The organism is Mesorhizobium sp. M0011 (assembly GCF_040324155.1).
Lineage (GTDB): Bacteria > Pseudomonadota > Alphaproteobacteria > Rhizobiales > Rhizobiaceae > Mesorhizobium.
Map to the genome: position 1 here is coordinate 221113 of NZ_JAMYVQ010000005.1, position 54955 is coordinate 276067.

At 61.4% G+C, this 54955-nt stretch carries 63 protein-coding genes and 2 pseudogenes (2 of these 65 running past the window's edge); 33 read left to right on the forward strand and 32 right to left on the reverse strand.

What is annotated here, in order from left to right; all coding sequences use genetic code 11:
* Positions 1-396: the 5' portion of a 3-oxoacyl-ACP reductase family protein gene (locus tag NKK51_RS08240; RefSeq protein WP_352552211.1), read on the reverse strand. 351 nt of this gene lie to the left of the window's left edge; the window shows 396 of its 747 coding nt (coding positions 1-396); its start codon is at positions 394-396; its stop codon lies beyond the left edge, outside the window.
* A gap of 98 nt (positions 397-494) precedes the next feature.
* Between NKK51_RS08240 and NKK51_RS08245 the strand changes: the two genes are divergently transcribed.
* Positions 495-1109: a TetR/AcrR family transcriptional regulator gene (locus tag NKK51_RS08245; RefSeq protein WP_352552213.1), complete on the forward strand. Its 615-nt coding sequence runs from the start codon at positions 495-497 to the stop codon at positions 1107-1109.
* A 55-nt stretch (positions 1110-1164) separates the two neighbouring features.
* Positions 1165-1560 (forward strand): rhodanese-like domain-containing protein, encoded by a 396-nt coding sequence (locus NKK51_RS08250; RefSeq protein ID WP_056587731.1) that lies wholly within the window; start codon positions 1165-1167, stop codon positions 1558-1560.
* A gap of 13 nt (positions 1561-1573) precedes the next feature.
* Here NKK51_RS08250 and NKK51_RS08255 read toward each other — a convergent pair whose 3' ends face one another.
* Positions 1574-2482, reverse strand: coding sequence for an alpha/beta hydrolase (locus NKK51_RS08255; protein WP_352552215.1), 909 nt, complete (start codon positions 2480-2482; stop codon positions 1574-1576).
* A 47-nt stretch (positions 2483-2529) separates the two neighbouring features.
* On the opposite strand from NKK51_RS08255, the gene NKK51_RS08260 reads away from it, so the two are divergent.
* A complete protein-coding gene (locus NKK51_RS08260) occupies positions 2530-2982 on the forward strand; it encodes a MarR family winged helix-turn-helix transcriptional regulator (protein WP_023813960.1) in 453 nt (150 codons plus the stop codon).
* A gap of 17 nt (positions 2983-2999) precedes the next feature.
* Here the strand turns inward: NKK51_RS08260 and NKK51_RS08265 are convergent, their stop codons facing one another.
* Positions 3000-3611, reverse strand: a complete 612-nt coding sequence (locus tag NKK51_RS08265; protein WP_023813959.1) for a pyridoxamine 5'-phosphate oxidase family protein — start codon at positions 3609-3611, stop codon at positions 3000-3002.
* A gap of 73 nt (positions 3612-3684) precedes the next feature.
* Positions 3685-4038 carry a gamma-butyrobetaine hydroxylase family protein gene (locus NKK51_RS08270; RefSeq protein WP_023813958.1) on the reverse strand — a complete coding sequence of 118 codons (354 nt, stop codon included), beginning with the start codon at positions 4036-4038 and terminating at the stop codon, positions 3685-3687.
* A 196-nt stretch (positions 4039-4234) separates the two neighbouring features.
* On the opposite strand from NKK51_RS08270, the gene moaA reads away from it, so the two are divergent.
* The 12 genes from moaA to NKK51_RS08330 all read left to right on the forward strand — a co-directional run bounded on the left by moaA (position 4235) and on the right by NKK51_RS08330 (position 13547).
* Entirely contained in the window at positions 4235-5230 is a 996-nt protein-coding gene (moaA, locus tag NKK51_RS08275; RefSeq protein WP_031213805.1) for a GTP 3',8-cyclase MoaA, read from the forward strand.
* Between the two features lie 56 nt (positions 5231-5286).
* Positions 5287-5760, forward strand: a complete 474-nt coding sequence (locus NKK51_RS08280) for a hypothetical protein (RefSeq protein ID WP_023813956.1) — start codon at positions 5287-5289, stop codon at positions 5758-5760.
* Positions 5761-5880: 120 nt separating this feature from the next.
* Positions 5881-6240 carry a hypothetical protein gene (locus tag NKK51_RS08285; protein ID WP_023813955.1) on the forward strand — a complete coding sequence of 120 codons (360 nt, stop codon included), beginning with the start codon at positions 5881-5883 and terminating at the stop codon, positions 6238-6240.
* Between the two features lie 225 nt (positions 6241-6465).
* Complete coding sequence (locus NKK51_RS08290; protein WP_023813954.1) at positions 6466-7386, forward strand: DMT family transporter; 921 nt, start codon at positions 6466-6468, stop codon at positions 7384-7386.
* 55 nt (positions 7387-7441) lie between these two features.
* On the forward strand, positions 7442-8068 hold the full coding sequence (mobA, locus tag NKK51_RS08295) for a molybdenum cofactor guanylyltransferase MobA (protein ID WP_023813953.1): 627 nt from the start codon (positions 7442-7444) through the stop codon (positions 8066-8068).
* On the forward strand, positions 8065-8574 hold the full coding sequence (gene mobB / locus NKK51_RS08300) for a molybdopterin-guanine dinucleotide biosynthesis protein B (protein ID WP_023813952.1): 510 nt from the start codon (positions 8065-8067) through the stop codon (positions 8572-8574). Before mobA ends, mobB begins: the two co-directional genes overlap by 4 nt.
* A 157-nt stretch (positions 8575-8731) precedes the next feature.
* On the forward strand, positions 8732-9517 hold the full coding sequence (locus NKK51_RS08305; protein WP_023813951.1) for an ABC transporter substrate-binding protein: 786 nt from the start codon (positions 8732-8734) through the stop codon (positions 9515-9517).
* 80 nt (positions 9518-9597) lie between these two features.
* Positions 9598-10317 (forward strand): ABC transporter permease, encoded by a 720-nt coding sequence (locus NKK51_RS08310; protein ID WP_352552218.1) that lies wholly within the window; start codon positions 9598-9600, stop codon positions 10315-10317.
* Positions 10314-11135, forward strand: a complete 822-nt coding sequence (locus tag NKK51_RS08315) for an ABC transporter permease (protein ID WP_352552220.1) — start codon at positions 10314-10316, stop codon at positions 11133-11135. Before NKK51_RS08310 ends, NKK51_RS08315 begins: the two co-directional genes overlap by 4 nt.
* Before the next feature lie 106 nt (positions 11136-11241).
* Positions 11242-12111: an NAD(P)-dependent oxidoreductase gene (locus NKK51_RS08320; protein ID WP_352552222.1), complete on the forward strand. Its 870-nt coding sequence runs from the start codon at positions 11242-11244 to the stop codon at positions 12109-12111.
* Between the two features lie 9 nt (positions 12112-12120).
* Positions 12121-12825: a DNA alkylation repair protein gene (locus NKK51_RS08325; RefSeq protein ID WP_352552224.1), complete on the forward strand. Its 705-nt coding sequence runs from the start codon at positions 12121-12123 to the stop codon at positions 12823-12825.
* Between the two features lie 152 nt (positions 12826-12977).
* Positions 12978-13547, forward strand: coding sequence for a DUF3299 domain-containing protein (locus NKK51_RS08330; RefSeq protein ID WP_023813946.1), 570 nt, complete (start codon positions 12978-12980; stop codon positions 13545-13547).
* A gap of 20 nt (positions 13548-13567) precedes the next feature.
* On the opposite strand, the gene NKK51_RS08335 is transcribed toward NKK51_RS08330, so the two are convergent.
* The 4 genes from NKK51_RS08335 to NKK51_RS08350 form a co-directional block, all read right to left on the reverse strand.
* Entirely contained in the window at positions 13568-14059 is a 492-nt protein-coding gene (locus tag NKK51_RS08335; protein WP_006205209.1) for an Lrp/AsnC family transcriptional regulator, read from the reverse strand.
* A gap of 109 nt (positions 14060-14168) precedes the next feature.
* Positions 14169-14849: a uracil-DNA glycosylase family protein gene (locus NKK51_RS08340; protein WP_128303649.1), complete on the reverse strand. Its 681-nt coding sequence runs from the start codon at positions 14847-14849 to the stop codon at positions 14169-14171.
* Positions 14789-15400: a glutathione S-transferase gene (locus tag NKK51_RS08345; RefSeq protein ID WP_352442421.1), complete on the reverse strand. Its 612-nt coding sequence runs from the start codon at positions 15398-15400 to the stop codon at positions 14789-14791. Before NKK51_RS08345 ends, NKK51_RS08340 begins: the two co-directional genes overlap by 61 nt.
* A gap of 43 nt (positions 15401-15443) precedes the next feature.
* Positions 15444-16064: a thermonuclease family protein gene (locus NKK51_RS08350; protein WP_352552225.1), complete on the reverse strand. Its 621-nt coding sequence runs from the start codon at positions 16062-16064 to the stop codon at positions 15444-15446.
* A gap of 75 nt (positions 16065-16139) precedes the next feature.
* Here NKK51_RS08350 and NKK51_RS08355 point away from each other — a divergent pair, with 75 nt between their 5' ends.
* Positions 16140-17660 (forward strand): sensor histidine kinase, encoded by a 1521-nt coding sequence (locus tag NKK51_RS08355; protein ID WP_352442420.1) that lies wholly within the window; start codon positions 16140-16142, stop codon positions 17658-17660.
* 12 nt (positions 17661-17672) lie between these two features.
* Here the strand turns inward: NKK51_RS08355 and NKK51_RS08360 are convergent, their stop codons facing one another.
* On the reverse strand, positions 17673-18671 hold the full coding sequence (locus NKK51_RS08360; protein ID WP_127297311.1) for a nicotinate-nucleotide--dimethylbenzimidazole phosphoribosyltransferase: 999 nt from the start codon (positions 18669-18671) through the stop codon (positions 17673-17675).
* Positions 18672-18868: 197 nt separating this feature from the next.
* Here NKK51_RS08360 and NKK51_RS08365 point away from each other — a divergent pair, with 197 nt between their 5' ends.
* A complete protein-coding gene (locus tag NKK51_RS08365; RefSeq protein WP_164892906.1) occupies positions 18869-19102 on the forward strand; it encodes a DUF1289 domain-containing protein in 234 nt (77 codons plus the stop codon).
* Between the two features lie 7 nt (positions 19103-19109).
* Entirely contained in the window at positions 19110-19814 is a 705-nt protein-coding gene (locus tag NKK51_RS08370) for a TIGR02281 family clan AA aspartic protease (RefSeq protein ID WP_128303645.1), read from the forward strand.
* A gap of 10 nt (positions 19815-19824) precedes the next feature.
* Here NKK51_RS08370 and dusA read toward each other — a convergent pair whose 3' ends face one another.
* Complete coding sequence (dusA, locus tag NKK51_RS08375; RefSeq protein ID WP_352552228.1) at positions 19825-20823, reverse strand: tRNA dihydrouridine(20/20a) synthase DusA; 999 nt, start codon at positions 20821-20823, stop codon at positions 19825-19827.
* A gap of 119 nt (positions 20824-20942) precedes the next feature.
* Here dusA and NKK51_RS08380 point away from each other — a divergent pair, with 119 nt between their 5' ends.
* Positions 20943-22004, forward strand: coding sequence for a site-specific integrase (locus NKK51_RS08380; RefSeq protein WP_352552229.1), 1062 nt, complete (start codon positions 20943-20945; stop codon positions 22002-22004).
* Positions 22005-22505: 501 nt separating this feature from the next.
* Here NKK51_RS08380 and NKK51_RS08385 read toward each other — a convergent pair.
* A pseudogene (locus tag NKK51_RS08385) lies at positions 22506-22746 on the reverse strand (chromate transporter); the annotation flags it as partial.
* Positions 22747-22761: 15 nt separating this feature from the next.
* The gene (locus tag NKK51_RS08390) at positions 22762-23739 is read right to left on the reverse strand and encodes a chromate resistance protein ChrB domain-containing protein (RefSeq protein ID WP_352552231.1); all 978 of its coding nucleotides are present in this window, start codon (positions 23737-23739) and stop codon (positions 22762-22764) included.
* A 109-nt stretch (positions 23740-23848) separates the two neighbouring features.
* Between NKK51_RS08390 and NKK51_RS08395 the strand changes: the two genes are divergently transcribed.
* Both NKK51_RS08395 and NKK51_RS08400 read left to right on the forward strand, forming a co-directional pair.
* A complete protein-coding gene (locus tag NKK51_RS08395) occupies positions 23849-24820 on the forward strand; it encodes a Fe-Mn family superoxide dismutase (protein WP_352552233.1) in 972 nt (323 codons plus the stop codon).
* A pseudogene (locus NKK51_RS08400) lies at positions 24817-25212 on the forward strand (chromate resistance protein ChrB domain-containing protein); the annotation flags it as partial. The gene NKK51_RS08395 and the pseudogene NKK51_RS08400, both read left to right, overlap by 4 nt.
* Positions 25213-25367: 155 nt before the next feature.
* On the opposite strand, the gene NKK51_RS08405 reads toward NKK51_RS08400, so the two are convergent.
* Positions 25368-26081 (reverse strand): nickel/cobalt transporter, encoded by a 714-nt coding sequence (locus NKK51_RS08405; RefSeq protein ID WP_352552271.1) that lies wholly within the window; start codon positions 26079-26081, stop codon positions 25368-25370.
* Between the two features lie 199 nt (positions 26082-26280).
* Positions 26281-27036, reverse strand: a complete 756-nt coding sequence (locus tag NKK51_RS08410) for a methyltransferase domain-containing protein (RefSeq protein ID WP_352552235.1) — start codon at positions 27034-27036, stop codon at positions 26281-26283.
* 147 nt (positions 27037-27183) lie between these two features.
* Here NKK51_RS08410 and NKK51_RS08415 point away from each other — a divergent pair, with 147 nt between their 5' ends.
* Positions 27184-27765, forward strand: coding sequence for a TetR/AcrR family transcriptional regulator (locus tag NKK51_RS08415; RefSeq protein WP_352552237.1), 582 nt, complete (start codon positions 27184-27186; stop codon positions 27763-27765).
* An 81-nt stretch (positions 27766-27846) separates the two neighbouring features.
* On the opposite strand, the gene NKK51_RS08420 is transcribed toward NKK51_RS08415, so the two are convergent.
* Positions 27847-28491, reverse strand: coding sequence for a DUF1007 family protein (locus tag NKK51_RS08420; protein WP_352552272.1), 645 nt, complete (start codon positions 28489-28491; stop codon positions 27847-27849).
* A gap of 359 nt (positions 28492-28850) precedes the next feature.
* On the opposite strand from NKK51_RS08420, the gene NKK51_RS08425 reads away from it, so the two are divergent.
* Positions 28851-29639, forward strand: coding sequence for a sulfite exporter TauE/SafE family protein (locus tag NKK51_RS08425; protein ID WP_352552274.1), 789 nt, complete (start codon positions 28851-28853; stop codon positions 29637-29639).
* Between the two features lie 51 nt (positions 29640-29690).
* Here NKK51_RS08425 and NKK51_RS08430 read toward each other — a convergent pair whose 3' ends face one another.
* The 10 genes from NKK51_RS08430 to NKK51_RS08475 form a co-directional block, all read right to left on the reverse strand.
* A complete protein-coding gene (locus NKK51_RS08430; RefSeq protein ID WP_352552239.1) occupies positions 29691-30218 on the reverse strand; it encodes a hypothetical protein in 528 nt (175 codons plus the stop codon).
* Between the two features lie 92 nt (positions 30219-30310).
* Positions 30311-31294 (reverse strand): ABC transporter ATP-binding protein, encoded by a 984-nt coding sequence (locus NKK51_RS08435; RefSeq protein WP_352552240.1) that lies wholly within the window; start codon positions 31292-31294, stop codon positions 30311-30313.
* A complete protein-coding gene (locus NKK51_RS08440; protein WP_352552242.1) occupies positions 31287-32300 on the reverse strand; it encodes an ABC transporter ATP-binding protein in 1014 nt (337 codons plus the stop codon). The genes NKK51_RS08435 and NKK51_RS08440 overlap by 8 nt, the downstream gene beginning before the upstream one ends.
* Positions 32297-33208, reverse strand: coding sequence for an ABC transporter permease (locus tag NKK51_RS08445; protein ID WP_352552243.1), 912 nt, complete (start codon positions 33206-33208; stop codon positions 32297-32299). Before NKK51_RS08445 ends, NKK51_RS08440 begins: the two co-directional genes overlap by 4 nt.
* 4 nt (positions 33209-33212) lie before the next feature.
* Entirely contained in the window at positions 33213-34154 is a 942-nt protein-coding gene (locus tag NKK51_RS08450; protein ID WP_352552244.1) for an ABC transporter permease, read from the reverse strand.
* Positions 34155-34182: 28 nt separating this feature from the next.
* Positions 34183-35745 carry an ABC transporter substrate-binding protein gene (locus NKK51_RS08455; protein WP_352552246.1) on the reverse strand — a complete coding sequence of 521 codons (1563 nt, stop codon included), beginning with the start codon at positions 35743-35745 and terminating at the stop codon, positions 34183-34185.
* Between the two features lie 132 nt (positions 35746-35877).
* Positions 35878-36318 (reverse strand): YqaA family protein, encoded by a 441-nt coding sequence (locus NKK51_RS08460; protein ID WP_352552247.1) that lies wholly within the window; start codon positions 36316-36318, stop codon positions 35878-35880.
* 9 nt (positions 36319-36327) lie between these two features.
* The gene (locus NKK51_RS08465; protein ID WP_023708305.1) at positions 36328-37650 is read right to left on the reverse strand and encodes an MFS transporter; all 1323 of its coding nucleotides are present in this window, start codon (positions 37648-37650) and stop codon (positions 36328-36330) included.
* Positions 37651-37719: 69 nt separating this feature from the next.
* On the reverse strand, positions 37720-39057 hold the full coding sequence (locus NKK51_RS08470; protein ID WP_502902450.1) for a cation diffusion facilitator family transporter: 1338 nt from the start codon (positions 39055-39057) through the stop codon (positions 37720-37722).
* An 11-nt stretch (positions 39058-39068) separates the two neighbouring features.
* Positions 39069-39350, reverse strand: coding sequence for a metal-sensing transcriptional repressor (locus NKK51_RS08475; RefSeq protein ID WP_023669876.1), 282 nt, complete (start codon positions 39348-39350; stop codon positions 39069-39071).
* Positions 39351-39453: 103 nt separating this feature from the next.
* On the opposite strand from NKK51_RS08475, the gene NKK51_RS08480 reads away from it, so the two are divergent.
* The 3 genes from NKK51_RS08480 to NKK51_RS08490 all read left to right on the forward strand — a co-directional run bounded on the left by NKK51_RS08480 (position 39454) and on the right by NKK51_RS08490 (position 41311).
* On the forward strand, positions 39454-39843 hold the full coding sequence (locus tag NKK51_RS08480; RefSeq protein ID WP_352552249.1) for a hypothetical protein: 390 nt from the start codon (positions 39454-39456) through the stop codon (positions 39841-39843).
* Positions 39844-39957: 114 nt separating this feature from the next.
* Positions 39958-40626, forward strand: coding sequence for a HupE/UreJ family protein (locus NKK51_RS08485; RefSeq protein ID WP_502900914.1), 669 nt, complete (start codon positions 39958-39960; stop codon positions 40624-40626).
* Positions 40627-40663: 37 nt separating this feature from the next.
* Positions 40664-41311 (forward strand): transmembrane anchor protein, encoded by a 648-nt coding sequence (locus NKK51_RS08490; RefSeq protein ID WP_352552252.1) that lies wholly within the window; start codon positions 40664-40666, stop codon positions 41309-41311.
* Positions 41312-41468: 157 nt separating this feature from the next.
* Here NKK51_RS08490 and NKK51_RS08495 read toward each other — a convergent pair whose 3' ends face one another.
* From NKK51_RS08495 to NKK51_RS08520, 6 genes are all read right to left on the reverse strand, one after another.
* On the reverse strand, positions 41469-42485 hold the full coding sequence (locus NKK51_RS08495) for an ABC transporter ATP-binding protein (protein WP_352552253.1): 1017 nt from the start codon (positions 42483-42485) through the stop codon (positions 41469-41471).
* Positions 42482-43477, reverse strand: coding sequence for an ABC transporter ATP-binding protein (locus NKK51_RS08500; protein ID WP_352552255.1), 996 nt, complete (start codon positions 43475-43477; stop codon positions 42482-42484). Before NKK51_RS08500 ends, NKK51_RS08495 begins: the two co-directional genes overlap by 4 nt.
* Entirely contained in the window at positions 43470-44378 is a 909-nt protein-coding gene (locus NKK51_RS08505) for an ABC transporter permease subunit (RefSeq protein WP_031212634.1), read from the reverse strand. Before NKK51_RS08505 ends, NKK51_RS08500 begins: the two co-directional genes overlap by 8 nt.
* Complete coding sequence (locus NKK51_RS08510; protein ID WP_023809586.1) at positions 44369-45304, reverse strand: ABC transporter permease; 936 nt, start codon at positions 45302-45304, stop codon at positions 44369-44371. Before NKK51_RS08510 ends, NKK51_RS08505 begins: the two co-directional genes overlap by 10 nt.
* 12 nt (positions 45305-45316) lie before the next feature.
* The gene (locus tag NKK51_RS08515) at positions 45317-46894 is read right to left on the reverse strand and encodes a nickel ABC transporter substrate-binding protein (protein ID WP_127291988.1); all 1578 of its coding nucleotides are present in this window, start codon (positions 46892-46894) and stop codon (positions 45317-45319) included.
* Positions 46895-47016: 122 nt separating this feature from the next.
* The gene (locus tag NKK51_RS08520) at positions 47017-48237 is read right to left on the reverse strand and encodes an amidohydrolase family protein (protein WP_023809588.1); all 1221 of its coding nucleotides are present in this window, start codon (positions 48235-48237) and stop codon (positions 47017-47019) included.
* Positions 48238-48409: 172 nt separating this feature from the next.
* Between NKK51_RS08520 and NKK51_RS08525 the strand changes: the two genes are divergently transcribed.
* Positions 48410-49090 carry a GntR family transcriptional regulator gene (locus NKK51_RS08525; RefSeq protein WP_352442495.1) on the forward strand — a complete coding sequence of 227 codons (681 nt, stop codon included), beginning with the start codon at positions 48410-48412 and terminating at the stop codon, positions 49088-49090.
* Positions 49091-49129: 39 nt separating this feature from the next.
* Positions 49130-49822, forward strand: coding sequence for a flavin reductase family protein (locus tag NKK51_RS08530; RefSeq protein WP_127291983.1), 693 nt, complete (start codon positions 49130-49132; stop codon positions 49820-49822).
* Positions 49823-49960: 138 nt separating this feature from the next.
* Here the strand turns inward: NKK51_RS08530 and NKK51_RS08535 are convergent, their stop codons facing one another.
* Positions 49961-51031: an NAD/NADP octopine/nopaline dehydrogenase family protein gene (locus tag NKK51_RS08535; RefSeq protein ID WP_352552256.1), complete on the reverse strand. Its 1071-nt coding sequence runs from the start codon at positions 51029-51031 to the stop codon at positions 49961-49963.
* Positions 51032-51263: 232 nt separating this feature from the next.
* Here NKK51_RS08535 and NKK51_RS08540 point away from each other — a divergent pair, with 232 nt between their 5' ends.
* The 5 genes in view from NKK51_RS08540 to NKK51_RS08560 are tightly spaced (at most 57 nt apart) and all read left to right on the forward strand, a layout consistent with a single transcriptional unit that may run on beyond the window.
* Complete coding sequence (locus NKK51_RS08540) at positions 51264-52235, forward strand: LysR family transcriptional regulator (RefSeq protein WP_127291977.1); 972 nt, start codon at positions 51264-51266, stop codon at positions 52233-52235.
* A complete protein-coding gene (locus NKK51_RS08545; protein WP_352552257.1) occupies positions 52232-53701 on the forward strand; it encodes an NAD(P)-binding domain-containing protein in 1470 nt (489 codons plus the stop codon). The genes NKK51_RS08540 and NKK51_RS08545 overlap by 4 nt, the downstream gene beginning before the upstream one ends.
* Positions 53702-53709: 8 nt before the next feature.
* Positions 53710-54180 carry a CMD domain-containing protein gene (locus NKK51_RS08550; RefSeq protein ID WP_206535270.1) on the forward strand — a complete coding sequence of 157 codons (471 nt, stop codon included), beginning with the start codon at positions 53710-53712 and terminating at the stop codon, positions 54178-54180.
* The gene (locus NKK51_RS08555; protein ID WP_352552259.1) at positions 54177-54740 is read left to right on the forward strand and encodes a peroxidase-related enzyme; all 564 of its coding nucleotides are present in this window, start codon (positions 54177-54179) and stop codon (positions 54738-54740) included. Before NKK51_RS08550 ends, NKK51_RS08555 begins: the two co-directional genes overlap by 4 nt.
* A gap of 57 nt (positions 54741-54797) precedes the next feature.
* Positions 54798-54955 carry the start of an amino acid ABC transporter ATP-binding protein gene (locus NKK51_RS08560; RefSeq protein ID WP_023708288.1) on the forward strand. 583 nt of this gene lie beyond the right edge of the window, so 158 of the gene's 741 nt are visible here — the first part of the coding sequence; it begins with the start codon at positions 54798-54800; the stop codon falls past the right edge of the window.

The following is a 54955-nucleotide window of genomic DNA, read 5'->3' on the forward strand; positions in this document are numbered from 1 at the left end:
CATATGCACGGCCGCCGCCTTCGAGGCGATGAATGGAGCCCGGAGATTGACCTCCATGGTCTCGTCGAAATCTGCGAGCGACAGCGTGTCGATGGGGGCGGCCCGCCAGATGCCGGCGCTGTTGACCAGGATGTCGAGCCGGCCGAAGGCGGTCACTGCGTCGTCGACGGCCTTGTCTATGGCGACCGCATCGCGGTTGTCGGCCCTGATCGCGATGGCGCGGCCGCCCTTGGCCTCGATTTCGGCGACAACCGAGCGAGCCTGCTCCTCGCCATGCACATAAGTCAGCGCGACACTGGCGCCGTCGGCCGCGAGCCGTCGCGCAATCGCCGCACCGATGCCGCGACTGCCGCCGGTGACGAGCGCGGCCTTGCCGCCCAGTTGGTTGAATGACATCGATTTCTCCTTTTGTAACGATCGATACATAAATATCTGTCAGCCTTGCCCACCGGCGTCAACTTAATTATGTATCGATCAACACAGAAAAGAGCATCATGCCGGAACGAGGCCGCCCCCGCACCTTCGATCGAACCGCAGCCCTGCGACGCGCGATGCAGGTGTTCTGGGCGCGTGGTTACGAAGGCGCATCGATGAGCGAGCTGACCGCCGCCATGGGCATCAACTCGCCCAGCCTCTACGCCGCCTTCGGCAGCAAGGAGGCACTGTTCCTGGAGGCGACGGATTTCTATTCGCACACCGAGGGTGCCGACATCTGGCTGGCATTGGACGAGGCTCCGACCGCGCGGCAGGCGATCGAACAATTCCTGAGCCTGACGGCGAAGGCCTATGCGCAGAGCGATCGCCCGCAGGGCTGCCTGATCACGCTCGGCGCGCTGCATCAGGATTCGAGCCGAGGCGCCATCTGCGACGATCTGCGCCGTCGTCGTGCCGAAAACCACACCGCCCTGCAGAAGCGTCTCGAGCGCGGCGTTGCCGAAGGCGAATTGCCGGCGGATTTCGACTCTAGTGCCGCCGCGACTTTCTTCGCCACGGTCCAGCACGGCATGTCGATCCAGGCACGCGACGGAGCCTCGCACGATGCCCTGCTGGCGACGGTGGCCGGTGCCATGGCTGCCTGGACGACAATGGCCGGCACCGACGCGACGTGACAAACGCCGGCTGGTGTGATCGAAATTCGCCAGCAAGGCCGGGAGGGACGAGAGCGTGAAAAAGGGTTATCGCGAGCTGCTGGACGAGGCGAACGCCGAGATCGAAGTGGTTTCGCCGGAGGAGGCAGCCGGACTGCTCGACGATGAAGACACCATCTTCGTCGATCTGCGCGATCCGCGCGAAGTGGAACGAGACGGCAGGATTCCCGGCGCCAAGCATGTCACCCGCGGCATGCTGGAGTTCTGGATCGACCCCGAAAGCCCTTACCACAAGCCGTTCTTCGCCTCGGGAAAGAGCTTCGTGTTCTTCTGCGCCGGCGGCTGGCGCTCGGCGCTGGCCACAAAGACGGCGCAGGACATGGGGCTTTCGCCGGTCAAGCACATCCTTGGCGGCTACACCGCCTGGAAGGCCGCCGGACTGCCGGTCGAACCCGGCGAGAAGAAGAAATAATCTCGACCGCCGCTCAGTGCAGCAGCAATGGCTCGCGATGCGTCACGAAGCCGACCGCGCGTTCGACCACGCCCTTGTCGGCGAGAATACGGCGGTGGCCGAGCCCGTCGGCCCAGTAGAGCCGCACATGGCCGCCGGCGCCGGCATAGCGCCTTGCATGATCGGCCGACACTTCGCGATCGTCCTGCGCATGGATGACCAGGGTCGGCACCGGCGCCTGGGCGAGCTGACGGTCGCCGGTGAATTCGTGCAGCGGCCGGCCGGAAAGATGCTCGACCCGGTCCGCCATGGCGGCTTGCGAGCGCGGGCCGACATTTAACATATGACTGAAGTCGGCAAAGATCGCCGGCAGGGAACTTGGCGCCGCGATCAGCACCAGGCGTCCGGCCGCCAGCGGCGGAATGTTCTTGACCGAACCGGCGATGGCATTGGCGGCGACGGCGCCGCCGAAGGAATGGCCGACCGCCGCCACGAAGGGACCGAACCATTCGCCGGCAACCCGCACCGCATCCACCGCATTGACCATGTTGAGGCGCCGGCCCTGCGACTGGCCGTGGCCGGGCAGGTCAAGCGAAACGACCCTGTAGCCGGCGGCGCGATAGCCTTCGATCAAGGCGCGCATATATTCGGTGCGCGAGCGCCAGCCATGGACGACGAGCACCGTGCCGGCGGCCGCCCTGCCCGGCTCGGGCCGGAACTCGTGCACCATGACGCAGCCGGTCGCGGTCTTCAGCCGGTGATGACGCGCCTCGGTCATGAACCCGGACGCACGCTCGACAGCGCGGCGCTCGCCATCGCTGAGCGCCTTGACATTCGGGGTGCGGCAGAACAATTCGAACGCCGCGCGTCCGCTAAGCCGCGGCGCGACACGCTCTGCCGCACCGAACACGCCCCGGATGACCTTCAGCCCGAATGATGCCATAGTGAAAATCCATCCATACGTTCAAGCATGAACATAATAGTTCAAAGATGAACAATAAACAAGAGCTGCCTTGGGACAACCCCCGTTTCCGCAACTGGGTCGCGGTGGCGCGCGCCTGCCATGTGCTGGAGCGCACGCTCGCGGTGAAGCTTGCACCGCTCGATTTGAAACCGGCGCAGCTCGACGTGCTGATGAACCTCTATCGCCACCCCGGCATGTCGCAGCACGATCTTGCCCGCAAGCTGCTCGTCGGCCGCTCCAACATCACCATGCTTTTGCCGCAGCTGGAGGCGCGCGGCCTGCTGCGCCGCGAAGGTGATGAGAAGGACAAGCGCATCCTGCGGCTCGCGCTCACCGAGGCCGGCGAGGCGCTGCTGATGCAGGCGCTGAAAGTGCATATGGCGCTGATCGAGAAGGCGATGAGCCAGTCGACGCCGGAACAATGCGACATGATCGGCGAGCAGATGCGCAAGATCTATGATGTGCTAAAAGAGGCGTGACGACCTTTCAGCCAGACCTACCACATCGTCTTCTTCGCCCGCTCCGGCCATTCCTTGTCGTAGGTTTCGCCGTCGATGTTGCTGCGGCTGGTGATTTCCAGGATTTGTCCGGGCGTCGGCAGCGACTTCGGGTCGACGTGCCTTGCCGCGTTCCAGAGCTCGGAACGGACGATGGCCCGGGCGCATTGGAAATAGACCGAATCGATGTCGACGACGGTTACCGATCGCGCCGCCTTGCCGTCCACCGTGAATGATGCGCACAGCGCCGTATCCGTGGTGATATGAGCGCGGCCGTTGACACGCAGCGTCGTGCCGGAGCCCGGTACCAGGAACAGCAGGCCGACGCGTGGGTCGCGGATGATGTTTTTCAGCGAATCGGCGCGGTTGTTGCCGCGACGATCCGGCATCATCAGGGTTTTCGGATCATGGATGCGCACAAAGCCGGCGAGATCGCCGCGCGGCGAACAGTCCAGCCCCTCCGGGCCACTGGTCGCCAGCGCGACGAACGGCGAGGCTTCGATGAAGGCGGCATATTCGGGAATGACGTGGTCGAGTTCCTTGACCAGCGAGGCCTCGCCTGGAACGCCATAGAGCGCCTCGAGCTGCTCGACCGTGGTGATGACGGACATGTTTTCGCCTCCAAACTTTTGCCGGCGCTACGCCATATCGATGACGTTTTGACGACAGCGAGGGGAATCAATTTTAGCGGTCCCGGCTCAGGCCCTTTTCCGCAAGCTCCGCGAGATAGGCTTCCCAGCGCGCATCCTTCTCGTGGCCGAGCGTATGCAGGTAATTCCAGGTGAAGATGCCGGTGTCGTGGAAATCGTCGAAGGTGATGCGCACGGCGTAGTTGCCGACTGGCTCGATCTTGAGGATTGCGACATTGCGCTTGCCGGGGACCGTCACCCGCTGATCCGGCGAATGGCCCTGCACTTCGGCCGATGGCGAGGCGACGCGCAGCAGTTCCGCCGGCAGTTCGAACGGCCGATGGTCGGGAAAGGTGACGGACAAAAGTTTGCGGTCCTTGGAGACCCTGAGCTCTTTCGGTGCGGTCATGCTGTTCGATCCCGTCTCATCCGTCCTTCCCTACGCCGCTTCGCCAAACGGGAAAAGACCTGATGAGACCGACCGACATGCGATGTCGGCTGAGGGATGTTACCAAAGATCGAGAGGCGGTATCTTGAATGAATGGCCGGATCGTATCACATAGCGGTATATAACGAAGCCGTTCACGGCCACGGGAAGCGCTTGCATGGACATGATTGATCCTTTCGGCCGCACGATCAGCTATCTCCGCGTGTCGGTCACCGACCGCTGCGATTTCCGCTGCACCTATTGCATGGCCGAGGACATGGCCTTCCTGCCGAAGAAGGACCTGCTGTCGCTGGAAGAGCTCGATCGGCTGTGCACGGTTTTCATCGAAAAGGGCGTCAGGCGGTTGCGCCTGACTGGCGGCGAGCCGCTGGTGCGCAAGAACATCATGCATCTGGTGCGCCAGCTGTCGCGGCATCTCGCCAGCGGCGCGCTGGAAGAACTGACGCTGACCACCAACGGCTCGCAGCTGTCGCGCTTTGCCGCCGAACTCGCCGATTGCGGCGTGAAGCGCATCAACGTGTCGCTCGATACGCTCGATGCCGACAAGTTCCACAAGATCACCCGCTGGGGCCATCTCGACAAGGTCATGCAAGGCATCGATGCCGCGCAGGCGGCGGGGCTGAAGGTCAAGCTCAACGCGGTGGCGCTGAAGGATTTCAACGACGCCGAGCTGCCCGAGATGATGCGCTGGGCGCATGGCCGCGGCATGGACCTGACGGTCATCGAAACCATGCCGATGGGCGAGATCGATGCCGACCGCACCGACCAGTATTTGCCGCTGTCGCTGCTGCGCGCGTCGCTGGAACGCCAGTTCACGCTGACCGACATTCCCTTCAAGACCGGCGGCCCGGCCCGCTACGTCCAGGTCGCCGAGACCGGCGGACGGCTCGGCTTCATCACGCCGATGACGCATAATTTCTGCGAAAGCTGCAACCGCGTCCGGCTGACCTGCACCGGCACCCTCTATATGTGCCTGGGCCAGGAAGATGCCGCTGACCTGCGCGCGCCCTTGCGCGCCTCCGAAGGCAACGAGCTGGTCGCCGAAGCGATAGACGAAGCGATCGGCCGCAAGCCGAAAGGCCATGACTTCATCATCGACCGCCGCACCAGCCGCCCATCGGTATCGCGCCATATGAGCGTCACCGGCGGCTGATCTTCCCGCCGATCTGTGCAAGAATTGCCGTGCGGTCATCGACTTCGGGGCAAGACATGCGGCGGTTCTTTTCATTCGGGACGTTTTTCGCTGCGATCGCGGCGAGCACGGCAATTGCCGCGCCGTTCACCTATGTGAACGAGCGCTTCGGCACCGTCTGCACCTTTCCCGAGGAAATCTTCACCGAGCACCAGCCCGAGCCTGACAATGGCGACGGGCAGCAATGGCTGAGTGCCGATGGTGCCAGCCTGATCTGCTCGGGCATCCTCAACATCGACGACGATACGCCGAAAGGCTTTGTCGCGGCGCAGAAGGCGAGCAACGAGCCGGGCTACAAGGTGACCTACAGCAGGGCCGGAAAGGACTGGGCAGTGCTGTCGGGCTTGAAGGAAGGAAAGATCTTTTACGAGCGGCGCCTGTTTGGTGGAGATGGCGTCATCCGCACGGTCTGGGTCGACTACCCTCCGGCCCTGAAGTCGAAATACGACCCGCTGGTCGGCGCCATTGCCGGCAGTCTCAAGGGACCATGAACGTTTCGGACCACACCCCAGAAAAAGTCTTGTTCGCGAACCGCAGCCGGATTTACGGCCAGTCTGTTCCAGCCTAGCCTTTCTCTGGAAGCGGCTCTTCGCTCACAGGGGGAATACATCATGCGCAAACTCATTCTTTCTCTCGCCTTGCTCGGTCTCGCGGCCGCGCCCGCCGCGGCGCAGTCGATCGGCGGCACCTATACGGTCGCCGGCACCAACTTCGACGGTTCGGCCTATGGCGGCGAAGCCACCATCACGCTGACCAGCGGGACGACCTGCGCGATCCATTGGGAAACCGGTGGCTCATCTTCCGACGGCATCTGCATGCGCAACGATGACGCCTTCTCCGCCGGCTATGTCATGGGCAAGGATATCGGCCTCGTCGTCTACAAGATGACGGACGACGGCTCGCTGCATGGTCTGTGGACCATCGCCGGCAAGGAAGGCAATGGCACCGAGGTGCTGACGCCGAAGAAGTAAGTTCTGCCGCCATTGCAGGTGATCTTCTGGGCCACAAACAAGGCTGTGGCCCAGCCCTTTGCTATTGCTGTTTCATGCCCGGCTGTTACAGGCTTGCTGCCTAAAGCGCGTCGCGTTTGAACGGATTCAGGTGACGCGCTTTAGGTCTTTGTTTCTTATGCATGCCGTTTCCCAAAAATCGAGGTCACTTTTGGGCGACATGCATTAGCAGAACCGGTAGCCGTCTTGCCCCTGTCACCAAATATTCGCGGCGCGTTGTTCATGATGGTGGCGATGGCCGGCTTCTGCCTCAACGACGCCATCACCAAATACTCGTCACAATCGATGAACATGGCGCAGGTCATGTTGATCCGTGGGGCTTTCGCTTCGCTTTTCGTTGGCTTGCTCGCCTGGCAGCGCGGCGCGCTCGCCCGCCCGGGCTCGATGCTGCAGCCTCTGGTGGCCCTGCGCGTGATCAGCGAGGCCGGTGCCACGGTGAGTTTTCTCGTCGCCCTCGCCCATTTGCCGATCGCCAATGTTTCGGCGGTGCTGCAGGCGCTGCCACTGGCGGTGACGATGGGGGCCGCGCTCGTCTTTGGCGAGGCTGTCGGCTGGCGGCGCTGGCTGGCCATCGCCATCGGATTTGCCGGCGTGCTGATCATCGTGCGGCCTGGCTTCGAAGGGTTCAGCATCTACTCGCTGGCGGCGCTGGCCAGCGTTGCCTGTTGTGCGGTGCGCGATCTCGCCACCAAGCAAATTCCCAAGGCCATTCCGACATTGCTGGTGTCGACGGCAACCGCGCTTGCCATGACCATCGTCGGTGCGGCGCTGTTGCCGGCAATGGGCGGCTGGACGCCGATGACGGGGGACAGCACAGCCCTGCTGGCCCTGGCGGCGGTGCTGGTGCTGATCGGCTACCAGTTCATCATCATGGCGATGCGGGCGGGCGACATCTCCTTCATCGCGCCGTTCCGCTATACGGCCCTGATCTGGTCGATCCTGCTTGGCCTGTTCATCTTCGCCGATATCCCCGATCCGCCGATGATCGTCGGCGCCACCATCATCATCGGCTCGGGCCTCTATGCGCTCTACCGCGAGCGGGTCGCCGGCCGGCGCAAGATCGTCGCCGAAAGCACGGGGCCGAGCATGGTTCCGGACGGAATCTAGCCAGATCATTGAAGGTTCTTGTGATTTCCGACGGCTGGCGTACAGGCTTCGTGGCATGAAGCGAGACATTGCGGGGATCATCCTGGCCGGTGGCCAGTCGAGACGGATGGGCGGCGGCGACAAGAGCCTGTTGCCGCTTGGCGATGGCTGCCTGCTTGACCAGGTCGTGTCGCGCTTCACCCCGCAAATAGAATCGCTGGCGCTCAGCGCCAATGGCGATCCTGCACGATTCCTGCGCTTTGGACTGCCGGTGCTTGCCGACAGCGTGCCCGGCTTTGCCGGGCCGCTCGCCGGAATCCTGACCGGCCTCGAATGGGCCGCGGCCAATACGTCTTGCAAAGCGATCGTCAGTGCTGCCGGCGACACGCCTTTCCTGCCGTTGAACCTTGTCGAGCGTCTGGCAGCGGCCGCCGATCAAAGTCCCGGTTCGATTGCCGTTGCCTGCTCGGCCGGCAAGCGGCACCCGACCTTCGCGCTCTGGCCGCTCGGCTGCCGCGATGCCTTGCGGCACTTTCTGGTCGACGAGGATATCAGGCGGGTTTCGGCTTTCATCGACCGGCACGGTTTTGTCGAGGTGGAATTCCCTGTTCTGCAATCGGCGGGGGTCGACCCTTTCTTCAACATCAACGATCCGGACGATCTTGTGTCTGCCGAGCGTCTGTTGCAGAGCATCAAGCCATGAACAGACGCGTCTTCGGCATCACCGGCTGGAAGAATTCCGGCAAGACGACTTTGACCGAAAGGCTGGTCACCGAACTTGTCCGGCGCGGCTGGAAAGTCTCGACGGTGAAACACGCCCATCATGATTTCGACATCGACAAACCGGGCGCCGACAGTTTTCGCCACCGGCAGGCTGGCGCCACCGAAGTCGCGATCGTCTCCGGCGTTCGCTGGGCACTGATGCACGAGCTGCGCGGCGAGGACGAGCCGACATTGGAGACTGTCCTGTCGCGGCTTGCCCCTTGCGACCTTGTGCTGGTCGAGGGCTACAAGCGCGAAGCCCATGACAAGATCGAAACCCGCCGGCTGGATGCGAAGGACCGTACGCCGCTTTCGGCGGAGGATCCCAACATCGTCGCTGTCGCCGCCGATTTTGCGATTGAAGGCGAGCTGCTGCCGGTATTCGATCTCGACGATGCAAAATCGATAGCCGACTTCATCGAGCGCACCACTGGGCTCGTTGCTTGAGCGCTGACGCAACGGCAGAATAGCCTTGCCCATTTTTGTGGTTTTGCAGTTGCTTTTTTCTTGGAAAGAATGGGAGTATCGCGCCAGCGGGCGGTCAAAAGCACCGCCCCACAGAGCCGTTCGGAACGACGGCCGGGACCATAAAGAGAGGACTATCATGCGTATTGCACTGCGTATCGCGCTCGCCGCTTCGGCCGCGCTGCTGACGCTCGGCGTAGCTCAGGCCCAGGAAAAGACCCTGAAGATCGGCACCGAAGGCGCCTACCCGCCATTCAACAACCTCACCGCCGATGGCCAGCTCGTCGGCTTCGACATCGACATCGCCAAGGCGCTTTGCGATGAGATGAAGGTCAAGTGCACCTTCGTCGCCCAGGATTGGGACGGCATCATTCCAGCCCTCCAGGCCGGCAAGTTTGACGCCATCGTCGCCTCGATGTCGATCACGCCCGAGCGCAAGGAAAAGGTCGACTTCTCGAACAAATACTACAACACGCCGTCGGCGCTCGCCGTGCCGAAAGACTCGACGTTGAAAGGCGTGACCAAGGAAGATCTCGCCGGCAAGACCATCGGCGTCGCCACCACCACCACGCATTTCAACTATGCCTCGAAGACCTACACCGACAGCACCGTCAAGGGTTATCCGAGCAGCCCCGAGGAGCAGGCCGATCTTGCCAATGGTCGTCTCGACGCCATCCAGGACGATATCGTCGTGCTGCAGCAGTTTCTGGATTCGCCTGATGGCGCCTGCTGCAAGATTCTCGGCCAGCCTTCGCCGCAGCCGGTCGAGATCTTCGGGCCGGGCGCCGGCATTGCCGTGCGCAAGGGCGAGACCGACCTGGTCAACAAGCTCAATTCGGCCATCGACGCCATCCGCGCCAATGGAAAATACAAGGAAATCAACGACAAGTACTTCAAGTTCGACGTCTACGGCGCCGAGTCCTGATAAATACGGTCAAGACGGCGGGGAATTTCCCCGCCGTCTTTCTATTCGTCTTGGGAATGCCGTGGAGATAAGACCGGTCGATGCCAGCCCAGAGCATATGGACACTTCTCAGTTGGGGACCCGAAGGCTGGCTTGACGATATTGCCTATGGCGCACTGATCACCATTGCGCTTGCGCTTGCCACGCTGCCCATCGGCCTGGCGATCGGCTTTTTCATTGCACTCGCCAAGCAGTCCGAAGAACCCTCGTTGCGCCTTGCCGCCAACATTTACACCACCGTCTTTCGCGGCCTGCCGGAGCTGGTGACGCTTTTCCTGTTCTTCTTCGGCATGCCGATCCTGCTGCAGCATCTCGTCAGGTACTTCCGGCCGGACACCACCATCGACGTCAACAGCTTTGTCGCCGGTATGATCGTGCTTGCGCTGATCTTCTCGTCCTATGCCAGCGAGGTTTTCCTGTCGGCCTTCCGGGCCATTCCGAAAGGCCAGTATGAGGGTGGCTATGCCATCGGTCTTTCGAACTGGCTGACCATGCGCAAGGTGATCGTGCCGCAACTGCTGCGCATCGCGTTCCCCGGACTGGAGAATTGCTGGCTCAGCCTGCTCAAGGACACGTCCCTGGTATCGGTCGTCGGCCTGGCCGAGACGCTGCGCAATGCCAGCATTGCCGCCCGCGTCACCAAGCACGCTTTCCTGTTCTTCGGCGTCGCCTCCCTGGTCTTTCTTGCCCTGGCCGTCCTGTCGTCCTTCGCCACCAGCGCGATTCTGCGCTCGCTTGGCCGGCGGGAGGCGCAACGATGAACGCCACGGCCACCATCGTCGAACGGCCCCCGCCCCGGGCGCGCGGCTGGCCGCGCAGGCGTATTGCCGGTTATGCGCTGGTCTGCCTGTGGATTTTGTTCGGCATTGGCATCGTCAGCTATCTCTTCCTTGCCTGGAACCCTGAGTTCTTCGCCAAATATGCGCCAGCCTATTTGCGAGGGCTTGGGGTAACGCTCTCGCTGGTTTCCATATCGATGGTGCTCGGCGCGATCCTGTCGGTGCCCGTCGCTTACGGGCGCATGTCCAAGAACCGGATCCTGTCCGGCCTCGCCTATTGCTACGTCTATTTCTTCCGCGGCACGCCGCTGCTGGTCCAGACTTATCTCGTCTATTACGGATTGGGCTCGTTCAGGGTCGAGCTCCAGTCGATCGGCCTCTGGGACTTTTTCAAGGACGCGTTCAATTGCGGCGTCTTTGCCTTTGCGCTCAACACCGCCGCCTATCAGGCCGAGATTCTGCGCGGCGCCATCGAGAGCGTGCCAAGAGGGCAGTGGGAAGGGGCGGCATCGCTTGGTCTGCACAAGTTGCAGACCTTGCGCAAGATCATCCTGCCGCAAGCCTTGATCGTCGCCTTGCGGCCCTATGGCAACGAACTGATCCTGATGGTCAAGGCGTCCGCCATCGTCGCCATCATCACGGTCTATGATCTGATGGGCAATGCAAAGCTCGCCTTCGCCAACTCGTTCGACATCCAGGCCTATATCTGGGTCGCGCTCGTCTATCTGGTGATGGTCGAGATATTGCGCCATGGCGTCGAATGGATCGAGCGCCGGATCACCGTTCACCTGAAACGCTGACTATTTCAATTCAGCTGCACCAGCCGATCCTGCCCTACGCGTCTTGACGAATTGAGCGCAGAGCCTAGAGCTTTCGCAGCAAATTCCGTTTCTGAAGGGCAAGCTCATGGCATCTGTTGCATTTCTCGGTCTTGGCGTGATGGGCTATCCGATGGCCGGGCACTTGAAGAACAAGGGTGGCCATGATGTCACCGTCTACAACCGCACCAAGGCCAAGGCCGAGCAATGGGTTGGCCAGCATGGCGGTAGCCTTGCGGCGACGCCAGCACAGGCCGCCGAGGGCAAGGATTTTGTCTTCTCCTGTGTCGGCAATGACGACGATCTGCGTTCGGTGACGACCGGTCCGGAAGGCGCCTTCAAATCGATGAAGAAGGGTTCGGTCTTCATCGACAACACCACGGCCTCGGCCGAGGTCGCTCGCGAGCTGGCGGCGGCGGCGGAAGCCGGCGGGTTTTCGTTTCTCGATGCGCCTGTCTCGGGCGGCCAGGCCGGCGCCGAGAACGGCGTGCTGACCGTCATGGTCGGCGGCGAGCAGGACGCTTTCGACAGAGCGAAGCCTGTTATCGACGCTTTTGCCCGCATGGTCGGCTTGATGGGGTCGGCCGGTGCCGGCCAGCTCACCAAGATGATCAACCAGATCACCATAGCCGGCCTCGTCCAAGGCCTGGCCGAAGGCATCCATTTCGGCAAGAAGGCCGGACTCGACATCGAGAAGGTGATCGAGGTGATTTCCAAGGGCGCCGCGGGCTCCTGGCAGATGGAGAACCGCCACAAGACGATGAACGCCGGCAAATATGATTTCGGCTTCGCCGTCGACTGGATGCGCAAGGATCTCGGCATCTGTCTGGCCGAGGCCGATCGCAATGGCGCCAGACTGCCGGTGACAGCACTTGTCGACCAGTTCTACAAGGATGTGCAGGCGATGGGCGGCAAGCGCTGGGACACGTCCTCGCTGCTGGCGCGCCTGGAGAAGTAGGTTTCCGCCGTGGCAGAGCTCTCACCTCAATCCACAGCCGCGGAAATCGTCGCCCATCTTCGCGCTATCGGGTCGGAGGAGAACCGCCTCGGCATGTTGCGCTACGGCATCAAGATCGACCGTGCGCTTGGTATCTCGCACGGCATGCAGCGGCAGATCGCCAGGAAGATCAGACGCAACCACGAGCGCGCCTTCGAGCTATGGGACACCGGCATCATGGAGCCGCAGTTCATCGCCTCCGTCACGGCTGACCCGAAACGGTTTTCTGCTGAAGATGCAAGACGATGGGCGGCCAGCTTCGACTCCTGGGACATCGTCGACGGCGTCTCCGACCTCTTTGTCGACACGGACGCCTGGAAAGAACTGATCGCCGAGTTCGCGGCGGACGAGCGGGAATTCGTTCGGCGCACGGCCTTTGCCATGATGGCCTGGTCTGTCGTCCACCGGAAGAAGGAGCCGGAGACGACCTTCCTCGCCTTCCTGCCGATCATCGAAACGCATGCCAACGACAGCCGCAATTTCGTGAAGAAAGCCGTGAACTGGGCGCTTCGGTCGATCGGCAAACGATCAATGGACATGCACGGCGCTGCCCTGGCTGTCGCCGAACGATTGGCGCAGTCGGCAGACAAGACGGCGCGCTGGATCGGCAAGGACGCCGTAAGGGAGCTGTCCAATGCCAAGACGCTCGCGCGGATCGTCGCCAGGAAAGGCTGACGGCGCGGAAATCCGCTTTCCGGCATGTCTGGATCTCGCCGACATGTGAAGTGGCTGCCGACATGCGATGCGGCTGCCGACATGTGATGCGGCGGGAGCGTTGACGTCGTTGACAGCGGCGTCTTTACTTGAGCTTCAAAGGGACGCGGCCAATGAGCAATCCTCCCAAATCAATCCTGGCCTTCGCAGCGGCATTGTTTGTGTCCGCGGCCACCGATGCCTCGGCCGAGACCGCGCACATATTCTGGAAGGATCTGCGTCCGGCTACGCAATCCGCCGCCGAAAACGTCGGGCTGCCGATGATCGCGGCAAAATTGCCCGACCATGGCGAGACGCTGTCCCTCAACCTGCAGGACAAAAGCATTCAGCTAGCCGGCTACGCATTGCCGGTCGATCGCGACGGCGATCTTGTCTATCAGTTCCTGCTGGTGCCGTGGACGGGTGCGTGCAGCCACATGCCAACGCCGCCCCCCAACCAGATCGTGCTGGTCACGCCGGCACGTCCCTACAAAATCTCCGAGGCCTATCAGCCGGTCGCGGTCACCGGCGCGCTGAAGCCGGACATGGAGAAGAGCCAGCTGTTCATCCTCGACGGCGTCAGCGTCATCCAGTCTGGCTACAGCGTCCGCAAGGCAGACGTGGTCGCCGTCGGCAGCGTACCGGACACCGTCACCCTGCCGGTCAATTCGCCCTGGAGTTTCCTCAACAAAAAGAAGAACTAAGCAGGACAACCTGCTGCAGCTCAGGCGGCGTTGGCACCCGATTCCTTGTCCAGCACCATGTAGTCGAGCGGGATTTCGGTCGTGTACTTGATCTGCTCCATGGCGAAGGACGACGACACGTCACGGATTTCGATCTTGGCGATCAGCCGCTTGTAGAAGGCGTCATAGGCGGCGATGTCTGGAACCACGACCCGCAGCAGATAATCGACGTCACCGCTCATGCGGTAGAACTCGACCACCTCGGGAAACTCCTGGATGACTTCCGAGAAACGCCGCAGCCATTCATGGCTGTGCGAATTGGTGCGGATCGACACGAAGACGGTGACGCGCACATTGACCTTTTCATGGTCGAGAATGGCAACGCGCCGCTTGATGACGCCTTCCTCCTCGAGCTTCTGGATGCGCCGCCAGCAAGGTGTTGTCGACAGCCCGACTTTCTTGGCGACGTCGGCGACCGCGAGTGTCGCGTCCTCCTGCAAAAGACGGAGAATTTTTCTATCGAGGCGGTCCATATTTTGCTCCCCAGGGGAATAGATTGGCTATACTCCCCCTTATTCCGACCTTTCACAAGAAAGAAATTCTGCCAATTGACGGAAAAGCGAGTGATTTCTTGCTGTAAGGTCAGCCGAGGCGATATCGGATTTCCGAACGCAGAAAAGGCAGCAAATCCATTTCAAACCATGGATTCTTCTTCAGCCAGCCGGTGTTGCGCCACGAGGGATGCGGCAGCGGCAGCACTTTCGGACCGACGGAATTCTCCCAGATGGAGCGCCAATCCATGACCGTTTCGGTCAGGGAGGGCCGGCGCGCCGCACCCATGTGCCAGGACTGCGCATAGATGCCGATCGTCAGCACCAGATCGATCCGTGGCATCGAGGCCATCAAAGGCGCGCGCCAGGCCGCCGCGCATTCGCGCCTCGGCGGCAGATCTCCCCCCTTGGCATCCTGGCCGGGAAAGCAGAAGCCCATCGGGACGATGGCGAATTTTTCGATGTCGTAGAATTCGTCGCTCGTCACGCCAAGCCAACTGCGCAGGCGGTCGCCGGAGGCGTCGGTGAACGGCATGCCAGACAGATGTACCTTGGTGCCGGGCGCCTGGCTGGCGATCAGGATACGGGCGCTGGACGAAGGGCGCAGTACTGGTCGTGGCTCATGCGGCAACGGCTTGCCGGCCGGATTTTCCACGCAGATACGGCAGGCGCGGACCCTGGCGACGAGGTTTTCGAGTTCAACAGTCATTCTCAGGCTGATGCGCTCGGCCGGCTGGAGACGGCCTGATGCCAGCGCAACACATTCGCGCAGTCATCCGGCACCTTGATGCGTGCCGGCTTCATGAAGTCGACGGCGATCAGGCCGGTGATGTCGGCGATCGAATAGCTGTCACCGGCGATGAACTCCCGGCTGCCCAGTTCGCCGTCCAGAAGCCTGAGGAACGCCACGGCCTTCGGCTTATTGGCCTCACCCCATTCGGGGACCTGCGGGATTTCCCATTCCTTCATGGCCGGATGGATGTGCCGGAAAGCCTGCGTGACGCAACTGAGCAAATTGAATTCCATCCGTCGCTGCCACATCTCGACCTGCGCCTTGCCGAGTGCGCCGCGCCCGAACAGGGCCGGTTCGGGATGCAGTTCCTCGAAATAACGGCAGATGGCGACGGATTCCGTGATGACGGTGCCGTCGTCGAGTTCCAGCACCGGCAGGCGTTGCAAGGGATTGCGCGAGCTGACCGCCTGTTGCCTGTGTTCGAGCGCCCCCATGTCGATGGGCACCTGCGGAACCTCGATGCCTTTCTCGGCCAGGAAAACGCGGACCCGCCGTGGATTGGGCGCCCGGCCCCCGTCGAAGAGTTTCATTCCATCCTCCTGTTCGTTCTCGGTTCCAGTTCCAGGACGCGTATCACCAGAAGCGAAAAATCTCGCGCACGGCATCGCCGATCGAGGCCAGTGTGCCGTGCTTCTTCTCGACGACTTCCCCGTGATGGCTGTCTCGCCAGTTCTGCGGCTGATCGAACGTTCCCGCCCAGATGCCGGCCTTTCCCGCCCGGGCGACGGCCTCCTCGCTCTCGAAGTCGCCATAGGCAACCGCCCAGCCGGCCTCGACCTGCGCGCGGTTGAGATTCTTGCCGCCGGCGGTGCAGTCGCCGAGCAGCCGGCCATAACGATCACGCTGCCAGCCGGTACAAGAGACGGGCTTGCCGGCGATCAGGCGAACGAGCGACTGACGCGCAAGCGTGCCGCAGGAATAGTCCGCGCCGTTCTTGCGGCAGGTCTGCGTATATTCTGGAGCATCGATGCCGCGCATGCGGATACGCTCGGTGCCAAGCGTGATCGAATCGCCGTCGTTGATGATTGCCACGCCTTGCGTTTTGCGTGTCTCGACCCGGTCGAGGCGGGCCGCCAGCAGGATCAGCAGTCCGAGGATGATGACGGCAAGCCCGTAATCCACCAGCCGGCGCCACAGGCTTCTGGGGCGCGCAACGTATCGCCGGCGCGGTCTTGGCGACCACGGGCGGCTCATATGGCAAACGGTTGGTTAATCATTCGAACGTAGCTTAACACTTGGAAACCGCTGCTCGCATAAATTGAAGTTTTGATGCCCTTGCAACGCTCGAACACAGCGGACAAGTTCATTGTGGACCGCAGGAAACCTCATCGCAACAGCGATGTGGCGCGCGCGGTGCGCAAGACGCGTGACCGTCTTTCGCAGCAGGCCGGCAATCCCGATTTCGATCGCGAACTGTTGAAGCTGCATGCCCGCGCGATGACCAGCGGCGCCATCGCCATCCCGCTTCTTGTCCTGTCGATCGCGGCGGCCGGCCGGCTGGCCGGAATCGGCAACGAGATCGGGCTCTGGGCGCTGTTCGCCCTGACCTGCTACACCATCGTTGCCTTCATGGCGCGGCGCATCGAGCGCACGGAAGCTTCCGACCTCAACCCTTCGCAAGCACGACGGGAATTCCTGATCGGCCATTTCCTTTGCGGTCTCGGCTGGGCATGGTTTGTGTGGCTTGGCTGCAGCGTCTGCGAGGTCGATCCGTTCCACATCGTCAAGGCCGTGGTGCTGTTGTTCGCCATGGCGGCGACCGCGGTGATGACCTCGTCTCTGCGCGGGGCGCTGTTGGCCACCTTTGCCGTTCCCGTGGCGCTCTACGCTTATGCCGGCGCCAAGCTATGGATGCCGGTCGAGGCGATCATGGCCGCGCTGCTGGTCATGTCGCTGCCGTTTTTCGCCTATGTGGCCCGGCATCTCAACCACTCGTCCCTGATGATGTTGTCGTTCCGCTCCGAAAAGGATGCGCTGATCGCCGAACTGGAGACGGCGAAATCGATGTCGGACGAGGCGCGGCGGCGGGCCGAAGACGCCAATCTGGCGAAATCGCGGTTCCTCGCTTCGATGAGCCACGAATTGCGCACACCGCTCAACGCCATTCTCGGTTTTTCCGAGGTGATGTCGAACGAGGTGCTGGGGCCGATGAGCAATCCCACCTATCGCGACTACGCCCATGACGTGCACGAATCCGGCCAGCATCTGCTCGATCTGATCAACGAGATCCTCGACCTGTCGCGCATCGAGGCCGGCCGCTACCAGCTCAACGAAGAACCGGTGATGCTGCTTGGTATCGTCGAGGACTGCTGTCACATGATGGAGTTGAGGGCGCGCAACAAGGATATCCGGGTCGTCCAGGATTTCGAGCACGAACTGCCGCGCCTTTTCGCTGATGAGCGTGCGGTGCGACAGATCACGCTCAACCTTCTGTCGAATGCCATCAAGTTCACCGCCACCGGCGGTGAAATCCGTGTCCGCGTTGGTTGGACGGCGGGCGGCGGACAATACATTTCGATCAAGGACAACGGTCCGGGCATACCGGAAGACGAGATCCCGATCGTGCTTTCCGCCTTCGGCCAGGGCTCGATCGCGATCAAGAGCGCCGAGCAAGGCACCGGGCTTGGCCTGCCGATCGTGCAAGGGCTGCTCGCCATGCATGGCGGCGAGTTCGAGCTTCATTCCAAGCTGCGCGAAGGCACCGAGGCGATCGCCATCTTCCCACTGAGCCGGGTGATGGAGGAACTGCCAGCACTGCCGACCGCGGCGGTGGCGGCTCGACGACGGTAATCCGGCAAGACTCTAGCCGCGTACCGCAGCTGCCATGCCCGAACTGGTCAGCGCGGCGGCCTTGACCAGACCCGCGGCAAGGGCGGCCCCTGCCCCTTCGCCATGGCTGATGCCCAGATCAAGCAACGGGCGCAGGCCGAGCCTTTGGGCGGCGCGTGCATGCGCGGTCTCTGGCGACAGGCTGGCCAGAAGGCAATGATCGAGCGCGGCGGGATTGACGCCATGCAGTACCGCTGCGGCTGCCGTGGCGGCCAATCCGTCGAGCAGCAGCGGGATCTTCTGCATGCGCGCGGCAAGGATGGCGCCGGCGATCGCCGCGAATTCACGGCCGCCGACCCGGCGCAGCGCCTCGAGCGGGTCGCCGAGATGGCCGCCATGAAAAGCCAGCGCCGCATCGACCACGTCGGCCTTGCGTGCCTGCATCGCCGCATCGGCGCCCGACCCCGCGCCGACCCAGTCGAAGCCCCTGCCCCCGAACAGCGCCGTAAACAGGGCGGCAGCGACGGTGGAGTTGCCGACGCCGAGATCGCCCAGGCACAAAAGATCGGTCCCGCCGGCGATCGCTTCCATGCCGAAGGCCATGGTGGCGGCACAGCCGCGCTCGTCGAGCGCGGCATCCTCGGTGATGTCGGCGGTCGGGATGTGCAGGGCGAGATCGAAGACCTTCAGTCCGAGGTCGTTGGCGATGCAGATCTGGTTGATCGCGGCACCTCCGGCGGCGCAAAGCTCGACCGCATTGGCGGTCGCCGCCACCGGCCGTGGCGAAATGCCGTGGCGCGTGACGCCGTGATTGCCGGCAAAGACCGCCATCAGCGGTCTTGTCACCGCGGGCGGGGCCCGCCCGCTCCAGGCTGCCAGCCAGGCGGCGATGTCCTCGATACGGCCAAGCGAATTGCCTGGTTTGTCGGCCTTGGCAAACAGCATGCGCACGCGGGTCTCGGCTGCCGTGTCGGCCGCCGGCAGATTGGCCAACAGGTTGCGAAAATCGTCGAAGGGCAGTGCGCTGGTCATCTTGTTGTCGATCATTCCCTGGAGTTGGTGAGCGGCATAGCCGCCTTGCGAGGTTGGCACAACCTCTGGGATGATGGGCCTGCATTTGACGCAAAGCCGGCCCCGAAGGGCGCAATCGCGAGGGCTTGCATTGGCTTTGCCGTTGCACCATGTGGAGGTGGAACAAGGGATTCCGGATGGAAGCCCAAGAGAAAGTCATGACGGCCATCGAATCCCCGTGCATCCTGGTCTGTTCGATCGACATGAAAACCGGCTTCTGTTTCGGCTGCGGCCGCACGCGCGAGGAGATCGGCACCTGGATCGGGATGACGACGGAAACGCGCCGCAGCGTCATGGCGCAATTGCCGGCCCGGCTGGAAACGGTCGAGCGCCGGCCGCGCCGGGAAACGCGCCGCACCCGCATGGCGCGCGAACGCGACGCGCTATCGTGAGGTGCGGATGAGCCGGTTGTTCTGGATATTGATGGCCGCGATCGGGGTGGGAGCAGTCCTGCTCATGCTCAACGATTCCGCCGGCAGCACGCTCGGCGTGGAGAACAACGATTTCAGCCGACTGATCTGGCTCGGCGCCTTTGGCGCCCTTGTCGGCGCCGGCCTGCTTCGCTCGGGCCGGCCCCTGGGCGCCATGGCCCGCAACCTCGGCGCCTGGGCGGCGATCGCACTCGCGCTGATCGCTGGCTACCAGTATCGCTATGAGTTGCAGGATGTCGCCAGCCGGGTGACCGCGGGCCTTGTTCCCGGCAGCCCGCTTGCACTTGGCGTCGAGGACGGCCACGCCACGGTGACGCTCGACAAGGCCGACAACGGCCATTTCGAAGCGCGCATCCTGATCAATGGCAACCCGGTCCGGGCCGTGGTGGATACGGGTGCAACCAGCACCGTGCTGACGTCGCAGGATGCGCAGGCCGCCGGTTTCAATCCGGCGGCGCTCAACTACACCATACCGGTTTCGACCGCCAACGGCATGGCGCGCGCCGCGGCCGTGAAAACCGATCAGATTGCGATCGGCGGCATCACGCGCAAGGATATGTCGGTGATGATCGCCGCACCCGGCATGCTCAGCCAGAGCCTGCTCGGCATGAACTTCATCGGTTCATTGTCGGGTTTTGACGTGCGCGGCGACCGCATGATCCTCAGGGATTGATCCCCGAAGCTCAAGCCGCTTCGGCTGCTGCTCCACCGAACTCGACGGCCGCGAAAGCCGTCTTCAGAACGTCGGGGCCGGCGCCGGGTTTTGTCGCGTCGGTGGAGAGGATCTGCCGGTAGCGGCGCGCGCCGGGCAGGCCATGGAACAGTCCGACCATATGGCGAGTGACATGGCCAAGCCGGCCACCCTGCTCGATATGGCGTGCCGCATAGTGCGCCATCGTATCGATCAGCGCGGCAAAATCGAACGGCTCGGACTGAACGCCGTAGAAAGCGGCATCGACGCCGGCCAGAATGCCGGGCGTGTGGTAGGCGGCGCGGCCAAGCATGGCGCCGTCGACGTGACCGAGATGCGCCCGGGCCTCTTCAATCGACTGAATTCCACCATTTATTCCTATGAATTTGTTGTTCTTTTTTGCCTTCAGTCGATAGACTCTGCTGTAATCGAGCGGCGGGATGTCTCGGTTTTCCTTGGGACTCAGCCCTTCCAGCCACGCCTTGCGTGCATGCACCCACAACGCGTCGGCGCCGGCATCGAAAACCCCATCCGCCAGCGCATCGAGGGCTGGTTCCGGGTCCTGCTCGTCGACGCCTATGCGGCATTTGACCGTCACGGGGATCTTCACCGCCGCTTTCATCGCCGCAACGCAGCCGGCGACGAGGTCCGGCACCTTCATCAGGCAGGCGCCGAACGTGCCCGACTGAACGCGGTCCGACGGACAGCCGACATTGAGGTTGATCTCGTCATAGCCAAAAGCCTCGCCGATGCGGGCAGCCTCGGCGAGCTTTTCACGATCAGAGCCGCCGAGCTGCAGCGCGACCGGATGTTCCGTCGCATCGAAGCCGAGCAGCCGCTCGCGCGCGCCGTGAATGACCGCGTCGGCCACCACCATCTCGGTGTAAAGCAGCGCATGGCTCGTCAACTGGCGGTGGAAGAACCGGCAATGCCGGTCCGTCCAATCCATCATGGGTGCAATAGCCAGTCTATGCTCTTGATTTTTCAGCATTTTTTCTTTAACATCAAATCGTTAGAACCTGCCGAGTGCACACGAATTTACGCCAGAATACGACCTACCCTTTTCGCCACGTTTCGATCTCTCAGTGCACACAGAGCGCACACGAAAAAATGGCCACCTACACAAAACTCTCGTCCGGTTCCTGGCGTGTCCAAGTCCGTCGCAAGGGTCGCTACGTCAGCGAGACCTTCCTGCGCCGAGACGACGCACGGCGCTGGGCAACCGAAGCCGAGCGCCAAGTCGATCGTGGTGAGACGCCGACCAAGTCCCGTATAGCCCGCCTGAAAACTTTCGGTGAACTCATCGACCTTCATATCGACGACATGTGCGATGTAGGCAAGTCCCCTCGCCGCTCCAAGGCCGCGGCTCTCGATATGCTCCAAAGACATCTGGGGAAGTGCAACATCGCGGCTCTCGATCGCGAACGGCTCATTCGTTTTGGGCGCGACCGGGCCGCCCAAGGTGCCGGACCGATGACGCTCGGCATCGACATCGGCTTTGTAAAACTCATTCTGGCTCATGCCGCTGCAGTGCACGGCCTGCCCGTCAAGGTCGAACCGGTTGATCTCGCGCGTATTGCCCTAAAGAGGCTTGGCCTCGTTGGTAAGGGCAATCAGCGCGACAGGAGGCCGACCCAGGATGAACTCGACAGGCTCATCGCCCACTTCGATGCAAATCCTCGTCAAATAGCGCCGATTGGTCAGATAATACGTTTCGCCGTCGCAACGGCGATGCGCCAGGAGGAAATCTGCAAGGCGCGGTGGTCCGACATGGAATCTCGCACCCGGATGCTTCTCATCCGTGACCGGAAAGACCCGCGAAACAAAAACGGGAACAATCAACGCATACCCTTGTTCGCGGCAACTGGGTACGACGCATGGGCCATTGTCGAGGACCGACTGGCCAAGCGGAGCAATGACGATGATCGAATTTTCCCATTCAATCATAGGTCAGTCGGCACCGCCTTCCGTCTAGGGTGCGCTGACCTGGACATCCACGACCTTCATTTTCATGATTTGCGGCATGAAGGAACGAGCCGCCTTTTCGAAGCTGGGTTCACAATTGAACAGGTAGCGCTGGTCACAGGGCACAAGGATTGGAAGATGTTGCGGCGCTATACGCACCTCAAGCCAGAAATGCTTCATACTATCCAAGCGGCGAGGGCTGCATAAAATTGCCGCGAGTGGCCGTACCAGTTCGCAATCTCCGGCGGCGTTGAACGCCTCCGATCGGCGGTCGCGGCCACGATCTCGCTGCTTTGAAACAGAGCCTGGATGGCTTCCGTCGGTAGAAGGACCTGCGGTTTTGGAGACCGAATAGCCTTCTTACATCTGCTTGTTTGCAAAGCAATATTTGGCATTTTTCTGATCGATGTGAAAGGATTTGTGTAACGGAAACGAGCCTTTTGGCGTTAATGACAGCTATCATTAGCAACATAGATCTCTGATGAGGGCCGCCCCTATTTCGTGCATAATGAGGCAATGACCTCTGTCGAAATTTTCATAGGCACCCCTATAGGGCACGCATCGGAACGCGCTACCCTTAAGCGCGCGGTTGAGACCCTGTCGGCATATGGCATCCCAGCGGTTGTCCTTGCCAACGTGAATTTCGGCGCCCGGCAAATTGATCTCGTTATCGGCTTCGACCGGCGCGCTCTCGTTATTGAATCCAAGGGATTCAGCTCCGCCGAGCAGCGTGCAATAGTTCAGCGCATGCAGGAACCTGGTCTCGCCGATCCAGCGTTTTTCCTCGACGATGATCCGGTGCATCATGGCGATCTGACCGGCCGGACCGCCGAAGCTGAGCGCGGCCACACGCGCCCACACCCCGCGTGGCCTCAGCAAACGAAATGCCATGGCCGGGGGTCTCGGTTGGTTGGTTTGGTGCTGTCACGGTGCTCTCTGCGTTGACCATAGTTAGATCCTCGGGTCACCCGCGCTTCGAGCGGAAATATCGGTACAGGTTGTCGAACACCGAAGCGCCCTCGGCGATCCGTTGTTCGTCGCCGGCGTTCGCCATGGCGATACCGGCGATCAGGCTGGCGATGCCGGTGGTTTCCTCGCGGCCGAACTTGCTGTCCTTGAGATCGATATCGTGGACGACCTCGGCGATGGCCTGCAACGCCGTATCGGTAATGCCGGCGCGGGCCAGCAGTAACTCGAAGCTGCAGCGGTCGCCTTCATGGGTGATTTCACCCTCGAACATGTCGAAGCGCAATTCACCCTCGTTCGGCACGTATCCTTTTCCCGCCACGAAGCGGATGACCGCGTCCGGGTCGATGAAGCGCCGGATCAGCCAGCTGCAGGCAATGCGGTCGACATGCACGTCCCGGCGCGTGATCCATACCCGGCTCTTGAGGTCGCTCGCCTCGGTCGGCTTCGTCGGTTCCTTGGCCATCGCCTTGTCCTCTTTTACCAGTGTCTCGAGATCGGCGATCAGTCCTTCGACGCTGAGGCGACCAGTAGCGCCGAAAAAGTCGATCGCCACGATCTCGGCGAGCCGCTTGCGCAGGCGGCCGAGTTGCGATCGCGCCTCCGCATGCTTTTCCGACATCGCGTCCGCTCTGATCCCCGCGGCAAGATCGCGTGCGTCGTTGGCGATCTCGGCGTAATCGGCGTCACGCGCCTCGTCGAACAGCGCCCTCACCTGCGCGTCCGACAGACCGTCAAGCAGGCGTGCCTCGCACAACATAGCTTCGCCGCCGCCAGCGACGATCTCCTTGAGAAGCCATTCGAAATCCTCCTGCATCTCGGCATTGGCCGGCAGGGCGTAGACGGTGCTTTTGACTGCGACCGCGCCGATGCCTTGCAACCGTCGCCAGATCTTCACCCGAAAATAGGCGGGTTTGCTTGGCAGCTGATGGATCAGGAGCAGCCAGCGCTGTTCCTGCGATTGCCCCTCACTCATAGGTGAACCGTATCACGAACAAAGATCAATGCAACACTTGTATCATTTTCCATTCAGGCATAGCGTTCGCGTCCTCACGGATGGGCCGTGCCGCAGAGTGGGGAAACCGATGCCACACCAGATCATGCCGCTGCCGTTCAAGCCCCCTCGCCTCGTCGGCCTCTCCGAGCGGCTGTTGGCAAGCCACTATGAAAACAATTACGGCGGTGCCGTTCGCCGCCTCAACGCCATCGAACAACGGCTCGACGGGCTCGACTGGGGCGCGGCACCCGTCTTCGACATCAACGGGCTGAAGCGCGAAGAGTTGGTCGCGGCCAACTCGGCGATCCTGCACGAAATCTATTTCGATGGGCTCGGTGGCTCCGGCGATGCCGGAGACGATCTCGCGGCTGCCCTGGAGCGCGACTTTGGCAGTGTGGCGGCCTGGCGCGCGAAGTTCATGGCTTGTGCGAAGGCGCAAGCCGGCGGTTCGGGATGGACCCTGCTGACCTGGTCGGAGCCCCGCGATCGGCTGACGATCCAATGGGCAGCGGATCACACCAACTGCCTTGCCGGCGGCATTCCGATCCTCGCGCTCGACATGTACGAACATGCCTACCACATGGATTTCGGCGCCAAGGCCGGCGCCTATGTCGATGCCTTCATGAAGAACATCCATTGGGAACGGGTCGCTGCCCGCCACCGCCGGGCCATCGCGCAGCATGATCCTTCAACAGGATCGGCATCGGACGACGCGGTTCCAGCGATCGCGCCAGAGGAACTGCGGGCGCGCCTCGTTCAGGGAGAAGATCTCGTGGTGCTCGACGTCTGCCTCGCCGAGGATCTGGCAAAGCGCAGCGATATGCTGCCGGGGGCCAAGCTCCGAGCCCCCGAGAAGATCGCCGATTGGGCGGATGAGCTGCCGAGGGGCAAGCCGGTCATCGTCTATTGCGTCTACGGCTTCCAGGTCAGCGGTGACGCCGTCGCCGAACTGCGTCGCCGCGGCATCGATGCAAGTGCGCTTTCCGGCGGCATCGCCGCCTGGCATGCGATCGGCGCGCCGACCGTCCCGCTGATACTCAAGGAAGGAGATGAATCATGAAATGGGTTACCCGAGAACGGCCTGTCATCGACCGCATCGCCTGCCCCTGGCTGATTGCGCGCTTTATCGACAAGGAACCGGAGTTCCTCTTCGCACCGCCCGATCAGGTGATCTCCGTTGCCCAGGAGACGGGCGCGACACCGTATGATGTGCCTGGTGTTGAGTTCACCCATGTCGGCGACGGTTGCAGTTTCGATACCTTCGTCGCGAAATACGGGCTCGAGCGCGACCCGGCCATCGTGACCATTGCCGCGATCGTGCGCGGCGCCGATACCGACCAGCACGATCTCACGGCACAGTCGGCGGGCTTGCTCGCGATCTCCATGGGGCTGCGGGACCTGACATCCGATGACCACGAGGTTCTGAAACACGGATTCATAATCTATGACGCGCTCTACGCTTGGGCCTCGCGCCGCAAGGCTGAGACGCATAGCTGGCCGCCAGTCTCGAAGCCGGCCGTGGCAGGATGTCTGCCCGGATGCACCGCTTGCCATTTCATCCGGCTGAGCGGGTTCGGTTTGCTGCGGGCGCGCCGCTCATATGCCTCTCAGCGCGATGAAATCTGCCAGACGGCCACACCAGCAAGAATAACTCCAGCGGCACCTTCGATGGTCCGAGAAATGATATCGAACAGGCGTGGCCTGCTGTCGAAAAAATGCACGAGACGCTCCCGAAACAGGATCGACAACACGGCTACGCAAGACAGCGTCAACGCCACGCCGAACATCATGGTGATTGCGAAGAGGATGCCGGCGACCGGAACGCCTCTGGATATCGCGAAGGTCATCACAAAAAGCGTGAGTGGACACGGGATCAAGCCCGCCATGACGCCGACGGCTTCACCTTCATGCTTTTGGTGATGGCCATGGCTCAAAGCGCGCCAGAGCATCCAGACGCCGATCAGGCCGAGCAGGCCGCGACTGACATCTTCCAAAAGCGGCGCCCGGCCAACGCTACCCAAAGCAATCGAGACCAGCGGCAACGAGAGGGCTGCGATCAGCACGGCTATCGTCACATGCGTGAACGAGAGTGTCAGCGACACGAGAAGGCCGCGCGAAACCTTGGCATCCGAACCGGCCAGATACGTCGCCAGCACGGCTTTGCTGTGACCTGGCGTCAGAGCATGCGCCGCACCAAACAGCACTCCCATCGGCAAGAAGGCCATGAACGCCAGCCAGTCGCCGCCCGCCGACAGCAATTTGATCTGCTCGGCCAGCGCGAGGTAGATCGTGCGCTGAAACTCGACAAGGGTTTGGAACATCATCCGCAGGTCAATTCAAGGCACATGGCGAAGACTCACTTCGGGTTTTTTGTTCAGGCAGGACAGCTGCCATTGCAAGCAGGCCGAATTGGGACGTGCCAACGCCCATATGTGATTGTTCGCCTCAGAACGGGTCGCCATTCAGCCAGTGCCTGAGCATGATCACGGCGATGCCGGCGACGCCTGGCCTGGCTGGTCCTTACTCGTCGTTGCGCGAATGTATTTCAGGTTCTTGGTGCCGACCGCGCCGATATCGCTGACCTGGAATCCGCTCTCGGTCAACAGCGAGGCGACCGAATGCATATCGACATGACCATGCTTGTGGAGCCTGGGTAATCTGGACACCGGCCTGCCGAAATCGATGAGCAACAGCCGGCCTGCCGGCTTTGAAGGGAAGCTTCTGCGCCGTCCCGTTGACGAACGTCAGATCGAGACCGGACCGCTCGGCCTTGGCGCGCGCCCTCTCGATCATTTCGGCCGACGCATCGACGCCGGTGACGCTTCCGTCCGAACCGACCAGCCGCTTCGCAGCAATGGCAAGGGTGCCCGTTCCACAGCCGACATCGAGCATCGCTTCGCCGGGCTGGAGCTTTGCCGGGCGAAGCATGAACTCGCGAAAGCGGCCCTCGCGCCCGAGGGTCAGAACGCGCGCAAGCAAGTCATAGGCCGCCGCCCGGTGCAGGACGATGCCAATGCCCCTGTCGCTCGCGCTCTGCGCACCGTTGCCGACGAGCCCCCTGTGACGCAGGCTGCCCCACAGCGCCAGTCCCGCGATCACCGCGAGGACGAGTCCGTGGAATGCCGCCGTCCAAGCGCCAGCCTGAACATAGCCCATGCCCAATTTGGCGAGGACGAGGAAGCCGGCAACCAGCGACAGTTTGGCAAGCAGAACCAACGCTATCACCCTCTTGCGCGAATGCGGTCCGTTATTGGCGTGATGATCAGATGAATGCATGTCTGGCGACCTTCTGCTTCCTTGCGTCGTGCCCAAACCCCGATTTGAGCTCCTGGACTTGGCGTATCATAATGGACACAATGTCTGGAAATGGTGTTGTCAGACACCGGACCGCCGAATGTCCGAAACCGGGCACTGCAGAGGGCCATGGCCATGAAAATCGAACGTGCGGGCGAGCGGAACACGATCGATCGACGCGTCGCGCGGACGCGCGGCCTGCTGCAGGACGCGCTCATCGCCCTGATCCCGGAGCAGGGATATGCTGCCATCACCGTCGACGACATTTGCCGGAGGGCCAATATCGGCAGGTCGACCTTCTATACCCACTATGCCGACAAGGATGCTCTGCGCAGCGCGACCATCGAGGCGCATCTGCGGTCTATCGGCCGCAGGCGCGAGGCGGCAAGTCAAGAAACAGGTAGCCGCCTGTTCGAGTTCAGCCTGCCCATGTTCGAGCACGCCCATGCATTCCGACCGCTTCACCACGCATTGCTTGCAAGCAGCGGCGATACGATCCACGACGAACTGCGTGAGCGTATCCGGCGAGCCGTCCGGGAAGAACTCGTCGAGAAACGGATCGGCGATCGCGGCATGCCTGCCGAATTCGCCATTCAGTTCATAGCCGGCGCATTTCTTGCGGTGCTCGCCTGGTGGGTCGCCACCGACCTGTTCCAGAGGATGGCGGGAAAAGGCATCGGCGCCTGGGGTATGCCACGCTCCGATTCATAAAAGGTGGATGCCCGGCGCCAGGTAGATCGTTCGCTGGAATTCGACGAGGGTTCGGAACATGGCGATCAGATCGGCTCCGTGTCAGCCACACGTCAATTCAAGACGTGTCGCGAAGATCTTGCCGAGATCGGTCCCCGTCGGGTCACTGAAGAAAGCGTCTGTCAGGCTTTTCTGGTTTTGCGCTATGGCCGTGTCCGGATTGGGACGCACGACCGCACGTGAGCAGCCTTGCGGCAGACCCGCCACCGCAATCTTGTCGTCATCGGTAAAGTCGATTGCCGTGTAGAAGGTCGGATCATAGACGCCGATGCTGACATTTCCAGCAAGGGCCAACGGGTCCTTCGGCTGCGTTTCGAACTGGACGACGAGTTGATCGTTTTCATAGCTGACGCTGAATTTCGGCGGCGGCGCCATCGTCACGTCCTTGCCGTTCAACGTCACCATTTGAAAGTAGTTATACTCGGCCAGCGATGCATGGACGGTAAGAGCGACTTCATCGAGTTCCTTTGCATCAAGGACAAGGTCGGAATTCTTGTCGAATTCCATCAGCACAGTGCTGGAAAAGAGGTCGTCGAAACGCCAGGAATGCCGAAGTGACTTGACCGTCCGGTCGGGACCGACAATCAAATCCAGCCTCGCCTCGGCGAAGACATGCGGATGGGCGCTCGCCGCCGCGGCGGAAGCGAGCAACAGCGCCGCGCCTGATATGATGCCTGCCAGTCGCATTTTCACTCGCACTTCATCGTTTCCGGGTCAGGGAAGGCGTCTGCCATTGCAAGCAGGCCGAAATGGGACGGCCTCTCTGCGTGCCATCCATGCAGCGTGACTTATACCGGAGCAGCTACCCAAAGTCGCCCTTCAGCCAGTGGTTGAGCATGATCACCGCGATGCCGGCAAGGATTGCCAGCGCTATCATCCAGATGATCTTTTGCTTATCGCTCAACTTCCTTCTCCGGATCGATGCCGAGGAATGGTTCCTACCGCGAGTTCCTTGCAAACGCAAAAAAGACCGCGTCTCTTGCGAGAGACGGGCCATCGAGGATTGAGGACTAGAATTTCACACACCCTTGCTGCATATCGTCCGCATGGTCGAAAGACGCGGAATACTGGCATTTGTGGTTGGCGCTGTCGTCGGTTCGCTTGGCGGACTAATTGGCCTTGGCGGGGCAGAGTTCCGCCTTCCCTTCCTCATCGGGCTGTTCCGGTTTGCCGCTCTTGAAGCGGTAATTCTGAACAAGGCCACCAGTTTGGTGGTGGTTGCGTCTGCCCTTCCCTTCCGGGCCGCTACAGTGCCTCTAAGCGCCGTCGCGGCTCATTGGCCGGTCATTCTCAATCTGCTGGCGGGTAGCCTAGCCGGTGCCTGGTTCGGTGCGGGATGGGCAACAGGGCTCAAATCCGAAACGCTCTATAAGGTAATTGCCGCGCTACTGTTGCTTATCGCCCTCGTCTTGGTCTTTGGCCACGATCAGAGCTTAACAAGCCTGCCGCCTTTCAGCGGGCCGGCCTTGATCATTGCCGGGATCATCATCGGGTTCGCCATCGGCGTCGTGGCGTCGTTGCTTGGTGTAGCCGGTGGGGAACTGCTTGTCCCCACGCTCGTCCTGCTTTTCGGGATCGACATCAAGCTTGCCGGGAGCATGTCGCTTGCGGTGAGCCTTCCGACGATGATGGTCGGTTTCACCCGCTATTCGCAGGACCAAAGCTTTGGCGTAATTGCGAGGAACAAATGGTTCGTGGTCCTGATTGCTGCGGGGTCGATTGTCGGGACATGGATCGGCGGCATGTTGTTGGGCATCGTGCCAGAGAAAGTGCTGCTGCCTCTGTTGGCTGCTATCCTCGTCATCTCGGCCTACAAGGTGTGGCGCCACGAGTAGCACCGTCGGAATCACTACCCTTGGTCGCCATCGGCCGCCTGTTCACCCCGATTAATCATCGACTATCGAGCTTGCAATGATCATGCTCGACTTGATCCGGGACCTTGGCGACGTCAAATGGACAAGCTGCTTGCGATTGCCGGCAATCAATATGTAGAGTTTGGAGACGTGAGCCCCGTTTCTGTCCTCGCCGATTTTTTCCGCATCAGTCCGGGCGAAGAAACGCTCCTCGAAAGCCGCACGGTCGACATCGAACAGCCTGATTGAGCAGGTTTGCACGGCCTTGCCGTTCAAGGTGGCTTTTGTCACCGCGATCATGGTTCTGGCAGGCAGGTCGTCGCCAGTCGCCTCCCAGCCCTGGAAAGCATCTACGTCATCGACCGGAGCAAGCGCTGCGTCGCCGGACAGCGGTGTCCATCCGCGTCTCCCGGCTACAGCGGCGGTTCGCTCGAAGTCAGGCCCATGGGCAAGACAAATCGCGTGAAAAGCTTCCAACGCCAGATCGACATTATCGGCATGCGCCAGCGGCGATGTCAGCCACACAGCCGCAAACGCCAGGACAAAAAATGCCTTCGACATTCAGCGCGCCTCAGTCAGGAGAACGGAACAATCCACACGATCAAGATGGACCCTCTGGCAGTTTGGTCAAGAGAGCCAGCAATGACCCTCCTTCAGATCACCGGGCGGCGCGCGCTATCTGCAAGGTGACAGGCGGCAACGCCGCCGTGGGGCACCATCCGCAACAGGGGTTCCTCGACCCGGCAGACATCAATCGCGACTGGACAGCGCGTGTTGAACCGGCACCCCGGAGGTGGCGCGCTCGGACTTGGCGGATCGCCGGCTAGAATGATCCGGCGGCGCCCGGCTTCGATGCGAGGATCGGGAGAAGGAACAGCCGACAGCAGCGCCTGGCTGTAGGGGTGGGCCGGCTCGCGAAACAGCGGCCGGGTCACACCGGCTTCCGAAATGCGGCCGAGATACATCACCGTCACGTTCGAGCAGACTTCGCGCACGATCGCCAAGTCATGCGCGACAATGACGATGGTCAGACCAAGCTGCTTCTGCAACGACGTAAACAGGTTGACGATCTGCGCTCGGATCGAAACGTCGAGCGCGCTGAGCGGTTCGTCGCAGACCAATATGGATGGTTTGAGGGCGAGTGCGCGCGCAATCGAAACGCGCTGGCGCTGGCCGCCGGAGAGCGACCTTGGCAAACGGTCGAGCACGGTCGCGGGCAGCGCAACCAGATCCAGAAGCTCGGCGATGCGGCGGCGGCGCTCCGCCGACGAGCCGAGGCGATGGATCTGCAGCGGCTCCTCCAGCGTCTGATAGACGCTCTGCCGACGGCTCATCGACCCCAACGGATCCTGGAAGACGAACTGGACTTCGCGGCTGAACGACTTCCTGTCCGATTTCAGCCATTCGGCGCGATCCCTTCCTCCAATCAAGACAGTGCCCTCGCTCGCCTTCTGCAAACCGACGATGGTGCGCGCCAGCGTGGTCTTGCCGCAGCCGGACTCGCCGACAATGCCGTGGAACGCGCCGCGCGCGACCGACAGGTCTATACCGTCGACCGCCCGCACCGCGCCGATGCCCGAGCGGTTAGCGAAATGCACCTTCAATCCCCTGACCTCGATCGCCGGGACATCAGACATGGACAGCAATCCCTTCTCGCCGAAGCACGACCGGGCAGGCCACGCGATGCGGATTTGCCGAGATCGATATCGTCTGAAGCGGAGGTCGGTGTTTTCGGCAACCGGCTTCGACCAATTCGCAGCGGTCGGCGAAACGGCAACCCGGCTCCAGCCTGATCTGGCTTGGCGGCAGGCCCGGTATCTCGCGCGTAGCCACATTGTCGTCAGCGGGAAAATCCGGCACCGATGCGAGCAGCCCACGCGTATAGGGATGGACCGGCTGGGTCAGCACATCCATCGCCGTCCCCTCCTCCGCCACCTGTCCGGCGTAAAGCACGATGACGCGGTCCGCGACGGAAGCAACCACGCCGATGTCGTGCGTGATCAGCACGACCGCGATGCCGTCCTCGTGCTGAATCTGGCGGATGAGCTCCAGAATTTGTGCCTGGACGGTGGCGTCCAGCGCTGTAGTCGGCTCGTCGGCAATCAGCACGCGCGGCCGGGCCGCCAGCGCCAGCGCGATCATCGCGCGTTGCAACATGCCGCCCGACATCTCGTGCGGATAGCGGTTGTAGCGATCCTCAGGGTCCGGAATGCCGGAGCGTGCCAGAAGCGAAACCGCTTGCTTGCGCGCAGCCTCGCGCGACAGGCCGGCGAAACGGCGCGCCTGCCGGGCCAGTTGCGGGCCGATTTTCAGCATCGGGTTGAGCGCGCTCATCGGGTCCTGGAAGATCACGCCGAAATAGCGTCCGCGCAGATCCGATAATTGCCGGGAGCCGATGCTGAGCAATTCGCTTCCGTCCGCTTGCGCCGACCCCTTCATATCCACCGTCACGCCCTCGGGCAGCAGACCGAGCGGCCCGAGCGTCATGACGGTCTTTCCCGAACCGCTTTCGCCGACGACCGCGACCGTTTCTCCAGGACGGACGTTGAACGACACCCCATCCACAGCCCGCACCGAGACGGTGGTGGCGTAGAGATCGATGACTAAATTCTCGATCGCATAGAGCGGCTGATTGTCACTCATGCTGAAGTCGTCCCGGTTTCGACGGCGTTGCGCTCGGCTTCTTCGCGAGCGCGCGCCCTTCGGCGTTTACGCAACGTCGCGCCGCGAACCGGCCGCGGCACCTTTTGCAATGCGAAAGCTTCGCCCAGAAGATTGAAGCTGACCACGACCAGCGTCAGCGCTAGGCCGGGCAGGACCACGAGCCGTGGAACCTCCTCGATGTAGCTCATGCCGTCGACGAGCATCTGACCCCACTCCGGCGTTGGCGGCGCGACGCCAAGTCCAAGAAAGCTGAGCGTAGCGATGGCCAGTACAAGAGCGCCGGCGTCGGCGCTTGCATAGACGACGACCAGGGCAAGTACATGCGGCAGGATATGGCGGACAAAAATCCACAGATGGCCAGCGCCCATGACCCTGGCCGCCTCGATATAAGGCTGCTGCAACTCGGCCGTGACGACTGCGCGGCTCATGCGGGCATAGTTCGCCCACCACGCCAAGGTGAGCGCCGTGATCATCGACCAATAGCCGGTGCCCAGAATGCCGATCAGCGCCAGCGCGATCACCAGGCTCGGAAGCGCCAGCGCAATATCGATGAGGCTGATCAGGACAAGCTCGACACGTCCCCCGACGTAGCCGGCAAAGGAGCCGATCGTCACGCCGATCGCCAGTGCGGCGACGAGCACGATCACCATCGCCACCAAGGAAATGCGGGCGCCGCCGACGATGCGGCTGAGGACATCACGGCCGAGATAGTCGGTGCCGAGCCAGTGGCTCCAGCTCATGCCCTCCAATGTCGCCGAATAATCCTGCGCGCTTGGATCGTAAGGCATGATCACCGGGGCAAAGATGCCGACGAGCACAAAGCCGATGACGGGGAGCAGCACCAGCCACGGCCAGCCCTTGATATCCTTGATTGCGGAAATGTTCATCGCCTCATGCTCCCCGCGCCCGGCGCATTCGCGGATCCACAACGATGCAAATCATGTCGACAATGAAATTGACCATGACGAAGAAGACGACAAACAGCAGCAGCACCGACTGCATGCCGATGTAGTCGCGGAAGCGTATGGCCTCGATGAAGAAGGCACCGACGCCACGCAATGCAAACACCGTCTCGACGACGATCGATCCGATGATCATCAGCGTGAACTGGGCTCCGAACGTCGTCAGGAACGGAATGGCGATATTGGGCAGCGCCTCGCGCAGCAGCACCTGGGTTCTCGTGTAGCCCTTGGCGAAGCCCGTCGTCGCAAACGGCCGCGACATCGCTTCCTGGAGGTTGACCCGAGCGACGCGGCTGAGAACGCAGGCCGGGAACAGCGCGATCGTCACCCATGGCAGAAGCCATGAGGTGAAGCCGCTGGTGCCGAAGGTGGGCACCCAGCCAAGCATCACCGAAAACACGATGACCAGCAGCGCCGCCACGAAGAAGTTCGGGGTCGACGCGCCGATCAAGGAAAATGCGTGCAGGAACCTGTCCATCACGCCGCCATTGCTGACGGCGCCAGCGATGCCAAGCATAATCGACAGGATGAAGGCGAGAACGCCGCCGCCGGCAAGCAGAGCCGTCGTCATCGGAATGCGGGCGGCAAACTCCTGAGAAATCGGCTTTCCCGTTCGCAGTGAAATGCCGAAATCGCCGGCCAGCGCGCTGGCCAGCCAGCGTCCATAGCGGATCGGCAGCGGGTCGTGAAGGCCAAGCTCGTTGCCGATCTTGGCGATCATTTCGGCGTCCGCGCCGGGGCCCGCCGCACGCTCGGCAATCAGCGCCGCAACATTGCCCGGAGCGGCCGCAACTAGGGCGAATGTCAGCGCGGATGCCGCCAGGATCAATAGGCAGGCAAGCAGCATCCGTCGCAGGATCGTGCGCTTCATCGTCAGGCCTCGCTTGGGCTCGAAGTCTTCAGGCCTTCAGCGTGATCGCCTTGAACGGCAGATCATAGTCGGTCGCCGGGAGCGAGAAATTCTCCGCGCGCGGATTGTGTGCCCACAGTCTCTGGCTGACGACGAGAGGACAGATGGCGGTGTTGTCGTGGAGCCAGTCGTAGAGGGCCTGCATCTTCAGGTCGCGTTCGGCGCCGCTCGCCTCGAGCGCAGCCTTGACGACGCCGTCGAGCGCGTCGGAGACGTAGATCTTGCCGTCAGGGCCGCTGTCGGCGGTCGAGACGAAGGCGTTGCCGAGTGTGCCGTGCGGATCATAGGGCGCTCCATAGGTGGTGAAGAAAGCCAGGTCGTAGTCGAAGGCCGGACGCCGTTCATGCATGGTGGCATTGTCCACCGAGGACACCTGGACCTGGAAACCGACCTCGGACAACTGACCCTGGATCATTTCGGCGATGCGCCGCGACCCTGGCAGGGATTCTTCGGAAACGAGAAAGTCGATGGCCAGCGTAGAGCCAGCCTTGGTCCAGGCGCCGCCGCTGTCGACCCAGCCGCCATCGGCGAGGATCTTCTTGGCCGCCGCCACGTCGCGCACCGGCACGTCATGCCGCTTGCCCGACGACGGCACGTTTGCCGGGAACAGATCGGCGGCCGGGTCGGCAAAGCCCTCGAACAGCACCTTGGCGATCGCCGCCCTGTCGACCGATGCGTAGACGGCGTCGCGGACGGCCTTGTCGGCGATGATCTTCGACTTCGGCGAATAGCCGAGCAGCATCGTCGCCGTGCCCGGCTCGGCCACGACCTTCATGCCGTCGCTTTCCAGCGCGCGAGCGCGGCGCGGCGACAGCGTCGCCACCCAGTCGCCACCGATGACATCGAGGTCGCCCGAGCGCAGACCATTGGCGCGAGCGAGCTCATCGGGAACCACCTTCAATTCCATGCGGCTGAAGAGCGGCTTCTCACCCCAGTATTTGTCGTTGCGAACGAGGCTGGTGCCGCTCGAATCGTATTTTTCGACGATCCACGGACCGGTGCCGATTGGCGCCGTCTGCTTGCCATCCTTGTCGACCGCCTTGGGCGACAGAAAACGGACTGGCCGCACGATGGTGAGTTCAAGCAGTGCCGCCGGCACTGGCCGCTTCAGCTTGACCGTCAACTTGTTCGGTCCGTCCGTGACGATGCTGTCGAATGCATCGGAAACGCCAATCCAGGAAAAATCGCTTACCCCCATCCAGCGCTTGAGGTTCCATTCGGCCGCGGCCGAGTCGAAGGCCGTGCCGTCGCTGAAGGTCACGCCTTCACGCAGATCGAAGGCGATCGAGAGCTGATCGTCCGCGACGGTCCATTTGGTTGCAAGTCCCGGCTCCAGCACGCCGTTCTGGCCATAGTGGATCAGCGCATCGAAGACGATGGTGTAGGTGCTCAGCGTCGACACGTTCTGCAGCAAATCGAGATTGCCGGTCTCCGCGGCGATGGCAATCTTCAGCGTGTCGGTGGTTTCGGAAAAGGCGCTGCGTGGCAGCGCAGCGGCGAAGGCAAGTCCGGCGGTGGAAACAAGGAAATTGCGGCGGTCGAGAGTGATCATGTCAGTTCCCCATTTTTTGATTGATTTTGAATCATGCTAACTCGGATATGCGATATGTCTATACTTATTCGGTCTGCGTCGGCTCAAGAGAAAGGTCGGAAGCGATGGTCGCGAATGTGTTGCCATGAGCCGCTACATCCAGCTCAGTGTCACCGCCGCGAGCGCTAGGTAGCGGCCAACCTTCGCGATCGTGAGGATCACGAGGAAGCTCCAGAACGGCTCCCGCAGGACGCCCGCCACGATCGTCAGCGGATCGCCGATGAGGGGCAGCCAGCTCAACAGCAGTGACCATCGTCCATAGCGCTGGTACCATCGCGTCGCGCGCGTCAGTGCGGAGGGCTTCACCGGGAACCATTTGCGGTCGCGAAAGTGATCGACGCCCCGGCCAAGCCACCAATTGACGATCGAGCCGAGCACATTGCCTGCGCTTGCGGAGACGATGAGCAGAGCCGGAGCATAGCTTTCCGTCAGAAGCAGTCCCGCAAGGGCTGCTTCTGATTGCATCGGCAGGATTGTAGCCGCCACGAACGCGGTCAGAAAAAGACCGCCATAGACGGCGAGATCGCCAGGCATGCCGGGCGCTCAACTTGCTTTTGGCCATTGCGGGTGCCGATCATCGACAACGTAACCATGCGAATGCTCATAGCCTGCTTCCGACCATACCGCGTCGCCGATGTGCCGGTCGTCTTTGGGCAGATCGACATGCGTGTGCACAAGCACGTCCGGATCGTGTTTCGGCCACAGCCAGATCGCGGCAATCAGGGCGGCGGCGCCCATGACGCCAAGCAGAATGAATGTGAAGGGCAATCCCATTGCCGCCCCGACGCGGCCGGCAATCGGATAGGTGATCAGCCAGCAGGCATGAGACAGTGCGAATTGAGCGGCAAACAGAGCGGGCCGATCGACGGCATCGGCGGAACGCCTGATCAATCTGCCCGTTGGCGTCTGCGCCAGTGAATAGCCGAGCCCGAGCACGAACCAGAGCGGCAGCAGCAGATAGTAGCTGCTGGCGAGAGGCCCTATCAGCACCCCGGCGACCAGTATCGCGGCGCCCGAGAGCATCGCAACCCGGTCCGGTACGTTCTCAAGCAACCGCGGCAGGGCAAGAGCTGCAATCATCGATCCACCGCCAAAGGCTGCGAGCGCCAGCGCCGTGTCGGTTTGGGAGAGGCCAAATTGCGCCTGCACCAGGACCACCGTGTTGACGATCACCATGGCGCTGGCCGCCGCGACGGCAAGATTAAGGGCCAGCAGGCCGCGCAAACGCGGCGTCGCCAAATAGATGCGGATCCCGCGCGTCGTGCGTTCATAGATGCCGCGCGGCTCCGAGGGCTGCGGGCTGGGCAGAACCACAGAGACGACCAGAGCCGCTGACGCCAGGAACCCGACAACCGTGCCGGCGAACAGGCTATGGAAGCTTATGACTGAAAGCAGCGCTGCCGCGAGGATGGGGCTGACGACGCTTTCCAGGTCGTAGGCCAGTCGCGAGAGCGACAAGGCCCGTGTGTAGTCCTTCTCTTTGGGCAGCACGTCAGGGATCGAAGCCTGGAACGTCGGGGTGAAGCCTGCTGACGCCGACTGCAGGATGAAGATGAGAAGATATATCTGCCAGACTTCGGTGACGAAGGGCAGGAACACGGCGACCCCTGCCCTGATGAGGTCGAGCGAAACCAGCATGGTACGGCGTGGCAGGCGCTCGGCGAACGCGGCAGCAACGGGTGCCACGCCGACATAGGCGATCATCTTGATGGCGAGCGCCGTGCCGAGCACCGCGCCGGCATCGGCGCCGGCAAGGTCATAGGCCAGCAGCCCGAGCGCCACGGTGGCAAGGCCAGTGCCAATCAGGGCGATGACCTGGGCCAGGAAGAGATGACGGTAGGTGCGATTGGCCAAGACCTGAAGCATATTTTTGTTTTCTTGCAGTTCGAGACGGCTCGTCGAGCCAGAGACGGAGTACGAGCCGGCACACGGATCTCAGTGATGGTGGCCTTCGGGTTCGACCATCTTGAACGGCAGCACCTGTTCGCGATCCTTGGCCTTCAGGACCAGTCTTGCCTCGAATTCATGCGGCTCGGCAGGGGCCAACGTGCTCTCAAGGCGATGATGATTGTCGGCGACAGGATCGAGGTGCAACGTCTCCGGCCCCTCTGGCCGGTCGATGATCACCGTCGCCGTCAAATCGTCGGCGTGCCGGTCGATCGTCAGACGCATCCGCTCGCCGGCAGGCGTGTCGACGATCTCCAGTGTCCCCGCAGCCAGATCGCAGTCGACCTTGAACGGCTCCGGCGCATGATGACCATGAGCGTGAGAGGGTTCCGTGCCCTTTTCGGCAGATCCGGCCGGGCTTTCCAGACGCACATTCGCTTCCGCCAACGCCGGCAAGTGGGCGAACAGTTCCTCCTTGAGGGCTTCGGTGACGCCCAGCACATCCTTGGCCGTCGCCGCGTCGGCGACCCTGATGGCGACGTCGGCATGCAGGCGGTGGCCGATCCAGCGCGCCTGCACGCTTTGGACACGTTCGATACCGGGCACGTGCTCGGCGGCATGATGGATTTCATCGACGATGCCGGGCTCCACACCGTCGAGCATGCGCGTCAGCACGGCTTTCGACGACTGCCAGACGATCGCGAAGATCGCCAGCGTGATCAGGAGCCCGATGATCGGATCGGCAAGCGGGAATCCAAGCCATACGCCGAGAGCGCCCAGGACAACCGCCAGACTGGTAAAGCCGTCGGTGCGCGCATGATAACCGTCGGCGATCAGCGCGGCACTGTTGATCTCGCGGCCGACCCGGATACGGAACACGGCGACGGCTTCGTTCCCAATGAAACCGATGATGCCGGCTATGGCGACCCAGCCGAGAAATGCGATCGGCTGCGGATTGATCAACCGGTCGATCGCCTCGTAGCCGGCAACGATGGCGCTGAACAGGATGATGAGGACAATCAGAATGCCGGCCAGATCCTCGACGCGGCCCAGCCCGTAGGTGAACGCCTTGCTCGGTTGGCGACGGGCCAGCATGAAGGCGACCCACAATGGGATGGCGGTGACCGCGTCGCCGACATTGTGGATCGTGTCGGCCAGCAGTGCCACGCTGCCGGAGAGGAACACGACCACGAGCTGAAGCGCCGCCGTGATGGCCAGAACGACGAATGACCATTTGATCGCCCAGATGCCGCGCGTGGTCGTGGCGATCGTCGGGTCGATGACGCCATGGGTGTGACCATGGCCGCCCTCGCCGTGATCATGTCCGTGGCCGCCCATGCCATGCGTCATCGGGCCGAATCCGAACCAATCGCGAACTTTGTCCATTATGGCGCTTCTCACAGGTACTTGGTGATATCTTTGAACTCGTCGATCGAGCGGCGCTGCTCGAGCGCCAGCGGTCCGACGACGTCCTCAAGGCAGTGGTTGAGGTGGTCTTGGATCAGCGTCTTCTTCGCCTGGGCGATGGCCTTCTCCACGGCATGAAGTTGCTGGGCGATGTCGAGGCACGGTCGGCCGGCCTCGATCATCTCGACGATCCCGCGCAGATGGCCGTCGGCGCGCTTCAGCCGCTTGATGATGGCAGGATGGGTTTCGTGGACGTGGGGACGCTCATTCATGCCTTGATGCTATCCCCCCAGAGAGGATATTCCAAGCCTCAAAGTGGCCTCGATTCTGGTGCACGCAACCATTCGTTAGGATTTTAGAGAATAATCGTTAAGCATGCCGAATTGGACCCATAGCGCAGCCTTTCGCCTCGTCATCGCTTTCGCGATGGCGCTCGGCATGCTGCTGTCGCCTATGGGCGGTTCGGTCTCGCACGATCCCATCGCGCTCGCTGCCGCCGAGGCCGACCGTCACGCCGAACTGGCGGGACAGATCGAAGCCCACGGGCACGTCCACGATGACGGTGCAACCGAGGAGCAGGGATCCGGCCATTCTCACGGCCACAATCCCGCCGACCACTCGCACGAGACGGCGAGCACGCTTCCGGACTTTTCGCCGACCGTCCCTGCGGCCGGGCGGACCTGGGTGATTTATCCGCCGTCCTTGTCCGATCCGGAAGCAAGTTCCCGGCTCGATCGCCCTCCGAGACCGATCCTCACCGCATGATCGCGGCCGCATGCGCGGCCACCCTCAACGACGAAGATTGGAATTCTCATGCAAGGATCCTGCTATCAGGGCCTGCCGTGCTCGCCTTGCGCGCGCTGGCGACCCGCCCTACCTGTGTTGCTCGCTCTCCTGACCCTCCCATTGTTTGGGGGGGCTGCCCTCGCCCATGCCGTTGCCGAAGGCGACAAGGGCTATATCCAGGAGATCACGGGCATCAATCTGCTGCCCTTCATCTATCTCGGCGCCAAGCACATGGTGACGGGATACGACCACATCCTGTTTCTGTTCGGCGTGATCTTCTTCCTCTACCGGATGAAGCACATTGGCATCTATGTAAGCCTGTTCGCGCTCGGCCATTCCACGACCATGCTGCTTGGCGTCTATTTCAACGTTGGCATCAACAGCTACATCATCGACGCGATCATCGGCCTGTCGGTCGTCTACAAGGCGCTCGACAATATGGGCGGTTTCCAGAGGTGGCTCGGTTTCCAGCCGAACACCAAGATCGCGACCCTGATCTTCGGCTTTTTCCACGGCTTTGGCCTGTCGACGAAGATCATCGAATACAACATCTCGCCCGACGGGCTAGTGCCCAATCTTCTTGCCTTCAACGTCGGCGTTGAGATTGGCCAGCTTCTGGCACTCGCTGCCATCCTCATTGTCATGGGCTACTGGCGCCGGACCGATAGTTTCTGGCGCCACGCATACACCGCCAACACCATCATGATGACCGCCGGGTTTGTGCTGATCGGCTATCAGCTCACCGGCTGGATCGTCTCCTGAACCTCCAAGTAAAGATCCACAAAAAAGGAATTCTCCTATGTATAATACCGACATCCCGACCCGCGCCGAGCTGCCGACATCCATGCAGCTCCTTCGGTCTACCGTCATCGCAATTCTCGCGGCAGCTGCCATCCTTGTGACCATCGTGCTGCCGGCCGAATACGCCATCGATCCCACCGGCGTTGGGCGAGCGCTCGAGCTCACCGAGATGGGCGAGATCAAGACACAACTCGCCGAAGAGGCCGAGCAGGACCGCCTTCGCGAACTGCAAAACGGCACTCCGACCGCAGTGCCAGCCCCAGATCAGCAGTCGAGTCTTCTTAAGCGCGTCTTCGCTGAACTGGTGATTGGTTCCGCCTCTGCCCAGGAACTCCGGACGGACGAAATGTCGGTCACCCTGAAGCCCGGCGAAGGAGCTGAGATCAAGCTCGTCATGGCCAAGGGCGCACAGGCAAAATACTCTTGGACGGCCAATGGCGCGGTGGTGAACTTCGACACCCATGGTGACGGCGGCGGCGAAAACATTTCATACGAGAAGGGACGCGGGGCTGCAGAGGACGAGGGCGTACTTGAGGCAGCGTTTGACGGCAATCACGGTTGGTTCTGGCGTAACCGCACCGATGCCGACGTCACCGTGACGCTGAAGACGAACGGTGCCTACACCGACATCAAACGGATGATGTGAACGATACGTCAATCTTATCCGGCGCCGTTTGGCGCCGGAGTGGCGCGCTGTTCATTGCCACGACCTCACTGTTTGGCGCACCACCGTCCCGTGAGCATTCGTGTCGGGTGGGCGGCGGCGTGGTGAATTGGTGCGCCGCTAGGCTGTCTCAACGTGATCATGCCGCATTGGCTGTTGGCGGAATCAGAGCCGAACGTTTGCCGCGATGGAGATCCTTGGCAAACACGCAAGCCGAACTGTGCCCAGGAGATAGCTTCAAGGCCGGTGGCATCTGTTGTTTGCATTCTTCGACCACCAAGGGGCAGCGAGTCCGGAACCTGCAGCCGGATGGTGGATTCGTAGGGCTCGGCACCTCCCCGATCATGACCGGAACCCTGCGCTGCTTTTCAGCGATCGGATCCACCTCCGGTGTCGAGGCCAGCAACATCTGCGAATAGGGATGGCCAGGGTGATCGTAGAGTTCCTGCGATGGCCCGTGCTCCACGATCTTGCCGAGGTACATCACGTAGACGCGCGATGCAGCCTGCCTGACCAACGCAAGGTCGTGGGCAATGAACAGGCACGCCACCCCCAAATCTTTCTGCAGGTGCAGGAAAAGGTTCATCACCTGGGCTCGGATGGACAGATCCAGTGCGCTAACTGGTTCATCGCAGATCAGCACTCTTGGATTCACGGCAAGGGATCGGGCAATCGCAACGCGCTGGCGCTGCCCTCCGGACAGTTCCCGCGTGTGCCGATCCTTCAAAGCGTCCGCCAGTCCGACCTGATCCAGGAGCGCCTTGGTACGATGGTTGCGGTCGGATTGTGATTTCAACCCGCTGATCAGCAACGCTTCATCGATCGTCTCACCGACCGTCTGTCTGTCGTTCAGGGACGAATATGGATCCTGAAACACGTATTGAAGCGCCCTGCGGCTTTCGCGCAGTGCTGCACCGGAGAGTGTGGTGAGGTCCACTCCATCAAGCAGGACTCGTCCCGCACTTGCCTTTTCGAGACCCACAATGGTGCGGCCGAGCGTCGACTTTCCGCAACCGGACTCGCCTACCAGACCGACGATCTCGCCCGGATAGAGCTCGATCGAGACGTCGTCGACGGCATGGATGAACTTGCCTCGCTGAACGCTTTTGAAGCGCGTCTGCAGATTTTCGACTTTCAGAACAGGACCGTGCGTCATGCTGCTGCCTTCCTTTGGTTGACAACCGCGCAGGCCACGACAACAGCGCTGTCGGCCGACCGCGCAAGTGGAGGGCGGCTTGCGGTGCATGCGGGAATTGCGAGCTCGCAGCGCGGGGCAAAGGCACAGCCTTTGAATGGCGCGCCCAGCGTTGGCGGTATCCCGGGAAGACCGCGAAACTCCGAACCGATCGGGTCTTCCCGCCGCGGGATCGCGTTGATCAGCCCTCTCGTGTACGGATGGCGTGGGGTCACGAGGACCTTGTCCACGGGACCTCGTTCGGCGGCCCGAGCCGCATACATGACAACGATGTTGTCGGCCGCTCCGGCGACTACCCCCATATCGTGAGTAATCAGCACCATGGCCATGTTGAGCCGCCGCTGCAGGTCCTTGAGCAGGCGCAGGATTTGAGCCTGGACCGTCACATCGAGAGCGGTCGTAGGCTCGTCCGCGATCAGAAGTTTCGGCTCGCCGGCCAGCGCAATGGCAATTACGATGCGTTGCCTGAGACCACCCGACAGTTCGTGGGGGAATTGACGAAGTCGCGCTGCTGGATCCGAGATGCCGACCAGCTTGATGAGTTCCAACGCCCGCTCCTCCGCGGCGCGCGGGGTCATCTTGAGATGGAGTTCCGCCATCTCGGCGATCTGCCTTCCAACACGGCGGACGGGGTTCAGCGCGCTCATCGGATCCTGGAAAATGAATCCGATCGACTTGCCTCGCATCTTACGGATCTCGGATTCCGGCAAGCCGATCAATTCGCGCCCGTCGAAGCGCACCGATCCCGACAAGTTCGTCGTCACGCCGGTCGGCATTAGCCCGAGCGGCGCGAAGTTCATTACAGTCTTGCCGCTACCGCTTTCGCCGACGATGGCAAGGCATTCTCCCTGCCGGACGGTGTAGCTGACGCCATCGACGGGGCGTACCGCGGCCTTCGCGGTCAGGAGATCGACCGTCAGATTGCTGACGTTCAAAAGGGGTTCGTCATGCATCCGAATTCTCCTTGGCCCAGCCGGCGACCTCAATTCTGCGCAAGGCAAGCGTCCGCCTCGAAAGCGGCTTGGGAATGCGATTAAGTGCTATGGATTCGCCGAGGATGTTGAAGCCGATCACCGCAGCGGTCAGGGCCAGGCCGGGCAGGATAACCTGTCGCGGATCCGACTCGAGATACGGCAAAGCATCAACAAGCATCTGTCCCCATTCCGGCGTGGGCGGCTGAATGCCCAGACCAAGGAAGCTGAGTGTTGCGACAGCCAAAGCGGCTGTCCCGGCATCCGCCGTCGCATAGACCATGACCGCGCCGATGGTGCCGGGGAGCAAATGGCCGAAGTAAATGCGCCATGGGCTGGCGCCCAGCACACGCAGGGCTTCGATATGCGGCTTGCTCATGATGCTGACCGCCACGGCCCGGCTGATACGACCGCTCATCGGCCACCATGCCAATGACAGAGCCAGTACCATGGTCCAGTAGCCCGGCCCGACGATCCCGATCACGGCAAGGGCAGTGATCAGGCTTGGGATGGACAGTCCGACGTCGACGATGCGCATCAGCAGGTCGTCTACCCAACCGCGGTGGTAGCCAGCGATGGTCCCCATGGCGACACCGACCGTCATTGCAATGATGAGGACCGAGCCAACGCTGACCAACGACGTATTCGCCGCAATGATCAGGCGGCTGAGCGTATCGCGCCCGAGATGGTCGGTGCCGAGCCAATGTGCGGCAGTTGGTCCCAGGCCGGTCTCCAGTAAGTTCTGTGCGCTGGGATCTTGTGGAGCGAGCCATGGCGCGAAGCTGCCCAGGGCGAGGAAGAGGCCGATCACGATCAAGGCCACGCGGGGCAACTTGTTCAACCGGGCGAATGCAGGCTTTAATCTATTCATGGTCAGCTCCATTGGCGCCGGACACGTGGATCGGTCATCAGAACTGCGAGATCGACGATCAGATTCACCACGATGAAGAAGGCGAGGAAGATCAACAGGCAGGCCTGCACGACCATGAAGTCCCGGAACTTCACGCCTTGGAGAAAGTAGTCGCCCACGCCCTGCCAGGCGAACAGCGGTTCAACGATGATAGCAGTTGCGGTCATCAGGCCGACCTGGGTTCCCAGTGCGTTGATGAACACAGGTATGATGTTTGGCAGCGCGTCGCGGAACAGGATGGCGGTCCGTCCCAGACCTTTGCTTTTGGCCGTCAACACGAAGGGGCTGGCCATGGCCTCTTCCAGTCCCACACGAACGACACGGCTGAGCACGGCGGCGGGCAGCACCGCGACAGTGACCCATGGCAGCACCCAACTTTCCGGACCGCCGAAGCCGAAGGATGGAAAGAGCTGAAAGGTGACAGAGAAACCATAGATCATCAGCGCCCCGACGAAGAATGTCGGTGTCGATGCGCCGAGAAGAGCCAAACCGCGCGAAACGCGGTCCGGCAGTCTGTAGGGCCAGAAGGCACCCAGGAATCCGAGAGCCAGGCCGAGCAGGGTCGCAACCACGGCGCTGCCAACGATCAGGGTACCGGTGACCAACATGCGCTTTGGCAAGTCCGCACTGACTTCCTGGCCCGTTCTGTAGGAGATGCCAAAATCTCCTCGGACTGCATCGCCGAGCCAACCCGCGTAGCGCATCAGCAGGGGCTTATGCAGTCCGATCTCTTCGGCAACCTTTTCGACGTAACCCGGGGTTGCAACTGCTCCTCTGAGTTCAGCGATGAGAACAGCGACATTTCCCGGAGCCGAAACAACCAGGGTAAAGCAAACCAGAGACGCCATGAACAGCAGTACGAGGGAGTGCCTCAGCCTCTTGCTGATGAAGTGGATCAACGCGCCCTCCCTCTACTCGGCCAGCACGATATTTTCGTATGGCATATCGTATTCGGTGACCGGGCTGGTGAAGCCCTGGACCCGCTTGGAGTGCGCCCAGATGCTGGGAACGTAAACCAACGGCGCTATCGCGTCGTTGTCACGCAGCCAGTCGTAAACCTTTTGGATCGATGGCGCGATCTGATCCCCGGTTGCCGCTGTCGCAGCGTTGATCAGCGGGTCCAGGTTGGCCGGATCGGTGAACAGCTTGCCCTCGACATCGTTTTTGAAGGTCGAGAGGCACAAGGCCACCACCGTGCCGAACGGATCGTAAGGAGCCCCGTAGGTCAGGAAGAAGCCGAGATCGTATTTCCGTTCGAGCATGTCGGTGTGCTTAGAAGCGTGGTCGACAGAGCGGACGATCAAATTGATGCCGATTTCCTTCATCTCGGATTGTATGACTTCGGCCACGACGCGAGAGCCGGGAACGGCGTCGGGACTGACGACAATCTCAAGCGTCAGTGGCGTGCCGTCCTTGGAACGCACGGGACCACCCGTCCAACCCGCCTTCTCCAGGAGCGCTGATGCGGCCGCAACGTCGCGAACTGGGGCATCATGCTGGGTGCCAGCAAATGGCAATGCATCGGAGAACAGGTTGCCCGCCGGTCGGGCAAAGCCTTGGTAGAGCGCCTGGGAAATCGCCGCGCGATCGATCCCTATGCTGACGGCCTTGCGCACTTGCGGATCCTTGAGCGCTTCGGTGCGATCGGGATTGAAAGCCATCACCAGTGTGACGTTGCCGGGATCGATGACCACGTTGAGCCCTGCGGCCTCGAGCTGCTTTGCCTCAACGGGGGTAAGCGGCGCGATCCAAAACCCGCCGACGAGATCGATCTCGCCAGCGCGCAGGGCGGCAACCCGCGCGCGCGGATCAGGGATGACCTTGGCTTCGAGACGCTGATAAGTCGGCTTGTCGCCCCAGTAGCCGTCGTAGCGCTCGAAAACACTTTGTGTATCGTCAGCGCTAAGTTGACGCCAAGGACCGGTGCCGACGGGTTCGACAAATTTGCCATTCGCATCGACCGATTTGGGGCTAAGGAACCTCGGCGGCCGTGTGTAGGAAAGCTCCTGCATGAGCGCCAGCGGCGGTTCTTTGAAATGAACGGCTATCTGGTGCTCATCGATCACTTCCAACGATTGAAAATACTTGGAGCAGTTCATCCAGCTGAACTGATCGAGTCCTAGCCAACGCTCCAGATTCCACTTGCAGCTGGCTGCATCGAACACTGCGCCGTCCTGGAACGTTACCCCCTGGCGCAACGTAAGATGCAACGTCTTGCCCCCCTCTTCGATCTTCCAGTCGGTCGCAAGGCAAGGCTCGATCTGGCCGCCCTTGCCGTACCGCACCAGCGGCTCGAACATCAGGTCCTGAATGGCCCAGATCGCGTAGTGGCTCTGCGGATCAAGATTGCCCGCGGGTTTGGCGATCGCCACTCGCAATGTGCCCGCCGCCCCCTCGGCAAAGGCAAATTTGGTGAAGGTAGCATCGGTTATTGCGAGTCCTAACGCCCCTGATCCGATCTGCAGAAATGTACGCCTGTTGAATGACATGATTGCTCCTCTCGTTGCTTATTGTTCCCTGGGGCCTAGGTTGCCTCGAAAGGCACTGGGGCCTTTTTTGTATAGACATATCACATTATTGTATACAATTTAATTTAGACATCGTATCCCTTCTAATAAGTTTTTGTGCTCATTTGCGCAGGTGAGGTCTGCACCGCAACCCCGCCTCGCGCGACGACCTTGCCGCGCTTGACGACCAACGCGCGCGGCCGGTGGGACACGACGGCATCGGCGAGTGTCTCGCCTTCCACCAAAACCATGTCCCCCCAGCAGCCGGGCATCAGGCCGTACCTTTCCAGCGCAAGAACTCCGGCACCGCCGCGCGTGCAGACGTCGAGGGCCCATTCGAGTTCATCGTCGCGGCGAAAATTGTTGCGCAAGCCGACAAACATCGCGCGTTCCAGCATGTCACCACTGCCGTAAGGTCCCCAGATGTCACGGATGCCGTCATTTCCGGCGCCGACGACCACTCCAGCAGATCGCAATTTGGCGACCGGAGGCGACGGCTGCGATGCCGGCCCGGTGGTAAGAATATGGATCGAAAGCTCCGCCAACTCGTCGATTAGTCGGCCGACATAATCGGCATCGTGCATGCCGAGACAGAAGGCATGGCTGACTGCCACCCTTCCCTGCATGCCGAGTGCACGGGTGCGTTCGATGATGAGTTCGAGCGAAAAGGCGCCAAGCTCTCCCGCTTCGTGCAAATGTATATCTATGGGCCGGCCAAAACGTTGAGCGAGGTCGAAAATTGCATCGAGGTGCCCTTTGGGATCGCGATCAACCCCAGCAGGGTCCAGCCCGCCGACCACCTCGGCGCCCATTTCCAACGCCCGTCGCATAAGTTCGACAGTGCCAGGCCGGATCATCATACCGCCTTGAGGAAAGGCGACGATCTCAATATCGACGAGGTCTCGTAGCTCGTCACGAGTGCGCATGACGCCCTCTACACCGGCAAGGCCGTGCACGGTGTCGATATCGACGTGGCTACGGATATGGGTGGTGCCTTGCGCCACTGAGGCAAGCGCCTGTCGACGCGACTGGCGGACCGGATCGATACCCAAGCGGATCTTGGCTTCACGCTCGGTCTCGATCTTGTCTATCAAGCGAGGGCCGACTTCATTGCGATACCACGCCATTCCGATCATCGATTTATCGAGGTGGGTGTGCGCTTCGACCAAGCCCGGAACGACGATGCGACCTCCGCCGTCCTCCACCAGCCCGCCCAAAGGTGAAAGCTCCGGCTCGACGCGGGTAATGCGGCCATTCTCAATAAGAATATCCACATTGGCGCCAGCCATCGGGCGCACATTTCTAATCAACAAATTGGTTGTCATGCGGTGCGCTCCTCCCAGAGGCAGCCTATCGTCTGCGGCACGGCGACGGCCGCGCCTGCAGATCCGTGTACGTAACTACCGCATAATTGTATACCTATTTCAAGATAAATCGTATCCCATATTGACAAAAATATATCTTGATCGATAAGTTGCGGGAGCTTAGGGGGATGCGATGACCAAATCGAGTCGAGCCGAAAACGTCTACTTGTCGCTGCGTCGCGCCATCATTGAGCAGGCGCTTCGCCCCGGTATGAAATTGCCCGAAGACGCCATCGGCGAGCAGTTCGGCGTTAGCCGGACCAGCGTACGAAACGCGCTTGTCCGACTGAGTGCCGAAGGCCTGGTGGAGGTGAGGAATAATCGCGGAGCCTGCGTCGCCGAACCGACGCTCGAGGAAGCGTTAGATATATTTTCCCTACGACGCTGCCTGGAGCGCGAGGTAGTGGACCGGCTTTCGCGAAAGATCACACCCGCTCAATTTGCGGCACTTGAGGGCCACGTCAAACTTGAAAGGGATGCAGTAAACACGAGCGGACCATTATCGATACGGCTGGCGGGCGAATTCCACATTCTGCTGGCCGAACTCACGGGATCGAAGCCGCTGACCCGTTATGTCAGCGAGATTGTATCGCGCTGTTCGCTGATCCTAGCCTTGTACAGCCGTCCGCACTCCGATCAGTGCGGCGTCGACGAACACGTCGAAATCATTCAGGCGCTGCGCCAACACAATCCCGAGCGCGCCATGCATGCGATGGAACACCATCTCGAGGCACTCGAGGCTCGGGCGCAAATCAGCGATCAAACTGAGCCCGACGTTCGCTCCATCCTGAGTACATACGCTCAGGCAGGGTGACCAACTCTCAAGCAGCTTGGCAAAATTCAGGAGGATATAATGCTCAACCCCCAGCCCGAGCCGGTGGGGCAGCGGAGCCGCGTGAGCATCGACTTCGCCCGCATCTCGGCACGCGAACGCTACAAGCTGCTGATCGGGGCAGTGGTGCCTCGGCCAATCGCTCTGGTGACCACACGACACCCCGACGGGACTGTCAATGCTGCGCCCTACAGCTTCTTCAATTGCCTCTCGGCCGATCCTCCAATCCTAGCCCTGGGTGTGGAGAACCATAATGACATGTCCTTCAAAGATACGACGCTCAACATCCGACTGACTGAGGAATTCACAGTCAACATCGTGGACCATGCGCTGGTTGACGCCATGAACGTCTGTGCCGTCCCATTTCCTTCCCACATTGACGAACTGGCCGAGGCCGGACTGACGCCTGTGCCCGGTGAGACGGTCCAATGCCCCTACATTTTCGAAGCGCCTATAGCCTTCGAATGCCGCCGACATTTGACGCTTGGCCTGGGTAAGTCGCGCGAGATTGTCCTTGGTCAAGTTATGCGGATGCACATTCGTGAGGATCTTGTTGACCAGGAGCGTTTCTATATCGATCAACTCGCGCTAGACGCCGTCGGCAGAATGGGTGGACACGGTTATTCGACCACCCGCCACCAGTTTGACCTGCCAACGATGTCGCATGAGCAATGGTTGGCAATGAGGCCTATGCCACCCAACACCGATGGATAGCGCCCTGATCGCGCAACGCGCTCGTCGCTTCAATCATCCTTCCTGATCGGGCAGAGACGCTGCCTGCGGCCAAGGACCCTGCCGATGCCGGGCTGGGAGAATATTCACTGCAGCTGGGCTACAGCGCGCTGGAAGCTGTTAAAACCCCTTGCGGCAAAGGGTTTCAAGATCCGCCTTTGTCATTTCCTCGATGCCGAGCGCAGGAAGAATATCATTATCTCCCTTGAGATCCCGGCCATAAGCCGCCGACAAGATGGAAATTCCGGATTCATGGAGTGTCGCCGGATTTCCGCTGATCTTCCCCAGAACGGCAGTCGGTAGCAGGCCGAACGGAACATCCTCGAGAATATAGCGGCTCTGGATGGTTGTCGGGCCAAACCCGCCGCGGCCTAGACGATCCATCTCCTGGTTCATTTCCGAAACAGTGCCCATGGGGACGTGGAACGACAATGAAAAATGTTCCTGGACGGTACGAACCGCGATACCGAAATGGGCAGCGATGGCCAACCGTTCGGCATCCAGAGCCTCGATCAAGCGACCAACGGCAGGAGTGACATTTCCCCCCTGGCTCCACTGCTCGGCCTTCTCCATGCGTGTGAGATTGAGAAGGGCAATTCCCAGATGGTTTTGCGGATTGAGGTTGCTGAGCGCAATCGCCAGCAGACCATCCCGCTTGACGAAACGATCGCCGAACAAGGCCGTGCAAAGCTGGTACCCTTGGTCGAGCGCATCGAAAGGCAGCGTCGCGACGTCAAGCTTCTGGCGAATGGAAGTGACATTGACTTCGGTTGGTCCGAGCTGGCGCCCAGTCAGTAGTGTTGTGCCCCAAACGACGATCGGCAACCTGACCTTGCGCTCGGTCAACCGCTTCCGAAGATACAGCGCCCCGAACGAACTATGCGAACTGATGATGACCGGAATTCCATCTGCCAGATGAGGGACGGCGGCGTCCATCACCATCTTGTGGCCGTAAGCCGGAAGCGCGATCACCACCACGTCCGCCTGGTCGATAGCATCTCTACAATCCTTGGCAATGCGCACCGGCACCGTCGCCTCGATATCACCCGTCGCCTTCAATAATTCGCCAGCAGCCAACGTTCTGGTGCGGTGTCCCGACGGTGACCAAAGTGTTGGCGAGTGTCCCGATTGTGCCAAATAGACCGCAAGGCCATAGGCAATTGCTCCGGCGCCCAGAATACTTACGCGCATAACATTCCTCCTGTTGCAGGCTTTATGGTTCGAGAATCCTTGCCGTCCCCGCCTGCAAGTTTTTTCATCACGAGGTTTCGAATTGGAGTCACCTCGGTTGCCCCCAGCCGTTTCGATCAAGGGCTCCGGCTCTGAGCCGGCAAGCGCCGCTGAGAACATTAGTTTCCACTTGACATATATCAAAAATGAATGAGACGATGTCAATCATACGTGTTTCACATGTAGCGAGAATATGGAAACTCGGGACCTTCAGACCTTCCTTGCGGTGGCTGCCAGCGGCAGCATTACCAAGGCGGCTGACATGCTCGGGCGTTCCCAACCTGCGGTGACACGCACCATTCAGGATCTTGAGGGCGAACTTGGCTTCGAATTGCTGCACCGGGTCGGTCGACGGGTGCAGCTATCTGAAGAGGGTGTCGCATTTGAAGAAGAAGCGCGGCGACTGCTGATGTCCTTCACCGAACTCGCGGCGCGGGCCAAGATGATCGCCGCCGGCCGGGGTCGGATCCTGCAGATTGTCACAACCTCCGCGATCGGCACTGGCCTGATCCCGACGGCCATGGCCGAGCTCAAGGGTATCGAGCTTCCGCACGAGACACATCTCGGACAGTTTCTTCCCTCCATCGTGGCCCAGGAAGTGCGCAGCGGTCGTGCCGAGATCGGCTTTTCAAGCCTGCCGCTCGATACGCCCGGCCTGGATGTCCTGCGGCTCTATTCGGCGCCCGATGTTGCTGCTGTGCGGGAGGACGATCCGCTGGCAGAACTCGACGTCATACCGCTTTCGGCCTTTGCCGGCCGTCGCGTCGCTACCTTGCTCAACCCGCTGCGTTTCCAACTGCACGTCTCCAAGGCATTGGCCGCCAGGGGTATCGACACCGGGCCAGTGATCCGGACGAATACTGCCTATGGCGCGTTGCAGCTTGTGCGCCGGACCGGCGTTGCCGCTGTCATTGATCCCCTCACCGCCTATGGCGTGGCCTTGCCAGGGGTCGCCATCCGCCCGATTGACGCGACCGTTCTCTTTTATTGGGGGGTTGTGGCTGCCGAAAAACGTCCCCTTCGTCCAGTCGCACAGGCGTTGATGGAGGCGGTCGAAGCGGTGGCTGAACGATCGATAGTCGGCTTCAAGAAACTCGATCCGGCCTTGGCCGGCCAACTGGTGACCGATCCTGCATCCGCCACAAATCACGGAACGGGGATATGAAGCATTCCCCCACCGCGCCAATTTTGACAAGTCTTGCCGCGCTCGAGGCACAGCTGGCGCAGGATCTCGACTTCCTCGAACTGCCTGCCAGGCCATGGGTCCCGGCACGTTCGCACGATGGTGTCCCTGTCCGTGACGTCGTGGTGATCGGCGCCGGCATGTGTGGACTTGCTGCCACGGCAAAGCTGGTGCTGACGGGGATAACCAATGTCGTTGCCTATGACGCGGCTCCGGCAGGGCTCGAAGGGCCGTGGGTAACGTTTGCCCGCATGCAAACGCTCCGGTCGCCGAAAACCCTGCACGGTCCGTCGCTCGGCCTGCCGCAATTGACGTTCCGCGCCTGGTTCACGGCGCAATGGGGCGTTGAGGCCTGGCGGTCGCTGGACAAAATCCCCAAGGGCCAGTGGATGGATTACCTGGTCTGGTACCGCAAGGTCCTGGCTCTGCCATTGCGCAACAGCGTGCGCGTGACCGCCGTCGAACCCGTTGGTGATCTGATTGCGATCGATATCGAAGGCGCGGAATCCGGCCGGGTTCTCACCCGTCGTCTGGTTCTGGCCACCGGTCGCTCCGGTCTGGGCGGTATTGCCGTACCCGATTTCCTCAACGGGATCGATCGCGCCTATTGGGCCCATTCTGCCGACGACATCGATTTCGATGCGCTGAAAGGCAAGCGTGTGGCAGTTATCGGCGCCGGTGCCTCTTCCATGGACAATGCTGCGACCGCACTCGAGGCGGGCGCCGATTCTGTCGACATGTTGATCCGGCGCAAGGAGATGCCGCGCATCAACAAGCTGACCGGCATCGGCAGCCCGGGTGTCGTACTCGGCATGCATGAATTGCCCGATGCCTGGAAGTGGAAGTTCTTCGACTACACCGCCTCCACCCAGACGCCGCCGCCGCGTTCATCCACGCTTCGCGTGTCTCGCCACGCGAATGCCCGGTTCTTTCTCGACTGCGGCATCGTTGCGGTAAGGGAAGATCCGGAGGGCCTGCTGATCGAAACCACACAAGGGCCGATGCGCTACGACTTCCTGATCGCGGCAACCGGTTTTTCAAATGACTTCAACGGCCGCCCGGAATTCGCGGCGATCGCCCCACATATTCGCACCTGGTCGGATGGCCGATATAGGCCGGATATGGGGCCGGGTCGTGCAGGCATGTCGGACGCGCCGGATCTCGGTCCTGCCTTCGAGTTTCGCGAACGCGTCCCCGGCTCCTGCCCGATGCTTGCACATATCCACTGCTTCAACGACGCCGCCATGCTGACGCACGGCAAGGTCTCCGGCGACATCCCGGCCGTCAGCGCCGGTGCCGACCGTCTTGTGCGCGGCATTGCCGCATCGCTGTTTGCCGAGGATGTCGAAACCCACTTCGCCAATCTGATCGCCTACGACACGCCCGAACTTCTGGGCGACGAGTGGGTCGATTCAACACCCTTGTTGCACAAGGAGGCCGCGCTGTGATTGACGCAATGGACAAGGCAGCGGGTCTTTCACCGGACGATGCCCTTTTCGCTGCACGGCGGTTTCGGCCCGAATTCGTGCGAGGGGCCGAGGAATGTCGCCTCTCGGTGCTGCACCCGGCAAACGATCAGGGGCTGGCGCCGAATTTGCGTGTTGCTCTTGCCCGTCGCATGGCCGCCCTGAATGCCGATCCGGTCCTGGTGGCCGAATATGATGTTCAGCTGGATCAGCTTGATCCGACAGAGCAGCTTCTGGCTGTAGCCCAGGGCGAGACGGCTCTGGAAGAACCATTGGCGACTATCGCCCGGCACGCCGACCTGGTCACGGTGACGCCAAAAAAGGCCGAGGCGAGCGACATCGCCCTGCTCGCCCAGGCCGGATTGAGCAATCCTCAGATCGTCGCGCTCTCCGAACTGATTGCCTTCGTCAACTTCCAGACGCGGGTAGCGACCGGCTTGCGATTGATGAGGTCGGCATGATTTCCTCGGTGCGCCTGAAGCCGCTGAACTGGCAGCCATACATCGCGCCGGTCGAGCTATCCGAGGCCACGCCGGAACAGCTTGAAGCGATGAAGGTCACGCCATCAGCCAAGAAAGTTTCGGAATATGTGCGCACCCTTGCGCATGACCCTGAGAGCTATCTTGCCCGCACGATTCTGTTCAACGCAATCATGTATGTCGAAGGCGGGCTTGCCCGCCCTGACCGCGAGCTTGGTGCATTAGGTGCGTCCATCGTCAATGGCTGCAAATTCTGCGCCGTTGTTCACGCCCGCAGGCATGCAGAGCTGACCAAGAACGACGAAGTGGTCACCGCGCTCTATCTCGATAAACCTGAAGCGCTCGGCCCACGCGATGCGGCAATCTACAGTTTTGCCCGCCGCCTGTCGGCGGCCCCGTCGGAAGCGACGGCAGACGATATCGCCGCGCTTCGATCAGTCGGCATGGACGACCGCGAGATTATCGACCTGATCCACGCCATATCGATCTTCGGCTGGGCAAACCGGCTGATGCACGTTCTCGGCCATGCGGAGAGCGGGTGATGATGTCACATGCGGTCGAAGCAGTCCGTCTCACACTTTCCGAAGGGCCAACCAGCAATGCTTGAACTCAAAGATGTAAAGCTGTCTTACGGAAGCACGCAGGTTCTGAACGGCGTCAATCTATCGGTAAAGCGGGGTGACGTGGTTTCGATCATCGGCCCCAGCGGCACCGGCAAGACCACGTTGCTGAAATGCATCAACTACCTGGCCAAGCC

Coding starts and splice junctions, on each gene's coding strand:
- NKK51_RS08465 (WP_023708305.1), bottom strand. CDS start 37,650: ATGCTTCAGGTCTTGGCCAATCGCACCTACCGTCATCTCTTCCTGGCC.
- NKK51_RS08460 (WP_352552247.1), bottom strand. CDS start 36,318: ATGCCTGGCGATCTCGCCGTCTATGGCGGTCTTTTTCTGACCGCGTTC.
- NKK51_RS08350 (WP_352552225.1), bottom strand. CDS start 16,064: ATGAGCCGCCCGTGGTCGCCAAGACCGCGCCGGCGATACGTTGCGCGC.
- NKK51_RS08505 (WP_031212634.1), bottom strand. CDS start 44,378: ATGGAGCTGACCATGAATAGATTAAAGCCTGCATTCGCCCGGTTGAAC.
- NKK51_RS08330 (WP_023813946.1), top strand. CDS start 12,978: ATGAGCAATCCTCCCAAATCAATCCTGGCCTTCGCAGCGGCATTGTTT.
- NKK51_RS08500 (WP_352552255.1), bottom strand. CDS start 43,477: ATGCATGACGAACCCCTTTTGAACGTCAGCAATCTGACGGTCGATCTC.
- NKK51_RS08260 (WP_023813960.1), top strand. CDS start 2,530: ATGAACAATAAACAAGAGCTGCCTTGGGACAACCCCCGTTTCCGCAAC.
- NKK51_RS08355 (WP_352442420.1), top strand. CDS start 16,140: ATGCCCTTGCAACGCTCGAACACAGCGGACAAGTTCATTGTGGACCGC.
- NKK51_RS08540 (WP_127291977.1), top strand. CDS start 51,264: ATGGAAACTCGGGACCTTCAGACCTTCCTTGCGGTGGCTGCCAGCGGC.
- NKK51_RS08490 (WP_352552252.1), top strand. CDS start 40,664: ATGTATAATACCGACATCCCGACCCGCGCCGAGCTGCCGACATCCATG.
- NKK51_RS08280 (WP_023813956.1), top strand. CDS start 5,287: ATGCGGCGGTTCTTTTCATTCGGGACGTTTTTCGCTGCGATCGCGGCG.
- moaA (WP_031213805.1), top strand. CDS start 4,235: ATGGACATGATTGATCCTTTCGGCCGCACGATCAGCTATCTCCGCGTG.
- NKK51_RS08530 (WP_127291983.1), top strand. CDS start 49,130: ATGCTCAACCCCCAGCCCGAGCCGGTGGGGCAGCGGAGCCGCGTGAGC.
- mobB (WP_023813952.1), top strand. CDS start 8,065: ATGAACAGACGCGTCTTCGGCATCACCGGCTGGAAGAATTCCGGCAAG.
- NKK51_RS08470 (WP_502902450.1), bottom strand. CDS start 39,057: ATGGACAAAGTTCGCGATTGGTTCGGATTCGGCCCGATGACGCATGGC.
- NKK51_RS08310 (WP_352552218.1), top strand. CDS start 9,598: ATGCCAGCCCAGAGCATATGGACACTTCTCAGTTGGGGACCCGAAGGC.
- NKK51_RS08525 (WP_352442495.1), top strand. CDS start 48,410: ATGACCAAATCGAGTCGAGCCGAAAACGTCTACTTGTCGCTGCGTCGC.
- NKK51_RS08450 (WP_352552244.1), bottom strand. CDS start 34,154: ATGAAGCGCACGATCCTGCGACGGATGCTGCTTGCCTGCCTATTGATC.
- NKK51_RS08270 (WP_023813958.1), bottom strand. CDS start 4,038: ATGACCGCACCGAAAGAGCTCAGGGTCTCCAAGGACCGCAAACTTTTG.
- NKK51_RS08245 (WP_352552213.1), top strand. CDS start 495: ATGCCGGAACGAGGCCGCCCCCGCACCTTCGATCGAACCGCAGCCCTG.
- mobA (WP_023813953.1), top strand. CDS start 7,442: ATGAAGCGAGACATTGCGGGGATCATCCTGGCCGGTGGCCAGTCGAGA.
- NKK51_RS08405 (WP_352552271.1), bottom strand. CDS start 26,081: ATGTTCCAAACCCTTGTCGAGTTTCAGCGCACGATCTACCTCGCGCTG.
- NKK51_RS08535 (WP_352552256.1), bottom strand. CDS start 51,031: ATGCGCGTAAGTATTCTGGGCGCCGGAGCAATTGCCTATGGCCTTGCG.
- NKK51_RS08345 (WP_352442421.1), bottom strand. CDS start 15,400: ATGAAACTCTTCGACGGGGGCCGGGCGCCCAATCCACGGCGGGTCCGC.
- NKK51_RS08305 (WP_023813951.1), top strand. CDS start 8,732: ATGCGTATTGCACTGCGTATCGCGCTCGCCGCTTCGGCCGCGCTGCTG.
- NKK51_RS08415 (WP_352552237.1), top strand. CDS start 27,184: ATGGCCATGAAAATCGAACGTGCGGGCGAGCGGAACACGATCGATCGA.
- NKK51_RS08420 (WP_352552272.1), bottom strand. CDS start 28,491: ATGCGACTGGCAGGCATCATATCAGGCGCGGCGCTGTTGCTCGCTTCC.
- NKK51_RS08370 (WP_128303645.1), top strand. CDS start 19,110: ATGAGCCGGTTGTTCTGGATATTGATGGCCGCGATCGGGGTGGGAGCA.
- NKK51_RS08360 (WP_127297311.1), bottom strand. CDS start 18,671: ATGACCAGCGCACTGCCCTTCGACGATTTTCGCAACCTGTTGGCCAAT.
- NKK51_RS08455 (WP_352552246.1), bottom strand. CDS start 35,745: ATGATCACTCTCGACCGCCGCAATTTCCTTGTTTCCACCGCCGGACTT.
- NKK51_RS08395 (WP_352552233.1), top strand. CDS start 23,849: ATGCCACACCAGATCATGCCGCTGCCGTTCAAGCCCCCTCGCCTCGTC.
- NKK51_RS08435 (WP_352552240.1), bottom strand. CDS start 31,294: ATGTCTGATGTCCCGGCGATCGAGGTCAGGGGATTGAAGGTGCATTTC.
- NKK51_RS08320 (WP_352552222.1), top strand. CDS start 11,242: ATGGCATCTGTTGCATTTCTCGGTCTTGGCGTGATGGGCTATCCGATG.
- dusA (WP_352552228.1), bottom strand. CDS start 20,823: ATGCTGAAAAATCAAGAGCATAGACTGGCTATTGCACCCATGATGGAT.
- NKK51_RS08365 (WP_164892906.1), top strand. CDS start 18,869: ATGACGGCCATCGAATCCCCGTGCATCCTGGTCTGTTCGATCGACATG.
- NKK51_RS08390 (WP_352552231.1), bottom strand. CDS start 23,739: ATGAGTGAGGGGCAATCGCAGGAACAGCGCTGGCTGCTCCTGATCCAT.
- NKK51_RS08495 (WP_352552253.1), bottom strand. CDS start 42,485: ATGACGCACGGTCCTGTTCTGAAAGTCGAAAATCTGCAGACGCGCTTC.
- NKK51_RS08520 (WP_023809588.1), bottom strand. CDS start 48,237: ATGACAACCAATTTGTTGATTAGAAATGTGCGCCCGATGGCTGGCGCC.
- NKK51_RS08440 (WP_352552242.1), bottom strand. CDS start 32,300: ATGAGTGACAATCAGCCGCTCTATGCGATCGAGAATTTAGTCATCGAT.
- NKK51_RS08335 (WP_006205209.1), bottom strand. CDS start 14,059: ATGGACCGCCTCGATAGAAAAATTCTCCGTCTTTTGCAGGAGGACGCG.
- NKK51_RS08430 (WP_352552239.1), bottom strand. CDS start 30,218: ATGTCGAAGGCATTTTTTGTCCTGGCGTTTGCGGCTGTGTGGCTGACA.
- NKK51_RS08480 (WP_352552249.1), top strand. CDS start 39,454: ATGCCGAATTGGACCCATAGCGCAGCCTTTCGCCTCGTCATCGCTTTC.
- NKK51_RS08515 (WP_127291988.1), bottom strand. CDS start 46,894: ATGTCATTCAACAGGCGTACATTTCTGCAGATCGGATCAGGGGCGTTA.
- NKK51_RS08550 (WP_206535270.1), top strand. CDS start 53,710: ATGGACAAGGCAGCGGGTCTTTCACCGGACGATGCCCTTTTCGCTGCA.
- NKK51_RS08545 (WP_352552257.1), top strand. CDS start 52,232: ATGAAGCATTCCCCCACCGCGCCAATTTTGACAAGTCTTGCCGCGCTC.
- NKK51_RS08380 (WP_352552229.1), top strand. CDS start 20,943: ATGGCCACCTACACAAAACTCTCGTCCGGTTCCTGGCGTGTCCAAGTC.
- NKK51_RS08425 (WP_352552274.1), top strand. CDS start 28,851: ATGGTCGAAAGACGCGGAATACTGGCATTTGTGGTTGGCGCTGTCGTC.
- NKK51_RS08315 (WP_352552220.1), top strand. CDS start 10,314: ATGAACGCCACGGCCACCATCGTCGAACGGCCCCCGCCCCGGGCGCGC.
- NKK51_RS08475 (WP_023669876.1), bottom strand. CDS start 39,350: ATGAATGAGCGTCCCCACGTCCACGAAACCCATCCTGCCATCATCAAG.
- NKK51_RS08555 (WP_352552259.1), top strand. CDS start 54,177: ATGATTTCCTCGGTGCGCCTGAAGCCGCTGAACTGGCAGCCATACATC.
- NKK51_RS08445 (WP_352552243.1), bottom strand. CDS start 33,208: ATGAACATTTCCGCAATCAAGGATATCAAGGGCTGGCCGTGGCTGGTG.
- NKK51_RS08285 (WP_023813955.1), top strand. CDS start 5,881: ATGCGCAAACTCATTCTTTCTCTCGCCTTGCTCGGTCTCGCGGCCGCG.
- NKK51_RS08255 (WP_352552215.1), bottom strand. CDS start 2,482: ATGGCATCATTCGGGCTGAAGGTCATCCGGGGCGTGTTCGGTGCGGCA.
- NKK51_RS08265 (WP_023813959.1), bottom strand. CDS start 3,611: ATGTCCGTCATCACCACGGTCGAGCAGCTCGAGGCGCTCTATGGCGTT.
- NKK51_RS08410 (WP_352552235.1), bottom strand. CDS start 27,036: ATGCATTCATCTGATCATCACGCCAATAACGGACCGCATTCGCGCAAG.